At 55.6% G+C, this 57,061-nt stretch carries 59 protein-coding genes and 1 pseudogene (2 of these 60 cut by a window edge); 28 read left to right on the top strand and 32 right to left on the bottom strand.

Annotated features, from left to right (window positions below):
* Positions 1–431: the final stretch of a sodium-potassium/proton antiporter ChaA gene (chaA, locus tag ACUTSU_RS08040; protein WP_445650551.1), read on the top strand. 670 nt of this gene lie to the left of the window's left edge; 431 of the gene's 1,101 nt are visible here — the last part of the coding sequence; the start codon falls outside the window, past its left edge; its stop codon occupies positions 429–431.
* A gap of 57 nt (positions 432–488) precedes the next feature.
* Here chaA and lpxO read toward each other — a convergent pair whose 3' ends face one another.
* Complete coding sequence (lpxO, locus tag ACUTSU_RS08035) at positions 489–1,391, bottom strand: lipid A hydroxylase LpxO (protein ID WP_445650550.1); 903 nt, start codon at positions 1,389–1,391, stop codon at positions 489–491.
* Between the two features lie 66 nt (positions 1,392–1,457).
* Here lpxO and ACUTSU_RS08030 point away from each other — a divergent pair, with 66 nt between their 5' ends.
* On the top strand, positions 1,458–1,823 hold the full coding sequence (locus ACUTSU_RS08030; protein WP_445653992.1) for a hypothetical protein: 366 nt from the start codon (positions 1,458–1,460) through the stop codon (positions 1,821–1,823).
* A 23-nt stretch (positions 1,824–1,846) separates the two neighbouring features.
* Here the strand turns inward: ACUTSU_RS08030 and ACUTSU_RS08025 are convergent, their stop codons facing one another.
* The 8 genes from ACUTSU_RS08025 to efeU form a co-directional block, all read right to left on the bottom strand.
* Positions 1,847–2,065 carry a hypothetical protein gene (locus ACUTSU_RS08025; protein ID WP_445650548.1) on the bottom strand — a complete coding sequence of 73 codons (219 nt, stop codon included), beginning with the start codon at positions 2,063–2,065 and terminating at the stop codon, positions 1,847–1,849.
* On the bottom strand, positions 2,043–2,393 hold the full coding sequence (locus ACUTSU_RS08020) for a hypothetical protein (RefSeq protein ID WP_445653991.1): 351 nt from the start codon (positions 2,391–2,393) through the stop codon (positions 2,043–2,045). The genes ACUTSU_RS08025 and ACUTSU_RS08020 overlap by 23 nt, the downstream gene beginning before the upstream one ends.
* 33 nt (positions 2,394–2,426) lie before the next feature.
* Entirely contained in the window at positions 2,427–2,687 is a 261-nt protein-coding gene (locus ACUTSU_RS08015) for a hypothetical protein (protein WP_445650546.1), read from the bottom strand.
* Between the two features lie 856 nt (positions 2,688–3,543).
* Positions 3,544–4,329 (bottom strand): phosphate starvation-inducible protein PhoH, encoded by a 786-nt coding sequence (gene phoH / locus ACUTSU_RS08010; RefSeq protein WP_004945903.1) that lies wholly within the window; start codon positions 4,327–4,329, stop codon positions 3,544–3,546.
* A gap of 684 nt (positions 4,330–5,013) precedes the next feature.
* The gene (pqqU, locus tag ACUTSU_RS08005) at positions 5,014–7,161 is read right to left on the bottom strand and encodes a TonB-dependent receptor PqqU (protein WP_445653990.1); all 2,148 of its coding nucleotides are present in this window, start codon (positions 7,159–7,161) and stop codon (positions 5,014–5,016) included.
* 370 nt (positions 7,162–7,531) lie between these two features.
* Positions 7,532–8,824: an iron uptake transporter deferrochelatase/peroxidase subunit gene (gene efeB, locus ACUTSU_RS08000; RefSeq protein WP_445654018.1), complete on the bottom strand. Its 1,293-nt coding sequence runs from the start codon at positions 8,822–8,824 to the stop codon at positions 7,532–7,534.
* An 11-nt stretch (positions 8,825–8,835) separates the two neighbouring features.
* The gene (efeO, locus tag ACUTSU_RS07995) at positions 8,836–9,972 is read right to left on the bottom strand and encodes an iron uptake system protein EfeO (protein ID WP_445653989.1); all 1,137 of its coding nucleotides are present in this window, start codon (positions 9,970–9,972) and stop codon (positions 8,836–8,838) included.
* A gap of 18 nt (positions 9,973–9,990) precedes the next feature.
* A complete protein-coding gene (efeU, locus tag ACUTSU_RS07990) occupies positions 9,991–10,836 on the bottom strand; it encodes an iron uptake transporter permease EfeU (RefSeq protein WP_445653988.1) in 846 nt (281 codons plus the stop codon).
* 202 nt (positions 10,837–11,038) lie between these two features.
* On the opposite strand from efeU, the gene ACUTSU_RS07985 reads away from it, so the two are divergent.
* A complete protein-coding gene (locus ACUTSU_RS07985; protein ID WP_445653987.1) occupies positions 11,039–11,185 on the top strand; it encodes a hypothetical protein in 147 nt (48 codons plus the stop codon).
* Between the two features lie 30 nt (positions 11,186–11,215).
* On the opposite strand, the gene putP is transcribed toward ACUTSU_RS07985, so the two are convergent.
* Positions 11,216–12,700 carry a sodium/proline symporter PutP gene (putP, locus tag ACUTSU_RS07980; protein ID WP_445650541.1) on the bottom strand — a complete coding sequence of 495 codons (1,485 nt, stop codon included), beginning with the start codon at positions 12,698–12,700 and terminating at the stop codon, positions 11,216–11,218.
* 546 nt (positions 12,701–13,246) lie between these two features.
* Here putP and putA point away from each other — a divergent pair.
* Both putA and ACUTSU_RS07970 read left to right on the top strand, forming a co-directional pair.
* The gene (gene putA / locus ACUTSU_RS07975; RefSeq protein ID WP_445650540.1) at positions 13,247–17,218 is read left to right on the top strand and encodes a trifunctional transcriptional regulator/proline dehydrogenase/L-glutamate gamma-semialdehyde dehydrogenase; all 3,972 of its coding nucleotides are present in this window, start codon (positions 13,247–13,249) and stop codon (positions 17,216–17,218) included.
* 275 nt (positions 17,219–17,493) lie between these two features.
* A pseudogene (locus tag ACUTSU_RS07970) lies at positions 17,494–17,770 on the top strand (type II toxin-antitoxin system HicB family antitoxin).
* Between the two features lie 32 nt (positions 17,771–17,802).
* Here the strand turns inward: ACUTSU_RS07970 and tcyN are convergent.
* From tcyN to ACUTSU_RS07935, 7 genes are all read right to left on the bottom strand, one after another.
* On the bottom strand, positions 17,803–18,558 hold the full coding sequence (gene tcyN / locus ACUTSU_RS07965) for an L-cystine ABC transporter ATP-binding protein TcyN (protein ID WP_445653986.1): 756 nt from the start codon (positions 18,556–18,558) through the stop codon (positions 17,803–17,805).
* A gap of 3 nt (positions 18,559–18,561) precedes the next feature.
* Complete coding sequence (tcyL, locus tag ACUTSU_RS07960) at positions 18,562–19,224, bottom strand: cystine ABC transporter permease (protein WP_445650538.1); 663 nt, start codon at positions 19,222–19,224, stop codon at positions 18,562–18,564.
* Positions 19,224–20,024 (bottom strand): cystine ABC transporter substrate-binding protein, encoded by an 801-nt coding sequence (tcyJ, locus tag ACUTSU_RS07955; protein ID WP_153859971.1) that lies wholly within the window; start codon positions 20,022–20,024, stop codon positions 19,224–19,226. Before tcyJ ends, tcyL begins: the two co-directional genes overlap by 1 nt.
* 114 nt (positions 20,025–20,138) lie before the next feature.
* Entirely contained in the window at positions 20,139–21,131 is a 993-nt protein-coding gene (locus ACUTSU_RS07950; protein ID WP_445650537.1) for a D-cysteine desulfhydrase, read from the bottom strand.
* A gap of 127 nt (positions 21,132–21,258) precedes the next feature.
* Positions 21,259–21,768, bottom strand: a complete 510-nt coding sequence (fliZ, locus tag ACUTSU_RS07945) for a flagella biosynthesis regulatory protein FliZ (protein WP_445650536.1) — start codon at positions 21,766–21,768, stop codon at positions 21,259–21,261.
* Between the two features lie 57 nt (positions 21,769–21,825).
* Positions 21,826–22,548, bottom strand: coding sequence for an RNA polymerase sigma factor FliA (locus ACUTSU_RS07940; protein WP_445650535.1), 723 nt, complete (start codon positions 22,546–22,548; stop codon positions 21,826–21,828).
* A 183-nt stretch (positions 22,549–22,731) separates the two neighbouring features.
* On the bottom strand, positions 22,732–23,814 hold the full coding sequence (locus ACUTSU_RS07935) for a FliC/FljB family flagellin (RefSeq protein ID WP_445650534.1): 1,083 nt from the start codon (positions 23,812–23,814) through the stop codon (positions 22,732–22,734).
* Between the two features lie 281 nt (positions 23,815–24,095).
* On the opposite strand from ACUTSU_RS07935, the gene fliD reads away from it, so the two are divergent.
* The 4 genes from fliD (at position 24,096) to ACUTSU_RS07915 (ending at position 27,513) form a co-directional block, all read left to right on the top strand.
* A complete protein-coding gene (gene fliD, locus ACUTSU_RS07930; protein ID WP_445650533.1) occupies positions 24,096–25,493 on the top strand; it encodes a flagellar filament capping protein FliD in 1,398 nt (465 codons plus the stop codon).
* Positions 25,494–25,520: 27 nt separating this feature from the next.
* Positions 25,521–25,931: a flagellar export chaperone FliS gene (gene fliS, locus ACUTSU_RS07925; RefSeq protein ID WP_445650532.1), complete on the top strand. Its 411-nt coding sequence runs from the start codon at positions 25,521–25,523 to the stop codon at positions 25,929–25,931.
* Positions 25,931–26,299, top strand: coding sequence for a flagella biosynthesis regulatory protein FliT (gene fliT / locus ACUTSU_RS07920; RefSeq protein WP_445650531.1), 369 nt, complete (start codon positions 25,931–25,933; stop codon positions 26,297–26,299). The genes fliS and fliT overlap by 1 nt, the downstream gene beginning before the upstream one ends.
* A gap of 347 nt (positions 26,300–26,646) precedes the next feature.
* Positions 26,647–27,513 carry a helix-turn-helix transcriptional regulator gene (locus ACUTSU_RS07915; protein ID WP_445650530.1) on the top strand — a complete coding sequence of 289 codons (867 nt, stop codon included), beginning with the start codon at positions 26,647–26,649 and terminating at the stop codon, positions 27,511–27,513.
* A gap of 381 nt (positions 27,514–27,894) precedes the next feature.
* Here ACUTSU_RS07915 and ACUTSU_RS07910 read toward each other — a convergent pair whose 3' ends face one another.
* Positions 27,895–28,809, bottom strand: a complete 915-nt coding sequence (locus ACUTSU_RS07910) for a LysR family transcriptional regulator (protein WP_445650529.1) — start codon at positions 28,807–28,809, stop codon at positions 27,895–27,897.
* Between the two features lie 145 nt (positions 28,810–28,954).
* On the opposite strand from ACUTSU_RS07910, the gene ACUTSU_RS07905 reads away from it, so the two are divergent.
* The gene (locus tag ACUTSU_RS07905; RefSeq protein WP_445650528.1) at positions 28,955–29,554 is read left to right on the top strand and encodes an NAD(P)H-dependent oxidoreductase; all 600 of its coding nucleotides are present in this window, start codon (positions 28,955–28,957) and stop codon (positions 29,552–29,554) included.
* A 45-nt stretch (positions 29,555–29,599) separates the two neighbouring features.
* Here the strand turns inward: ACUTSU_RS07905 and fliE are convergent, their stop codons facing one another.
* Entirely contained in the window at positions 29,600–29,914 is a 315-nt protein-coding gene (gene fliE / locus ACUTSU_RS07900; protein WP_445650527.1) for a flagellar hook-basal body complex protein FliE, read from the bottom strand.
* Positions 29,915–30,423: 509 nt separating this feature from the next.
* Here fliE and fliF point away from each other — a divergent pair.
* The 14 genes from fliF (at position 30,424) to sra (ending at position 41,863) form a co-directional block, all read left to right on the top strand.
* On the top strand, positions 30,424–32,112 hold the full coding sequence (gene fliF, locus ACUTSU_RS07895; RefSeq protein ID WP_445653985.1) for a flagellar basal-body MS-ring/collar protein FliF: 1,689 nt from the start codon (positions 30,424–30,426) through the stop codon (positions 32,110–32,112).
* The gene (gene fliG / locus ACUTSU_RS07890; RefSeq protein WP_445650525.1) at positions 32,109–33,101 is read left to right on the top strand and encodes a flagellar motor switch protein FliG; all 993 of its coding nucleotides are present in this window, start codon (positions 32,109–32,111) and stop codon (positions 33,099–33,101) included. The genes fliF and fliG overlap by 4 nt, the downstream gene beginning before the upstream one ends.
* Positions 33,094–33,798, top strand: a complete 705-nt coding sequence (gene fliH, locus ACUTSU_RS07885; protein WP_445650524.1) for a flagellar assembly protein FliH — start codon at positions 33,094–33,096, stop codon at positions 33,796–33,798. Before fliG ends, fliH begins: the two co-directional genes overlap by 8 nt.
* Positions 33,798–35,159, top strand: coding sequence for a flagellar protein export ATPase FliI (gene fliI / locus ACUTSU_RS07880; protein ID WP_445650523.1), 1,362 nt, complete (start codon positions 33,798–33,800; stop codon positions 35,157–35,159). Before fliH ends, fliI begins: the two co-directional genes overlap by 1 nt.
* A 22-nt stretch (positions 35,160–35,181) precedes the next feature.
* Positions 35,182–35,628, top strand: coding sequence for a flagellar export protein FliJ (gene fliJ, locus ACUTSU_RS07875; RefSeq protein ID WP_445650522.1), 447 nt, complete (start codon positions 35,182–35,184; stop codon positions 35,626–35,628).
* Positions 35,625–36,848: a flagellar hook-length control protein FliK gene (locus ACUTSU_RS07870; RefSeq protein ID WP_445650521.1), complete on the top strand. Its 1,224-nt coding sequence runs from the start codon at positions 35,625–35,627 to the stop codon at positions 36,846–36,848. The genes fliJ and ACUTSU_RS07870 overlap by 4 nt, the downstream gene beginning before the upstream one ends.
* 306 nt (positions 36,849–37,154) lie before the next feature.
* The gene (fliL, locus tag ACUTSU_RS07865; RefSeq protein ID WP_445650520.1) at positions 37,155–37,643 is read left to right on the top strand and encodes a flagellar basal body-associated protein FliL; all 489 of its coding nucleotides are present in this window, start codon (positions 37,155–37,157) and stop codon (positions 37,641–37,643) included.
* A gap of 5 nt (positions 37,644–37,648) precedes the next feature.
* Positions 37,649–38,650, top strand: coding sequence for a flagellar motor switch protein FliM (gene fliM / locus ACUTSU_RS07860; RefSeq protein WP_445650519.1), 1,002 nt, complete (start codon positions 37,649–37,651; stop codon positions 38,648–38,650).
* Entirely contained in the window at positions 38,647–39,060 is a 414-nt protein-coding gene (gene fliN / locus ACUTSU_RS07855) for a flagellar motor switch protein FliN (RefSeq protein ID WP_135317022.1), read from the top strand. The genes fliM and fliN overlap by 4 nt, the downstream gene beginning before the upstream one ends.
* The gene (gene fliO / locus ACUTSU_RS07850; protein WP_261123102.1) at positions 39,060–39,464 is read left to right on the top strand and encodes a flagellar biosynthetic protein FliO; all 405 of its coding nucleotides are present in this window, start codon (positions 39,060–39,062) and stop codon (positions 39,462–39,464) included. The genes fliN and fliO overlap by 1 nt, the downstream gene beginning before the upstream one ends.
* Before the next feature lie 98 nt (positions 39,465–39,562).
* Positions 39,563–40,297, top strand: coding sequence for a flagellar type III secretion system pore protein FliP (gene fliP, locus ACUTSU_RS07845; protein WP_445650518.1), 735 nt, complete (start codon positions 39,563–39,565; stop codon positions 40,295–40,297).
* 12 nt (positions 40,298–40,309) lie between these two features.
* Entirely contained in the window at positions 40,310–40,579 is a 270-nt protein-coding gene (fliQ, locus tag ACUTSU_RS07840; protein ID WP_445650517.1) for a flagellar biosynthesis protein FliQ, read from the top strand.
* Between the two features lie 2 nt (positions 40,580–40,581).
* Positions 40,582–41,364, top strand: coding sequence for a flagellar biosynthetic protein FliR (gene fliR / locus ACUTSU_RS07835; protein WP_445650516.1), 783 nt, complete (start codon positions 40,582–40,584; stop codon positions 41,362–41,364).
* Positions 41,365–41,731: 367 nt separating this feature from the next.
* Entirely contained in the window at positions 41,732–41,863 is a 132-nt protein-coding gene (gene sra / locus ACUTSU_RS07830) for a stationary-phase-induced ribosome-associated protein (RefSeq protein WP_445650515.1), read from the top strand.
* 281 nt (positions 41,864–42,144) lie between these two features.
* Here the strand turns inward: sra and flgL are convergent, their stop codons facing one another.
* The 11 genes from flgL to flgB form a co-directional block, all read right to left on the bottom strand.
* Entirely contained in the window at positions 42,145–43,104 is a 960-nt protein-coding gene (gene flgL, locus ACUTSU_RS07825; protein WP_445650514.1) for a flagellar hook-associated protein FlgL, read from the bottom strand.
* A 58-nt stretch (positions 43,105–43,162) separates the two neighbouring features.
* Positions 43,163–44,809 carry a flagellar hook-associated protein FlgK gene (flgK, locus tag ACUTSU_RS07820; RefSeq protein ID WP_261094497.1) on the bottom strand — a complete coding sequence of 549 codons (1,647 nt, stop codon included), beginning with the start codon at positions 44,807–44,809 and terminating at the stop codon, positions 43,163–43,165.
* A 349-nt stretch (positions 44,810–45,158) separates the two neighbouring features.
* On the bottom strand, positions 45,159–46,100 hold the full coding sequence (flgJ, locus tag ACUTSU_RS07815) for a flagellar assembly peptidoglycan hydrolase FlgJ (RefSeq protein ID WP_445653984.1): 942 nt from the start codon (positions 46,098–46,100) through the stop codon (positions 45,159–45,161).
* Entirely contained in the window at positions 46,100–47,200 is a 1,101-nt protein-coding gene (locus ACUTSU_RS07810) for a flagellar basal body P-ring protein FlgI (protein WP_445650512.1), read from the bottom strand. Before ACUTSU_RS07810 ends, flgJ begins: the two co-directional genes overlap by 1 nt.
* 145 nt (positions 47,201–47,345) lie before the next feature.
* Positions 47,346–48,047, bottom strand: coding sequence for a flagellar basal body L-ring protein FlgH (gene flgH / locus ACUTSU_RS07805; RefSeq protein ID WP_445650742.1), 702 nt, complete (start codon positions 48,045–48,047; stop codon positions 47,346–47,348).
* Between the two features lie 88 nt (positions 48,048–48,135).
* Positions 48,136–48,918 (bottom strand): flagellar basal-body rod protein FlgG, encoded by a 783-nt coding sequence (gene flgG / locus ACUTSU_RS07800; protein WP_012145687.1) that lies wholly within the window; start codon positions 48,916–48,918, stop codon positions 48,136–48,138.
* 18 nt (positions 48,919–48,936) lie between these two features.
* On the bottom strand, positions 48,937–49,692 hold the full coding sequence (locus tag ACUTSU_RS07795; RefSeq protein WP_445650511.1) for a flagellar basal body rod protein FlgF: 756 nt from the start codon (positions 49,690–49,692) through the stop codon (positions 48,937–48,939).
* Positions 49,693–49,704: 12 nt separating this feature from the next.
* A complete protein-coding gene (gene flgE, locus ACUTSU_RS07790) occupies positions 49,705–50,928 on the bottom strand; it encodes a flagellar hook protein FlgE (RefSeq protein WP_445650510.1) in 1,224 nt (407 codons plus the stop codon).
* Between the two features lie 70 nt (positions 50,929–50,998).
* Complete coding sequence (flgD, locus tag ACUTSU_RS07785; protein ID WP_012145690.1) at positions 50,999–51,676, bottom strand: flagellar hook assembly protein FlgD; 678 nt, start codon at positions 51,674–51,676, stop codon at positions 50,999–51,001.
* 12 nt (positions 51,677–51,688) lie between these two features.
* Positions 51,689–52,093, bottom strand: a complete 405-nt coding sequence (gene flgC, locus ACUTSU_RS07780) for a flagellar basal body rod protein FlgC (RefSeq protein ID WP_261108965.1) — start codon at positions 52,091–52,093, stop codon at positions 51,689–51,691.
* 5 nt (positions 52,094–52,098) lie between these two features.
* Positions 52,099–52,512, bottom strand: coding sequence for a flagellar basal body rod protein FlgB (gene flgB, locus ACUTSU_RS07775; RefSeq protein ID WP_445650509.1), 414 nt, complete (start codon positions 52,510–52,512; stop codon positions 52,099–52,101).
* Between the two features lie 160 nt (positions 52,513–52,672).
* Here flgB and flgA point away from each other — a divergent pair, with 160 nt between their 5' ends.
* The 4 genes from flgA (at position 52,673) to ACUTSU_RS07755 (ending at position 54,763) form a co-directional block, all read left to right on the top strand.
* The gene (gene flgA, locus ACUTSU_RS07770) at positions 52,673–53,326 is read left to right on the top strand and encodes a flagellar basal body P-ring formation chaperone FlgA (protein ID WP_445650508.1); all 654 of its coding nucleotides are present in this window, start codon (positions 52,673–52,675) and stop codon (positions 53,324–53,326) included.
* A 130-nt stretch (positions 53,327–53,456) separates the two neighbouring features.
* Entirely contained in the window at positions 53,457–53,783 is a 327-nt protein-coding gene (gene flgM, locus ACUTSU_RS07765; RefSeq protein ID WP_445650507.1) for a flagellar biosynthesis anti-sigma factor FlgM, read from the top strand.
* 46 nt (positions 53,784–53,829) lie between these two features.
* Entirely contained in the window at positions 53,830–54,264 is a 435-nt protein-coding gene (locus tag ACUTSU_RS07760; protein ID WP_445650506.1) for a flagella synthesis protein FlgN, read from the top strand.
* Positions 54,265–54,460: 196 nt separating this feature from the next.
* Positions 54,461–54,763 carry a helix-turn-helix domain-containing protein gene (locus tag ACUTSU_RS07755; RefSeq protein WP_445650505.1) on the top strand — a complete coding sequence of 101 codons (303 nt, stop codon included), beginning with the start codon at positions 54,461–54,463 and terminating at the stop codon, positions 54,761–54,763.
* A gap of 4 nt (positions 54,764–54,767) precedes the next feature.
* On the opposite strand, the gene ACUTSU_RS07750 is transcribed toward ACUTSU_RS07755, so the two are convergent.
* Positions 54,768–55,172, bottom strand: coding sequence for a flagellar protein FlhE (locus ACUTSU_RS07750; RefSeq protein WP_445650504.1), 405 nt, complete (start codon positions 55,170–55,172; stop codon positions 54,768–54,770).
* Positions 55,172–57,061 carry the 3' portion of a flagellar biosynthesis protein FlhA gene (flhA, locus tag ACUTSU_RS07745; protein ID WP_445650503.1) on the bottom strand. Its footprint extends 189 nt past the window's final position, so only the last 1,890 of its 2,079 coding nucleotides appear in the window; the start codon falls outside the window, past its right edge; it ends in the stop codon at positions 55,172–55,174. The genes ACUTSU_RS07750 and flhA overlap by 1 nt, the downstream gene beginning before the upstream one ends.

Raw genomic sequence — 57,061 nt, 5'->3', positions numbered from 1 at the left:
CGGCCTGGCTGATCGTGCATCTGGTTGCCGTTATCGCGGTGACCAAGTTTAACGCCAACCCACTGGAAGGTTTGCTGACCAAAGTGAATGCCCCGGCGCAATTCACTGGCTTCCTGGTTGCCCTGTTGATCCTGTCGCCTGAAGGTCTGGGGGCACTGCGAGCAGTATTGAATAATCAGGTACAGCGCGCCATGAACCTGTTCTTCGGCTCGGTATTGGCGACCATTTCCCTGACGGTGCCGGCGGTAACCATCATCGCTACCCTCACCGGCCAGACACTGATCTTCGGCCTGCAAACCCCGCATATCGTGGTGATGCTGACGGTGTTGCTGTTGTGCCAGCTGTCGTTCTCCACCGGCCGCACCAACGTGTTAAACGGTACCGCGCACCTGGCGCTGTTTGCCGCTTACATGATGACCATCTTTTCCTGAATGACCGAGGGGCGCACGCTGCGCCCCTCTTCTTATACCGCCTTGCACCGCCAGGATTTATACCGCGAAGAAAATGCCCGCAGCAATACCACCAAACAAAATCCATTTAATGATGTAATACCCGGTACGGTTCCACGCCTTCAGCCGTTTCCCCACTTTGCGTACCGCATAAATGTACTTGAACAGCTTGTTGACGCCACCGGTGCGATCGCCCTCTTCATTGGGTGCGGTAGCCGCGCTCATCAGGTTACGCCCCAACCAGTGGTTGATGCCCTGCGCCCAGCGGAAACGCATTGGCCTTTCGATATCACAAAACAGAATCAGCCGATTTTTCCCACTTTGGTTTTCGGCAAAATGCAGATAGGTTTCGTCAAACATCACCCCCTCACCATCGCGCCAGCTGTAACGCTCACCGTCCACTTCGATAAAGCAGCGGTCGTCATTCGGGGTAATCAGCCCCAGGTGATAACGCAGCGAACCAGCGTAAGGATCCCGGTGACGCGGCAGACGGCTGCCATCCGGCAGTTCGGCAAACATCGCCGCCTTGACCGAAGGCAAGCTGCGTAACAAAGCCGTGGTCTGCGGACACAGGCTCATCGCCGACGGGTGGCTGTCTTCATACCATTTTAAATAAAAGCGCTTCCAGCCGGTTTTGAAAAACGAATTGAATCCGGCGTCGTTAAATTGATCCGAGGCTTTGATCTGCTGAATTGCCATCAGCTGCTGCCCTTCATCACGAATGGTTTGCCAATTCTCCCGCAGCACCTGCAGCTCAGCGAATTGCTCCGGCTGCAAATAAGCGGTGGTCGGCACGCGTGAGAATAAATACATAAAAACGTTCAACGGCGCGGTGAAGGTCGAATGATCGGAAAGCTGCCGCCAGAAGGTGTAACGCACCCTGCCACGGTAATGGACATACACAACGCACAAAATAAATAGCAATAAAATAATATATTTCATGATTGAACCGTCTTGAAGATCCCAATGCCCAGTACGCCAACCCGACATACTCCCAGGTATTCCCTTTTGGCGGATGAACCCCTGCGCCCGTCTGGAACCTCACTAATCATTAACGCTAACTCAACGAAAATCCATACAAAAAACCACAATATTTTACACAAAAGCGAGTTGGCTGATTTTTGCCGGGCTGATTATCGCGACCGGACTGACAACCTATCTTTATCGCCAACCGGTGTTGTCTGCAGGAACCGCCAGCATGCTGATGCTGGCCCTGCTCTGCGCCTCGGTGAGTGGCCGGATGCTGTTTTACTCTGGCGTGATGAGCCAGTATCCGTGGTTTTGATCGCGGAAAGAATTATTGATCTGATGGCTGAATTGACATACGGTTATCAGGTTAAAAAACTGAGTCTCTGCCTCGGAGACGAAAGATAAATCGGCCGCTTGGCTAGCGGCTTTTATCTGTCATTTTTCTTTTGAGATTTACTATCAGGAGTGAAAAATGCTACCAGCGTACCTAGGATAAGAATGCTAATAGGTGCCACGTACTTCCAAAAACTGTCATCAATAAACATCACCCAAGCCAGCACGGCCAGACCGCCAGTCAGCACAGGGACGAGCGTATGAATGAGGCTAAAGAAAAGGGATTTCACCTTAGTCCATACGTTCAATTTCATTTATCACCTGTTCGAATCGCTTATCACCCGCACGATGCAGGCGACTTAACTGAATATACTTCGCTAAAGGCCCTTCGAAAACAAAGTACAACATATCAAAATCTTGTTTTCTCAGCTTCCAGTAAAGTTCCGGATTTCCATTGAGCAATTTGCGTGAGGCTTCTGCCGCCCTTGCAATCATCCCTTGAACAACAAGGCCGCCGGCAATGGTACCAATAGAAATCCGGGTCATGCGAGAGATAACCACAGATATCACGGCGTCAGTAACCACTTTTATTGTAATGTAACCGACAACAAAAAATTGAGTGGCCTGTCGAGAAGCAAGCATGCTGCCGCCAGTCGCGATGTTCTCATAGATTTTTTAAACGATTGGATTGGGAAGTTTACCGAAGCAATCATTAATAATGATCGTTGCGATATCCCAGGTTGTACGCGGATTACTAACCAGTTTGCGCAGCGCGCGACCAAAGCGGGCATCATCTGCAAAATTGCGACTTTGGTAGTAACGGCCATCGGCACTCAGATTCAGATCTTGAAGGGTTCTTTCCAGCCCCGACCATGCATCTCCGGGTATTGAGATAACACCGTCAAATATTGCCCTACCTACACCATAAACATCCATAACTATCCTGATGTTCCTCCATCCTAGAAGGGGTCAATAATAAAGCTTTTGGCAGAAAATCCAACCCTTGGCCTTACCATTTGATGGGCGATAAGCCGGAAAATGTTGGGTCGGTGGATAATAAGACTAAGGCTTGCAATCAGCTAACGCCACCACTACAGCGCATCACTGAGATGAATGACTGGTTAGATTTAACATAGTCAGATAAATTCTCAACTAATATACTTCATCATTGAGTCCCTTCCAGTCATCAAGAGGAGGAGATGAAAATACTTTTCCGTCAAAACTTACCATTGCCTCACGTGTCAACGCTTTCAATCAAATTCATCACCGCCGTGACATACGCAGGCGTTGCTATCTGCATATCTAGATCAGGTTCTCGCTGAACCTCCCCACAGTTATTAACAAGACTCCGAGGTGCTTTATAAAGTCAAAGGATTAACGTCAATGTCCTTGCGAAGGACGCGTCATTCTGTTGACCGGGTTTCGTGGACATGACCTGCGCCAGGGTGTGGGGCATACATACCACAACTTTTTGCACCTCTTCGACATAAGCGTGACGCTCATCAGCAACCTTGCGCGCAACTCGAACAGTCTGCACCGTTTGCGCCACCCTACCCAGCCATGTAAGCGGTATTTCTTTGCCGATAGCGGCTTTTGGGGCATTCCATGAATGGACACCGACGAACGGTTCGCCGGAAGTTGTAGCGAATAGGGTCGGCGGTGAGGGGCTAGATGGTTTTCTGGTGATTGTAGTTGTCTGTAGTGTAACTTAACCTTCTGTTTTATATAGACAGCACTGATATTCAAGACAAGAAAAAGGCCGCCGAGGCGGCCTTGAATTAGCGGGCAGGTTTTAACTGTAGGCGTTGAGCGTACGCTGGCATAGGGCGGAGCGGACACAGTCTTGTTTATCAAAGCGGATGATGCCGATCATTTCATCCTCCTCGAAGCGTTCCATCGCATCGCTGAGGCCAGACTTCACGCCGCGTGGCAAGTCGCATTGGGTGACGTCACCATTAACGATTACCGTTACGTTCTCTCCCAAACGGGTCAGGAACATCTTCATCTGGCTGGCGGTCACGTTCTGGGCTTCATCCAGGATAACGACCGCATTTTCGAAGGTACGCCCGCGCATGTAGGCGAAAGGCGCGATCTCTACCTTGCCGATTTCCGGACGCAGGCAGTATTGCATAAAGGACGATCCTAAACGGCGCACCAGAATGTCATACACCGGGCGGAAATAAGGGGCGAACTTCTCAGAAATATCCCCGGGTAAGAAACCGAGGTCTTCATCCGCCTGCAGAACCGGACGAGTAACGATAATCCGATCCACTTCTTTATGTATAAGGGCTTCTGCCGCTTTCGCAGCGCTGATGAAAGTTTTGCCGCAGCCGGCTTCACCGGTGGCAAAAATCAACTGCTTCTTATCTATGGCGATTAAGTAATGACCCTGAGCTTCGGTTCGTGCCTCTATGGGAGAGCTATCGCGCTTGTCACGTGCCATGCCGATAGACTCAACACCACCCATTTGTACCAGCGAGGTTACGGACTCTTCTTCAAGCTGGCGATGACTACGAGCGTCACGACGAATAACGCGTTTCGCTTCACGACGTGCTTTGATCACTGCTTTTTGTCTCATAGTGGCACCTTACAGTTTGTTTCACCTACCGCAACGGCCAGGCCGCGCGATTATGTTTCACACACAGATTAGGTTTCGGCTTCCTTTCGAGCCAACAACAGCCAATTGAAAAAGTGAATATACGGCGGGCGTGACGGCACGCCGATGTTTCACGGGATAACGCGATTGCGTAATTAAAACCTGAGTAAAAAGTGACAAGAATTTGGAGTGACAAGAGTGCGGAGTAGTCAGGAAAAGAGAGTCGGAGGCAATGCCCTCGTTACAACGAGAAATCAGGGAAGGTCTGTCATTTGTTCTTTCTAGCCCAACCAAGGACTTTACCATTAGCGATCCCCGCAGTGTTATTTACAGCTTCGAGCTGTGCACCTTGTGAAAACTACCGCCAGATGATTACAGTATAATGACATTCAACCCTGCCGCGTTACTAAAATGTAAAAAAATTTGATACTTTTTGTTTTCATGTAGCGCAATAACTCTATATTACGCCGATTACGTCATTCAATAAAATATTTAATATCCATAATATCAAATACTTACCATTAAATAGTATCGATGACATTTTGGTTTCCCGATTAAATTTCAACCCCCCCAGAATCTGTCAATCCCCCGAAATTTATAAATAAAAAAGGCGGGAATGCTCCCGCCCTGATGCTGAGTGATTATGTCGCCGGGCGATCCCTGCCGTTACTCAAAGGTATAAGAAACGCTCAATCCGCCGCCCCAGTTTCTACCCGGAGCCGGTTCGTAGTAACGGCCATTGCCTTCATTAACGATCACCGACCCCACATATTGTCGGTCAAACAGATTATCTACCCGACCGAAAACGTTAAGCATCCAATTGCCCAGCGGATAGCGATAGCCCGTATTCAAGCCGACGGTGGTATAAGCCGGAGCCTGCTCCGTGTTGGCATCGTTAACCGCGATATCGCTCATATAGCGCACCTCTGCACCGGCATACCAACCTTCCGGCGGTGACCAGGCTAGCGAAGCATAGCCCATATTACGTGCAATGCCCGGCATGCGGTTGCCGTTGGGTACCATATTGGCCGCCGAACACTGGCTGTCGCCGCACACATCATCGCGATAGCGTGCATCCAGCAGCGTCCAGGCCAGCTGTACCCGCCAGTCATAAGCGAATTGCTGATCCAGCGCCAACTCCAGGCCACGCCTGCGGGTTTGCCCAGCGTTTTTGTAGCTGGTGCGGCCGTTGCTGCTTTCATCCACCACGATTTCGTTGCGGGTGTCGGTCTGGAAAACGGCAGCGGTCAGCAGGCCATTGCCAATGCGGGTTTTACTGCCCAACTCCACCGTGTCGCTGGTTGAGGGATTTAGCCCGAAGTTCAGCCCGGCCTGATCGCCTGAACGGTAAGACAGTTCGTTAATGGTCGGCGTCTCAAACCCGCGACCGGCGGAAAGATACAGATTCCAGCCGCTCATCACCGCATAGTTGAGGGAACCGGCAGGCAGCCACTGATGGTAACTGGCGCTACCGCTGTCATCGCCATTGGCACCGGTGACGTAGTGATCGTTAGAGTCGAAATTGACGGTGCTGTAACGCATGCCGACATCCAGCGTCAGTTGTTGTGTCAACTGCCATGAGGTTTGCAGGTAAGGATCCACATTCCACATCAGGTTGCGTTCGTTGCGGCGCAACGCTCCCTCGGTACCCAGCTCGGTGACACCGTTGACTTGGGTAAAGTTTTCATACCCTTTGCGCTGCTCGGTCATGGTTTCATAATCCAGCCCGCCGGTCAGGGTGTATGGCACACCCAGCTCGCCACGGTGCGTCCAGCGGGTATCGATCCCCTGATAATGGCGCGTCAGGTCAATCACCCCGCCCGGATGCTGCGCGCTGCGCTGTTGCACCGCGACCGGGATCGACTGGTACTGGGTGGTTTCACGCTCACCGGCATACATCATGATGCTGAGATCGTCATCAACACCCATCTCGCGCTGGTAGTGCAACCCGGCCTGAGTTTGTGACGTGGTTTTGCGCGTATTGTACTGTTCGGCTCGCGGTGCCTGGCGCGGATTATCGTGCCATTCGGCGGAGGTCAGGCCGCCCGGATCATTGGCGTTGATATCAACACTGTTAAACAGCAGCGTGAGCGTACTGACATCGTCGATGCGAACACCCAGCTTGGCATTACCAAGATTTTTCCGCGCGCCACTGTGGTCACGGAACCCCTGAGTGGTGAAACGGGTACCGGAAATGGTGTAGTTAACATCACCGGCGTGGGTACCGTCACCAGTCGCCCCGGTGGCCTTGACGCCATAGCGCCAGGTACCGTAGCTACCGAAGTACGAACTGGCCTCAATGCGGGGCGGCTGTTGGCCGGTTTCGGTTTCCACATTCACCATGCCGCCGGAGGCATTCCCGTAGAGCGCGGAAAATGGGCCGCGCAACACTTCCACCTTCTCGACCGAGTTAAGGTCAATGTTCGAGGTCTGCCCCTGCCCATCGGGCATGGTGGCCGGAATGCCATCGACATAAATACGCACGCCGCGCACACCATACATTGAGCGCGCACCGAAACCCCGCACCGAGAGCTGCAAATCCTGCGCATAGTTTTGGCGGTTCTGAATTTGTAAACCGGGCACGCTGCCCAGATTTTCCGACAGGTTAATCTGCGGCCGTGCCTCACGGATTTGATCGCCCGTGACCACGCTGACGGCTGCCGGGGTTGAGAGTTCAGAAAGACCGCTGCGCTTGGCGGTGACCACCATGGTCTGTTCGCTATCCTTGTCCTGCGCAAAGCTGGCAGAAACAGGCAGTAGGGCTGGAATAAACAGCGCTGAAACTGCCAACCGGTTTTTATGAGTACTTTTCATCAGGAAAATGCCGTTAAAGGGATCGAAGGGTGTGAACCATTTGGAACATTATGGCCAGCATGTTAATGCTTTTAACAAAAAATGAAAATAGTTAGCCTAATTAAAGCCCGGCCCCGCAATTGCGCAAGGTCACTATTGATTTTAATTAGCTGTGGTTTGTCGTGGATGGCTGAAAATTCAGGCGGGGATCCCCCGCCTCAGACTGATGACAAACCTCATTCCTGCCCAGAGCGAATAGAGGCCGATAAATAAAAATCAGGAAAATCAATTTATTGATTTTCGGCTGCTCACCACCAAGCAGGAAAAACCACGCTTTTTCCTGCTTGGTCAGCAACCTAAGGCGGAGATCCCCCGCCTTTTTAGAAGTGGCTTAGGCTTTCAACAGACCGCTGCCCAGGTAATCATTGGCGTCTTTTACCCCCGGTAGCACAAAGAAATAGCCGCCGCCGATCGGTTTGACGTACTCTTCCAGCGCTTCACCGTTAAGGCGTTTTTGCACCGTCAGGAAGCCTTTCTCCAGATCGGCCTGATAACAAACAAACAGCAGCCCCATCTCCAGTTGGCCGGAATTGGACACACCAAGTGAATAGCTGTAACCACGGCGCAGCAACAAATTACTCTGGGTTTGCGGGGTGCGCGGGTTTGCCAGGCGGATATGCGCATCCATCGGGATCATCTTCCCCTCGGGATCTTGCGCGTAGTCCGGCTCGTCGTGCTCATGCTTCATGCCAAGTGGCGCACCGCTGTGCTTGTCGCGGCCAAAGATGGTTTGCTGTTCCTGCAACGGCGTACGGTCCCAGAACTCGACGTGGAAACGGATAATCCGCAGCGCCTGATAGCTGCCGCCTACCGCCCATGCCGGTTCACCGGCATTGTCTGCTGTCCACACCACCTGATCCATCAAGGGTTTATCGCTGGTTTTCGGGTTGGCGGTGCCGTCTTTAAAGCCCAGCAAGTTGATCGGCGTTTCTTTGCCTTTGCTACGCGCGGCGTGGGCAGAAATAAACCCTTCCCGCTTCCAGCGCACGCTGAGCAGATCCGGCGAATGCTTGATAATGTCGCGCAGCGCGTGGATTACCGTTTCATTGGTATTGGCGCAAATCTGCAACACCAAATCACCGTGGCACAGGCTGGCATCCAGCGAGTCGTTAGGGAAGCGCGTCATTTTCTGCAGCCGCAGAGGTTTTTGAGCCTGCAGCCCGAAACGTTCGTCAAACAGCGAGCTGCCGACCGAGACAGTAACCGTCAGGTTGTCCGGATAAATCTCCGGCCCCATGATACCCGAATCGAGCGGTGGCAGCTTGGGATCCACCTCCGGTGCCCTGCCACCCGTAGTCAGGAAAGCAATACGGGTGGTCAGCAGCCGGAACAAACGCTCCAAATCCTGCTTGTTACTCGCCAGCACGTCGAACGCCACCAGCATCATCGCGGCCTGCTGCGACGTGAGGATCCCGGCCTGATGCACGCCATAGAAGGGTTGCTTCTGCCAACGTTCATCCTGCGGTACTGCCAGCGGATCGGCGGTTTTATCAGCCGCCTGGGTCAGACGGCTGCCCCCCAGCGCCAGCACGCCTAGCCCCAACCCCTGCAACAAGCGACGGCGCGACGGTGACGCAGCACCCTGTGGATACGGCCCGTTTTCCGGGCCGATCTTGTTACTCATCATGCTTTGCCTCAATCCAGACCCAGAACGCCACGCAATTGTGACAAGTCTTCCGCCAGGGTAGTGATCGGCCCTTTCATGGCATTGCGATCGGCATCGGTCAGCTTCTCGTAAGACTCATAACCATCTTTGGTTTTGTACTTCGCCAAAATGGTATCAACGGTTTTAAAGTTGGCGTCGATCTTGTCCAGCAACGGTTTGTTGGCCTTGACCAACAATGGGCGCAGCAGGTTAACGATTTTCTGCGCACCGTCGACGTTAGCCTGGAAGTCCCACAGGTCGGTACGGCTGTAACGGTCTTCTTCACCGCTGATTTTGCTCGCCGCCACTTCTTCAATCAAACCGGCCGCCCCGCCCACCACTTTGCTTGGAGGGAAGGTCAAATCGGTGACGCGTTTTTGCAGCTCGAGGGTGTCGTTGTACAGTTGATCGGCGTATTTGCTCATGTCTTTGGTGGTGTTATCAGCAAACAGCGCTTTTTCCAGGCGGTGGAAACCGGTGAACTTCGGATCTTCCGCTTTCTTCTCGTAATCGTCTTCACGGGCGTCGATACTGCCGTCCAGGTCGGAGAACAGTTCGGCGATCGGTTCAATGCGCTCGTAGTGCTGGCGTGTCGGCGCATAGAGTTTACGCGCCTGTTCCACGTTGCCGGCTTTGATAGCGTCGGTGAACAGCTTGGTCTGCTTGACCAAACCTTCCACTTCTTTGGTCACGTAAACCTTGTATTCAGCTATCGGCCCGACCAAATCCATCGCATTCGGTTTGCCGTCGGTGGCGGCGCCTGCGGCAGCGGTCACGATCAGCTTGCCCTTCGGATTGCTGAGCAGTCCGCAGGTCATGTCGTATTCGCCCGCTTCCAGGTTGGCGGTCATCTTCTGGGTGAAGCCCGGCGCGATATTCTCACGCTCTTCCACCACCATCACCCCTTTGAGGATTTCCCATTCGACGTTTTTCTGGCTGGTGTTGTGCACCACAAACTGGGTTTTACCGGCCGCTACCGTCAACTGCATCGGCTCACACTGTTTGTCGTTAACGGTAATTTTCACCTGCGGCACGTCCGCCGCCTGAGCGTTGATGCTTAGCGCGAACGCCGGCAGAGCCAGTAATGCTGCATGCAACGCCTTGCGGCGGAATAATGGAGTAGACATACAAATTCCCTATTAAAATTAATGATTGATTTTACGTTGCGCCGAAACTGCTGCCAGTTCCGCTCGCTGCGGCAGGAAAAAGAAAATCAGTGTAGGGATTAGATACAGGAAATAGACCGCCACTTCGCTTACCGTTGGCGCTTCCTGATAACCGAAGATACCTTCGAGCAGGGTGCCAAACAGCGAATGGGTCGACAGATGGTTGCTGAAGTCGAACGCGATATCCTGGAAGTGATTCCACAACCCGGCTTCATGGAAAGCGCGGATCGCCCCTGCAGCCAGACCGGCGGCCACGAACAGGATAAACAGGCTGGTCCACTTGAAGAACTTGGCCAGGTGCAACTTTACACCGCCCCAGTAAATAGCCATGCCCAGCACGATGGCCGCCACCAGGCCGAGTACCGCACCGATAGGCGCCGCAATGCCAACGTCTTGCTGGAAGGCTGCCAGCAGGAAAAACACCGACTCCAGCCCTTCTCGGGCCACGGCAAAAAACACCATCGCCACCAGCGCCCAGCCCTGACCTTTACCGGAGTTAAGCGCGTTATCGATAGCGCCTTCCAGATGCACCTTGACCGATTTGGACACTTTGCGCATCCAGAACACCATATAGGTGAGGATCAGCACCGCCACCACAGCAACAATGCCTTCAAACAGCTCTTGCTGCTTTTGCGGGAATTCGCCGGTGGTTTCATTGATGAAAATACCGAGCGCCAGGCACAGGGCAGCGGCAACTATCACCCCTATCCATACCACGCCTAGCCATTGACCGCGCTGCGTGCGTTTGAGGTAACTGGCAATCAGGCTGACGATCAACGCCGCCTCCAGCCCCTCACGGAACATGATAAGGAAGGGAACAAACATAGTTAATAACCCCTAAAAAGGCATCTGCTGCGAAGCGTCCGCACGCCAGAAATGGCGGCAACGCTAATGTAAAGAAAAGTAAAACACAACGATAGTGATTATCATTCTGGCTGGGAGAAATACAAGAGCCGCAAGGGTGATTTTTTCTAATCAAATGTCGCCAGGTGTTTCAGGCAGATGACAGAAAACCACGGAATAGAAAATGACAAAGCAGGAAAAAGCGTGGTTTTTCCTGCTTTGTGGTGAGCAGCCGAAAATCAATAAATTGATTTTCCTGATTTTTATTTATCGGCCTCTACTCGCTCTGGGCAGGAATGAAGTTTGTCATCAGTCTGAAAGGGCGTATTAAGCGCCCTTTCAGACTCGCGGTGCGAGAGGATTAAACGGTTTTGAACTCGGCTTCTGCCTGATCAAAACGTTCAGTGATGGTTGCCGAAGGCTGACGGCCCATCAGGCTCACCACCACGATGGCGATACAAGCGAACAGGAAGCCTGGGATAATTTCATACAGATCCAACCAGGCAAACTGTTTCCAGACGATCACCGTTACCGCCCCCACCAACATACCGGCCAATGCACCGTTACGCGTCATGCGTGACCACATTACCGAGATCAACACCACCGGACCAAAGGCTGCCCCGAAGCCGGCCCAGGCGTAGCTCACCAGACCCAGTACGCGGTTTTCAGGGTTTGCCGCCAGCGCGATGGCAATCAGCGCCACCAGCAACACCATGAAGCGCCCGACCCACACCAGCTCACGCTGGCTGGCGCCCTTACGCAGGAAAGCTTTGTACAGGTCTTCGGTAATCGCGCTTGAACACACCAACAGTTGGCAACTCAGGGTACTCATTACCGCAGCCAAGATGGCCGACAGCAGAATGCCCGCAACCCAAGGGTTGAACAGGATCATCGCCAATTCGATAAACACGCGCTCACCGTTCTGCGATACATTACCCGCCAATTCCGGGTTGTTGGCGAAGTAGGCAATGCCGAAGAAACCAACGGCAATAGTGCCGGCCAGACACAGGATCATCCAGGCCATGCTGATGCGGCGTGCGCTGCGAATGGTGCGGTGAGAGTCCGCCGCCATAAAACGCGCCAGAATATGTGGCTGACCGAAATAACCCAGCCCCCAACCCAGCAGCGAGAGGATCGCTACAAAGTTCAGGCCTTTGAACATATCGATATTAGCCGGGTTCTTGGTCTCAATCACCATCATCGAGGTATCAATGCCGCCAACCGCGAAAATAACAATCACCGGCGTCAGGATCAGCGCGAAAATCATCAGGCTGGCCTGCACGGTATCGGTCCAACTCACTGCCAGGAACCCACCGATAAAGGTATAAAGGATAGTAGCAGCAGCACCGGCCCACAGCGCCGTTTCATAGCTCATGCCAAAGGTGCTTTCGAACAGACGCGCACCGGCGACGATGCCGGAAGCACAATAGATAGTGAAGAACACCAGAATGACAATGGCGGAGATCACCCGCAGCAGCTTGCTGTTGTCTTCAAAACGGCTGGTGAAATAATCCGGTAACGTCAGGGCGTTATTGTTGGCTTCGGTATGAACACGCAGCCGCCCCGCCACCAGTTTCCAGTTAAGGTAAGCGCCGATAGTCAGGCCTATCGCAATCCAGCTTTCGGAAATGCCGGACAGGAAGATAGCGCCCGGCAGGCCCATCAACAGCCAGCCGCTCATGTCTGATGCGCCGGCAGAAAGCGCGGTCACTACGCTACCCAGGCTACGACCGCCCAGAATGTAGTCGTCAAAGTTATTGGTTGCCCGATAGGCAAGTAAGCCGATTAACACCATCCCGAAGATATACACCAGGAAGGTCACCAGCATCGGTGTGCTCATTGTCATGAAATTCTCCACTCTCATTATTATTTCGCGCTGTATTGCGATAGCTACTGCTTGCCAATCCGCCGGAACGTGGCGAAATTGCGGGCTCCCGCAGGTGAAAATAGTTTCCCCCCGCAATTTTCTGACTGCTGGCTATCCTAGTTGACCTGTTGATTATCCAACAAGACATTTAACAACAAAGTTACACAAAGTTTACCCTGCGTCACATTTAACCACCTGCAAGGTTACACCCCGCATTCAAAAACAGAGTTGCACCTCATACTAACTCAACGTTACCCCTGATATTGCTGGGGTTAACGCGTGCGGACGGCCGATCCTCAACGCCCCCCCCCCACAGACAGAGCAAGAACCATGCCGATTATTGATGTTAAAAAATCGATGGAACTCACACTTCGTTCATCCGCCTGATTTAACACGGTTGCACAAAGTTGCAACATGCTGGATATTGTCAGCATTCATCACAGCACACAACGCACGAACCTATCCCAGCAGCCTATCTGGCCCGCCGATTGTATATAGGTTCTTAAACACAGGAGTTGGATTGGCATGGGCACTACCACCATGGGCGTAAAGCTCGACGAGGCAACTCGCGATCGCATCAAAAGCGCAGCACAGCGTATCGATCGCACGCCGCACTGGCTGATCAAGCAGGCCATTTTTAATTATCTCGAACGTCTCGAGAACGGTTCCGACATTCCTGAAATCCCGGCCATTGCCGCTGCTGGCCAGGCCGAAGCGGACGACATTATGCCGCAACTGCAGGAAGAGTCCCACCAGCCATTCCTTGAATTTGCTGAACAAATTCTGCCGCAGTCGGTCAACCGCGCGGCGATCACCGCAGCCTATCGCCGTCCTGAGACCGAAGCGGTGCCGATGTTGCTCGAACAGGCGCGATTACCAGCCGATCTTGCCAAAGCCACCCATAAGATGGCTTACGATATTGCCGAGAAGCTGCGTAACCAAAAGAGTGCAAACGGCCGCGCCGGTATGGTGCAAGGCCTGCTGCAGGAGTTCTCCCTTTCCTCACAGGAAGGCGTGGCACTGATGTGCCTGGCGGAAGCCCTGCTGCGTATTCCAGACAAACCAACCCGTGATGCGCTGATCCGCGATAAAATCAGCAACGGCAACTGGCATTCTCACCTTGGCCGTAGCCCGTCGCTGTTCGTTAACGCCGCCACCTGGGGCCTGCTATTTACCGGCAAACTGGTCGCGACCCATAACGAAGCCAACCTGTCACGCTCACTGAACCGTATTATCGGCAAGAGCGGTGAACCGCTGATCCGTAAAGGCGTGGACATGGCGATGCGCCTGATGGGCGAACAGTTCGTGACCGGCGAAACCATCGCCGAAGCGCTGGCCAACGCACGCAAGCTGGAAGACAAAGGCTTCCGCTACTCCTACGACATGCTGGGTGAAGCCGCACTGACCGAAGCCGACGCACAGGCCTACCTGGTGTCCTACCAGCAGGCGATTCACGCCATCGGCAAGGCTTCTAACGGCCGCGGTATCTATGAAGGACCGGGCATTTCGATCAAGCTTTCCGCCCTGCACCCGCGCTACAGCCGTGCGCAGTACGAACGCGTCATGGAAGAGCTTTACCCTCGCCTGCTGTCATTAACCTTGCAAGCGCGCCAATATGATATCGGCATCAATATCGACGCCGAAGAAGCCGACCGTCTGGAAATCTCACTCGACCTGCTGGAGAAGCTGTGCTTTGAACCACAGTTGGCCGGCTGGAACGGTATCGGCTTCGTGATCCAGGCCTATCAAAAGCGCTGCCCGTTCGCCATCGACGCCGTGATCGACATGGCGCAGCGCAGCCGTCGTCGCCTGATGATCCGTCTGGTGAAAGGTGCCTACTGGGACAGCGAGATCAAACGCGCCCAAATGGACGGGCTGGAAGGCTATCCGGTTTACACCCGCAAGGTTTACACCGACGTTTCCTACCTGGCCTGCGCCCGCAAACTGCTGGCGGTACCAAACCTGATTTATCCGCAGTTTGCTACCCATAACGCCCACACCCTGAGCGCGATTTACCACATGGCGGGCAACAACTACTACCCAGGCCAGTATGAGTTCCAGTGTCTGCACGGCATGGGTGAACCGCTGTATGAGCAGGTGGTGGGGAAAGTGGCCGAGGGTAAGCTGAACCGCCCTTGCCGCATCTATGCTCCAGTCGGTACCCATGAAACGCTGCTGGCATACCTGGTGCGTCGCCTGCTGGAAAACGGCGCCAACACTTCATTCGTTAACCGCATCGCCGACGCGACTCTGCCGCTCGAGGAACTGGTTGCCGATCCGGTCAGCGCAGTTGAAGCCATGGCTGCCACCGAAGGGCAAATTGGCCTGCCGCACCCACGCATCCCGCTGCCGCGTGAGCTGTATGGCGAGAAACGAACCAACTCCAGCGGCCTGGACCTGTCCAACGAACAGCGTTTGGCATCACTGTCCAGCGCATTGCTGACCAGCGCCACACAGCCATGGCGCGCCGAACCGATTATCGATGCCGAACTGGATCAGGGCGTGGAACAGCCGGTAATTAACCCTGCCGAACCGGGCGATATCGTCGGTTACGTGCGTGAAGCCACCGAAGGTGAAGTCAGCCGGGCGCTCGACGCCGCTGCCGCTGCCGGTCCAATCTGGTTTGCCACTCCGCCGTCCGAGCGCGCCGCCATTCTTGAGCGCGCCGCCGAATTGATGGAAGGCCAACTGCAAAGCCTGCTGGGGATCCTGGTACGCGAAGCGGGTAAAACCTTTAACAACGCCATTGCCGAAGTGCGTGAAGCGGTCGATTTTCTGCATTACTACGCCGGTCAGGTACGCGATGACTTCGCCAATGACAGCCACCGCCCACTGGGCCCGGTGGTTTGTATCAGCCCGTGGAACTTCCCGCTGGCGATCTTTACCGGCCAGATTGCCGCTGCGCTGGCAGCAGGCAACAGCGTGCTGGCCAAACCGGCCGAGCAAACCCCGCTGATCGCCACACAGGCGGTGCGTATTCTGCTGGAAGCCGGCATCCCGCAAGGCGTGCTGCAACTGCTGCCGGGCCAGGGTGAAAGCGTCGGCTCAGTGCTGGTCAATGATGCCCGCGTGCGTGGCGTGATGTTTACCGGCTCTACCGACGTTGCCGGTATTCTGCAACGCAATATCGCCGGTCGTCTGGATCCGCAGGGTCGCCCAACGCCGCTGATCGCCGAAACCGGCGGACTGAACGCGATGATCGTCGACTCTTCCGCCCTGACCGAACAGGTGGTGACTGACGTGGTCGCCTCCGCCTTCGACAGTGCTGGCCAGCGTTGTTCTGCCCTGCGTATCCTGTGCATTCAGGAAGACGTGGCGGACCATACGCTGCAAATGCTGCGCGGCGCGATGGCCGAGTGCCGCATGGGTAACCCGGAGCGCCTGTCTACCGATATTGGCCCGGTGATCGACGCCGATGCCAAAACCGGTATCGAACGCCATATTCAGGCAATGCGCGCCAAGGGCCGCAAGGTCTATCAGGCGGCGAAAGGTAATGCGCAGGATGAAAAAGAGTGGTCACGCGGCACCTTTATCAAGCCAACGCTGATCGAGCTGGACAGCTTCGACGAGCTGCAAAAAGAGATCTTCGGCCCGGTACTGCATGTGGTGCGCTTCCAGCGCTCCAATATGGAAGCGCTGGTCGATCAGATCAACGCCGCCGGTTATGGCCTGACGCTGGGTATCCACACTCGTATCGACGAGACCATCGCCCGCGTCACCGAACGCGCCAAGGTCGGTAACCTGTACGTTAACCGCAACATGGTCGGTGCCGTGGTCGGCGTGCAGCCGTTTGGTGGCGAAGGCCTGTCCGGCACCGGCCCGAAAGCCGGTGGCCCACTGTACCTGTACCGCTTACTGGCCAACCGTCCGGATGACGCAGTGTTGCGTACTCTGAACCGTCAGGACGGCGAGCGCCCGCTGGAAGCTACTGCACGCCCACAACTGCTCAAAGCCCATCAGGCTCTGGAGCAATGGGCCGTTGCCGAAAAACAATCTGAGTTAGTGACGCTGGCACAACGCTACGCCGAACTGGGCCAGGGCGGCACCCTGCGCCCTCTGCCAGGCCCAACCGGTGAGCGCAATACCTATGCCCTGCTGCCGCGTGAGCGAGTACTGTGCCTGGCCGATAACGAAGCCGATGCTCTGGCGCAACTGGCTGCAGTACTGGCGGTTGGCAGCAGCGTGCTGTGGCCGGAAGTCGAGCTGCAACGCGCCTTATATCGCCGCCTGCCGGCTGTGGTTCAGGCCAGCATCAGTTTCAGCAAGGACTGGCAGCAGGACAAGGTGGAGTTTGACGCTGCCATTTACCACGGCGACGCCGATCAGTTGCGTAGCCTGTGCGAGCAAATTGCCCAGCGCAGTGGCGCGATCGTTTCGGTGCAGGGCTTTGCCCACGGCGAGACCAATATCCTGTTGGAACGTCTGCTGATCGAACGCTCGCTGAGCGTCAACACCGCCGCCGCCGGCGGTAACGCCAGCCTGATGACCATTGGTTAACCTCTGACAGCGGGTTACCGAAAAAGGTAACCCGCCATGTGAGGCTTCACACAAACCCTGCACAAGTGCAGGGTTTCCGACTGATGACAAACCTCATTCCTGCCTAGTGCGAGTAGAGGCCGATAAACAAAAATCAGGAAAATCAATTTATTGATTTTCGGCTGCTCACCACAAAGCAGGAAAAACCACGCTTTTTCCTGCTTTGTCAGCACCCTAAAACCCTGCACAAGTGCAGGTTTTTTTTTGACTCGTGCCAAGCGTTAGCAGAAGAAACTATGTTCTACCCCTCTTAATACACTCAGATCCAGATGGCAGCGCCAGCGACTTCTTTCCCGACGTACCGGGCTGCTATTTACCCTGGTCGGCGGACAATGGCTGCTGGTTGATATCAATATGGATAAATTTGATGGACGGGCTGAACGCATTAATATCACGCTGCCGCACCGCCTGTTGAATCGCATTGATTCTCTGGTTCAACAGCATCCGGCTTACAGTAGCCGCAGTGCCTTTCTCGCCACGGCTGCACGCAATGAGTTATTAAAAGCCATTTAGTGACCGGATCAGGGGGCCAGGCCCCCTGGCGGTTACGACTGATTCAGGAATTTATCGAGGAATTGTTGGGTGCGCTGGTGTTGCGGATTAGCGAACAGCGCTTTCGCCGGGCCCTGCTCGACGATACGGCCGTGGTCCATAAAAATGGCGCGGTCGGCCACATCACGGGCAAAGCTCATTTCGTGCGTCACGATCACCATGGTGCGCTTTTCTTCCGCCAGCGAACGGATGGTATTGAGCACCTCGCCTACCAGTTCCGGATCCAGCGCAGAAGTGGGCTCATCAAACAGGATCACTTCCGGTTGCATCGCCAGCGCGCGGGCAATCGCTACCCGTTGCTGTTGGCCGCCGGAAAGGCGACGTGGATAGGCGGACTCTTTACCGTTCAAACCCACTTTAGCCAACAATGCCTGCGCCCGCTGTTCAGCACTGACTTTTGACTCACCTTTTACGATAACCGGGCCTTCAATAATGTTCTCCAGTACCGAACGGTGTGGGAACAGATTGAAGCTCTGGAACACGAACCCGACTTGCTGGCGTAACGCCCGCACCAAATTTTTCTGTTTGCTCAGCGATTTGGCGCTGTCGATCTGAATATCACCGACGCGAATGGTACCTGAATCCGGCACTTCCAGCAGGTTGATGCAGCGCAGCAAGGTGGTTTTACCCGAACCGCTGGGCCCGATAATCGCCACCACTTCGCCCGCCCTAACCTCCAGATCAATCCCATGCAGCACCGTTTGACCTTTGAACTGCTTGATCAGCTGTTTTACTTCGATGGCACTCATGCGTTACTCCTGATCCTGGCGGTTGACGTGGGCTTCCAGACGATTTTGCAGCGCAGAAAGCAGAGTCGCCATCACCCAGTAAATCAGCGAGGCCGCCAGATACATGGTGAACACTTCCAGGGTGCGCGAGGTAATCAACTGTGCCTGACGGAATAGTTCCGGTACCTGAATGGTCGCCGCCAGCGAGGTGTCTTTCACCAGGCCGATAAAGCTGTTACCCAACGGAGGCAATGCGGTACGCGCCGCCTGCGGCAAGATAACCCGGCGCAGCGTTTGCCAACGGGTCATACCGATGCTGGCTGCGGCTTCCCACTGCCCTTTTTCGATCGACGAAATCGCCGCACGCAGGGTTTCGGAGGTATAAGCCGCGGTATTGAGCGACAGGCCAATCAGCGCCGCCGGGAAGGGATCAAACTCGATACCGAACTGCGGCAGGCCGTAGTAAATCATGAACAGCTGGGCAATCAACGGCGTGCCACGGAACAGCGACACGTAGAAACGCGACAGCCATGACAGCGGCCATAACGACGAAAGGCGCATCAGCGCCAGCAGAAAACCGAGCAATAAACCGAGCGCCATGCCCCCCAGACTGAGCTGGAGAGTGAGTAGCGCGCCCCTCAATAAAAATGGCGCTGAATCCAGCGCCAGTTGAATACTTTCGTGCATTATTTAGTTACGTCCGCGCCAAACCATTTGTCAGAGATCTTCGCCAGCGTGCCGTCTTTTTGCATGTCGGCAATCGCCTGATTAATCGCGGCCAGCAGTTCCGGGTTGTTTTTACGTACCGCAACGCCAGACTCCTGGCGAGAGAACGCCGGGCCTGCTACCGCCAGCGTATCGCCGGTTTTTTTCACCAGATCCAGTGCGGCCAAACGGTCAACCAGAATGGCATTGATACGACCTACGCGCAGATCCTGGTATTTGGTCGGGTCATCATCATAGGTGCGCACGTCCACGCCCTGCACATTGTCACGCAACCACTGTTCATAGTTGGTGCCCAGGCCGACACCAACCTTCTTGCCTTTCAGATCGTCCGGCTTGGTGATGGTGCCTTCATTGCCCTTCTTCACCAGCGCCTGAATACCGGAGACGGTATAAGGCGTGGAGAAATCATATTTCTTCTGGCGCTCTGGCGAAATGGTCACCTGGTTGATCACCACATCGATACGCTTTGAATCCAGCGAGGCCAGCATGCCATCCCACTTGGTCGGGTTCAGCTTGGCTTTTACGCCAAGATGCTGCGCCAACGCATTGGCGAAATCCACTTCAAAGCCGGTCAGTTTGCCGTCTTCCCCCTGGAAGCTGAACGGCGGGTAAGTGCCCTCCAGCCCTACGACCAGGGTCCCGTGATGTTTCACCTGCTCCAGCAGGTTATCGGCGGCATAGGTTTGCGTGCTCAAACCGGCGGTCAGCGCCACGCCCATCACACCCAGCAGCAATTGACGACGAACTTTAGAAAACATCATAAACACCCCATCTGTTGTTTATCTTTTGTGATATCAGCACTTTAACAGCCACAACATCTGAACATAGGAATATAACATTATAAATATAGTTCAAAATGGAATAACCAAGCGCACTCACACCTGTGGATGGTAGGCAAATAACGCCGGAGCACCACCGGTGTGGATGAACAGAATCGGGCCGTCATCACGGAAACGCTGCTGGACTACGCCGTCTATCAGTCCAGCCATTGCCTTGCCGCTATACACCGGATCCAGTAACACCCCTTCCTGCTGTGCCAGCAACTGTATCGCCGCCAGCCCTTCTTCATTTGGCATGCCGTACTGCGGTGCGAAGTAATCATCCCACAGTGTGATGGGGGCCAGTTCGTCGATATCCAAACTGCTGGCCAGCGCTTTTTGGATCAGTTCCACCTTGGGCAATTGGTCGATGACTTTGCGTGAAACGGTCACACCGACAAGTTCAGTCTCCGGCAGCAATTGCTGCAGACCAACCGCCAACCCGGCATGGGTACCGGCACTGCCCGACGCCACCACTACCGAGCTGAAAGCGACCTTACTGCGCCGACTCTGCTCGGCAATTTCCAGCGCACACTGTACGTAACCCAATGCACCCAGCGCATTAGAGCCACCTACCGGCACCACATAAGGTCGAAAGCCTTGTGCTTCGAGGCGCGTAGCCAGATCGGCCAACTGCTGCTGCGGATCGTGCAGCGCTTCGCACATTTCCACCTGCGCGTTGAACAGCCCGAGCAATAAGCGGTTGCCGTTGGTCAGATAATTTTCTTCCTGGGTGTCAATCGGATTTTCCAGCAACGCCACGCAGTGCAGGCCCAACTTGGCCGCCACCGCCGCCGTTTGGCGCACATGGTTGGATTGAATAGCACCGGCGGTAACCAGCGTATCGGCTCCCTGACGCAGCGCATCGGCGGCAAAAAACTCAAGCTTTCTCAGTTTGTTACCACCCATCGCCATCGGCGTGACATCATCACGTTTGATGTAAATTTCACGGCCAAGGTAGTCTGAGAGGCGAGACAGCTTTTCGAGCGGTGTGGCAGAGCCGACTAAATCGAGACGCGGGAACTGCGCCAATTTTTGTTGCAGATTCACAACTTCCCCCGGGGAATAAGGTATCAATAGCCAAAGGATAGATTTAGCAGATGTGAACTTAATAATCACTCTTTATTAGTGATGGGAGAGCGGTGGAAACCCCGGCCGCCGTGCCGGGGAGGCAAGATCAGTAGCTTTTCTGCCAGGCAAGATATTGGTCGTATTTACGCAGGGCAATGCGGTAATTGTTGTGTGCCGCAGAAGGCAAGTCTTCAATGATACGTTGATGGTTAGCGTTGCTGGCAAACTTGTCGGCCGGGTAGTTGCGTTCCACCAGCATTTCGTCCAGTCGACGCAGGCGCACCACGTACTCGCGAATGGTACTGTGGCTCATTTCAGTCTGTTCAAACAGATACTGCTTGAAGGCCATGATGTCGAAATAGCTCGGATGGCTGTTGCAGGAAATTTCACTGCAGAAACGGCACAGTGCGGTCAGCTCATTTTGCACGTTCAACCAGACGTGATCGTCAATCGGCTGATCCATCCGCGCAATGGCGTCTTTATTGATGATCTTGCCACGAAACACCAACGCCATGCGATCCAACAATTTGCCGCACTGGGAGCAATGAGTCTGGCTGTGTTTGTAATCTTTTAAATAACGGCTCAGTGGCCGTTTTTTCAACAATATTGCTGGCATTAGGCAGTCCGGTTTTCGCAAGGGTGGCAAGGTTGAAGGTTCAGAGTTGAATGCATGTCAGTTCTCGCTCGCCAAACGGGCGCGCAGGCGCTTGATCGCCTGACTGTGCAGTTGACTGACACGCGACTCCCCCACGTCCAGCACGGCACCGATCTCCTTCAGGTTCAACTCTTCCTGGTAATACAGCGTCAGCACCATTTTCTCGCGTTCCGGCAACGCCTCGATGGCGTCGATCACCCGTTGGCGCAGATTACCCTCCAGCAGATGATGTAACGGATTGGCCTCTTCGTGCCCTTCCAGCAGCGGTTCCGCGCTTTCACCATGCTCTTCCCGCCATTCGTCGTAGGAGAAAAGTTGGCTGTTATTGGTGTCCAACAGAATTTGACGGTACTCATCCAGTGACAGGTTCAGCGCCTGTGCAACTTCCACTTCGCTGGCCGGGCGGCCGAGTTGCTGTTCCAATTGCCGCATGACCTGCGCCACTTCACGCGCGTGGCGACGCACACTGCGCGGCACCCAGTCGCGGCTGCGCAGCTCATCAAGCATGGCACCACGGATACGTTGTACCGCGTAGGTAGTAAAGGCTGTGCCCTGCATGGCGTCATAACGCTCAACGGCGTTCAACAGGCCGATTCCTCCGGCCTGTAGCAGATCGTCGAGCTCCACACTGGCGGGCAGCCTGACCTGCAGGCGCAACGCCTCGTGGCGCACTAATGGAACGTAGCGTAGCCAGAGAGAATTTTTGTCCATCACGCCTTCGGCGGTATACAAATCGCTCACTATGTCTAAAACCTGCGGATAAGAGAGTCAGAGCTATTATCCGTAGGGGGCAAAATGCCAATCGACTGAACAGTCGTACAAAACAGGCCTTATTTGCGCCATGCACTCTCCCGGCGGAAAGCGGCCATAAAAAAACCCCGCCGAGGCGGGGTTTTTTGCGACAGGTTAATCGAGGAGAGTCGATTAACGCAGCAGGGACAACACGTTCTGAGTAGACTGGTTAGCCTGTGCCAGAACAGAGGTGCCAGCCTGTTGCAGGATGTTGGCACGGCTCATGTTGGACACTTCGGTCGCGTAGTCAGCATCCTGAATACGAGACTGGGAAGCAGACAGGTTGTTCACAGTGCTGTTCAGGTTGTTGATAACAGAATCGAAACGGTTCTGTACCGCACCCAGAGAAGAACGCAGACCGTCAACCTGAGACAGTGCTTTGTCCAGGGTAGCCAATGGATCTTCGATATCTTTTTTCTCAATTGCAGCACCTGCTGTCACTGCACCATCATCAGCAATAGTAGCTTCGCTGACGGTTTTTTCACCAGTGGTTGCATCAACTTTCTGGATATAGTAACCGGCTTTACCATCTTTATCAGTACCCGTTACCAGCGTCTCACCGGCGCCCATTTTACTTTTATCGAAAACGATGTCTTTACCATCATTAGCACCAGCGGCTGATTCGGCAGTTTTACCAATTACTGCACCGTTAGCGACTGCACCACCAAGACGAACACCCGTTCTTTTGCTTACGTCGAAATCATCTAAGTTCAGGGTACTAGAGTTAATTTGGCTCAGATTAATATCAATCGTTTCACCATCGTTAGCACCTACCTGGATGGTCAGGTTCTGATCTTTACTCAACACCTTCACGCCGTTGAAGTCAGTTTGGTCAGAAATACGGTTAATTTCAGACAGGCGCTGGGTGATTTCGTCCTGGATAGATTTCAGATCACTTTCTGAGTTAGAACCGTTCTGAGACTGTACGGTCAGACGACGGACGTTCTGCAGGTTGTCGTTCACTTCGTTCAGTGCGCCTTCAGTGGTCTGCGCCAGAGAGATACCGTCGTTGGCGTTACGGGAAGCCTGAGTCAGGCCTTTGATGTTAGCGGTGAAACGGTTAGAGATTGCCTGACCCGCGGCGTCATCCTTGGCGCTGTTGATACGCAGGCCAGAAGACAGACGCTCAATCGCAGTACCCAGAGAAGACTGTGATTTGTTCAGGTTGTTCTGCGCCATCAGAGACAGGCTGTTGGTGTTAATTACTTGTGCCATTGTATGCTTTCCTTACGAATCAGTTGCGAGCTTCGCAATGTGGTTAAAAGGTTCGGGCTACTTTGCCCACGGCGTCAACCACCGTCCCATCAGGTATCGGCCCTCCCCCTGCAACCTTTAGAAATTTTTTGTTTTTTTTTCGCCTGGCGGCAATGGCAGAAATAACGGGCTTTTTCCTTCTTCTATTGCGTCATCAGTTTTTTATTTTTTCGGTAAACTTTTTCTCCACTGCGCCGATAAACGCATAAAGCGAATAAAGTCATAATCAAGGAGAATTACCAATGGCATCGATCAGCTCATTAGGCATCGGCTCAGGACTCGACCTCAACGGCTTGCTGGACAAACTGACCAAAGCGGAACAGCAGCGGCTGACCCCTTATACCACCCAGCAGACCAGCTATAACGCCCAACTGACGGCTTACGGTACCCTGAAGGGGTCGTTGGAAAAATTCGATAACTTGAGTAAAGAGCTGGCAAAACCGGCGTTTTTCAACAACACCACCACCAGCAAGCACGACCAGTTCACCATCACCACTACCGACAAGGCCGTGGCGGGTAACTACATTGTTAAAGTGAATGCGCTGGCTCAGCCGCAAACGCTGACCACCCAAACTCCGATTGCCAATCAGACCGCACAGTTGGGCACTCCCGGCAGCAGTGACCGCTCAATCACTATCACCGCCGGTAATCCGCAAAAAGACGTGAAGATCCCACTGAGCGATGAACAAACTTCGCTGGTGGAAATGCGTGATGCGATTAACAACGCCAAGGCCGGCGTCAACGCCACCATCATGCGCGTAGGGGATGACGACTACCAGTTAGCACTCAGCTCCAGCACCACCGGGGAGAAAAGTACCATCTCGGTGCAGGTCAATAATGACGATAAGTTGGGGGCTATCCTCAACTACGACAACACAACCAAAAGCGGTTCGATGAAGCAAACCGTGGCCGGCCAGGATGCCCAGATCGAGGTCAACGGCACGCCGATCAAACGCAGCACCAACTCTATTGTTGATGCGTTGCAGGGCGTGACTATTGACCTGAAAGCCGTCACCAAAGCCGACACACCACAAAACCTGGTGATCAGCACCGATAAAGCCGGTACTGCCGATAAGATCAAAGAGTGGGTAGATAACTATAACTCGCTGCTGGACACCTTTAACTCGCTAAGCAAATTTACCCCGGTCAAAAGCGGTGAAGCGCAGAATGCCAAAAACGGCGCACTGTTGGGGGATAACACCCTGCGTGGCATTCAGTCGTCGATTAAAAGCGCGCTCAGCGCCGCACAGGACAACCCGGAATTGAAGGGACTGGGCAACCTGGGCATCTCGACTAACACCAAAACCGGAAAACTGGAAATCGACAGCACCAAGTTGAACAAAGCCATCGATGAAAAACCGGCACAGGTTGCTAACTTCTTCGCCGGCAACGGTAAGGATACCGGTATGGCGACCGAGATCCATAACGAGATCCAGAACTATATCAAGGCCGGCGGCATCATCGAGAACTCGACCAAAAGCATCAATACCAACCTCGACCGCCTGAATAGCCAGATCACCACCGTGACCGCCAGTATTCAAAACACCATAGATCGCTATAAACAACAATTCGTTCAACTGGATACCATGATGTCCAAGTTGAGCAGTACAGGTAATTATTTAACCCAACAGTTCAAATAAGAACTTTTTAACCAGGTAATAAATCACATGTATAACCGAAGCGGAACTCAAGCCTACGCCCAGGTCAGTCTGGAAAGCGGCGTAATGAGCGCCAGCCCGCATCAGTTAATCGTGATGCTTTTCGACGGGGCGCTTAGCGCCCTGTTACGCGCACGCATTCTGATGAAACAGGGCGATATCGCTGGCAAGGGACTGGCGCTGTCAAAGGCCATCAACATTATCGATAACGGCCTGAAAAGTGGTCTCGACCACCAACAGGGCGGCGAAATGGCCGATAATCTGGCGGCGCTATATGACTATATGAAGAGGCGTCTGATGCAGGCCAATCTGCATAATGACGAGGCGGCGATCACCGAAGTGGTCAAGCTGCTGGAAAATATTGCCGACGCCTGGCGCCAGATTGGCCCCAATTACCACCCTTCTCAGGACGCCGTATAATGGAACGTCAACAGCAATTGCTCGCCGCGTATCAAAAAATATACAACCTGAGCAGCCAGATGATCGCCCTGGCGCAAACTGAAAAATGGGAAGAGTTGATCGAACTGGAACTGGCCTATGTAACTGCAGTGGAAAGCACTGCCGCCTTTACCGGTCAGGTCGGGCCGTCAATGGCATTACAGGAGTTGCTGCGCAATAAATTGCAGCAGATCCTGGACAACGAAACCGAGCTTAAACGCCTGCTGCAACAACGCATGGACCAATTAAAAGAATTGATTGGCCAGTCAACGCGTCAGAACGTGGTCAACAGCACCTATGGTCAGTTTCACGACCGCGCACTGCTGTTAGGAGAGCCGCAAATCAGATGAACTCATAACAATAAAGGAAAATGCAGAATAAATAGCACTATGCACTATTATTCTCCGGTTAAGTCAGGATATTAATCCATGGCATTTGAATTATATACACCTGTAATATTTTTCACCCCGGCCTGGTAGGGCACGAATGTATTCGCCCGGTTAGCACGAGCGCGGCATGTAATGCCCCTACGAGACGGATAAACATTAGGCCGACACGGACGTTTTCTGTTCATCAGGAAATTGATTTTTGATAGATAAAACACGTCGTTGTGCTTCACAACGCATGGAAAAATGTTGCTCCAACGCCGATCAAAGCGTAAAGATATTCTCAGATACTGGCTGCGAAATGAATATCGATGGAACGTACAATTAATCTTTGCCCTGGAATTGGTGCTTCGGCGCATATCATTCAACATACTGAATTATTATTCCCTTCAGTCTATTTTGAACAACCCCATCTGTATTTGGTACAGCAAGGCCACAAACGCGTACGTTGGCAACAGCGTGAATTGGTGGCTCATAGCGGGGAATTGTTGATTATCGACGGAGGGCAAACCGTAGATATTGTTAATGAGCCCTCAGAGAAAGGGGTGTTCAGCTGTCAGTTGTTGATCTGCGATCCATTGCTGCTCGCCGCACCACCGGCCCAGGTTGAAACCCAGCCCACTGCTGTATTTGACGCGGTGTTGGCATTACGTAATCTACCCTGCGCGCTAATACACAGTTTTGAAGCCACCAGCCTGGCGCTGGCACTGAGACATCGTTTCCCTGCGGTCATCATCCGCCACAAAATGCTGGAAATTCTGCTGTGGCTGAAGCAATTCAATATCAGCTTCATTCATAACGAGGCCAGAAATTTAACCCAGCAGGTGCGCCGCTGTCTGGCAACCGATCCACATAATATCTGGACGGCGGCCGAGGTAGCGAACACCCTGTCGATGAGTGAAGTGATGCTTCGCCGAAAGCTGTCGGCAGAAAATAATTCGTTACGGAGTCTGATGATCGACGTACGCATGAGCAGCGCACTGGCATTGCTGCAATCCACCGATTGGCCCATCTCCGCCATCGCCCAACACGTCGGTTATGAAAGTTCCTCACGCTTTGCAGAACGTTTTCGCAAACGGTTTGGCTTTGCCCCCACCGCCATTCGCGGCCACCAGCGGGCAATGGAGGCCGGCGCAATTCGCCCCGATCATTTCAGCATGATGGAAGCACGGGAATGACAGCCACGGGCATAAGTTAAATCATTGAACAACGGGAGCGTCGTTTATGCAGTGCGGGTTAGCGGAAAACAGCCAGGTGGGATAGCATTGGCAAGGCCACAAAAGTGGCCCGGGTTTTTTTAGCTTTGCTTAATTAAAACGATTATTAATACGACCAAAACGGCCAGAATTAAAATACTCAACAGCCGCCATCTTTGTTCACTTTTGCTGCTCATTATCTTTCCCGGTAATCAAAACTGCCTTAATCCGGAAATTATAACGCCGTGACAAGCACCGCAATGTGAGTTAAACCGGGGTTTCTGCCCTGTTACTCCAGCGATTGGTAATCGCTATGCCGAGAGTAATACGCCAATCCAGTGTTCAACCCCCCGTCATCGCAACCTAAGGCCCTACCTGCGCCAATCTTGCTGGCAGTTGCGCCAACAATTGATCTACTGCCAACCGGACTTTTAAGGGTTGATAAGCGGCGTAGGGCCAGACTGCATTTATCGGGAAATCTACGCCGTGGCAGTCACGCATTAGCGCAACCAACCGACCGTCGGCAAGCGGCTCGCGAACCAGCCAATAAGGCAACCAAACTACGCCGGCACCGCTGACGGCGGCATTGGCAATAGCCTGCATATCGTCCATCATTATTCTTGCCTGGGGCCTGATTTCCTGCAGGTGACCACTGGCGTCTCTGAGTTGCCATTTCTGCAAGATACCGGCCCGCAAATACCCCACTGCCTGATGCTGACCAAGTTCAACTGGCGATTGCGGCTCGCCATAGTGTTGTAAATAGGCCGGAGACGCGCAAAAAGCCATGCCGTGCTGGCCAAGCTGCCGGACAACCAGACTGCTGCTGTCCGGCAAGGCACCTATGCGAATAGCCATGTCGAAACCCTCATCAATCAGGTCTACCCTTCGATCGCTAAATGACAGTTCAAGTGTCAATTGCGGATGCTGTTGCGCCAAATCTGTCAGCAAGGGGGCAATGCACAAATGACCGAACAGCACCGGCATAGACACCCGTAGCCGCCCACTGGCCTGCACTTTACCGCTGTCCAACAAATCTTCCACACTGTTGATGGTTGCCAATGCTTGCCGGCAGTGCTCGTAGAACAAAACCCCCTCATCCGTCAGGCTTTGGCTGCGGGTAGTACGCAGAAACAGCATCACCCCAAGCCGTTGCTCCAGGCGGGAAATGATTTTACTGATGGCGGAACGCGTCAGATGCAGCTTTTCTGCGGCGCTGGCAAAGCTGCCGGCTTCCGCCACGGCAACAAATACCGGTATCCCATTGAGTTCGGTTCTCACCTTATCGCGTCCATTTTGGCACCAATGATGTGAAACACTATCACCACTGGTGAATATTAAGCAATGCTAGCATAGGGTCTCTCGAATGCACCGGCGGAAAAGTTGACGCCTGGGCATTTACCCAAACCACTCTCAGGAAAAAATCATGAACAATATTCTGGTACTCAAATCCAGCATCATGGGCGACCAATCTCACACCAATGGGCTTATCGACAGCCTGTTGAGCGAACGTAGTGCCAGGGGGATGAAAGACAACGTCGTGGTACGCGATTTGGTGGCGCTTAACCTGCCAGTGCTGGACGCTGAGTTATTCAGCGCTCTACGCGGCGGTGAAATATCGAGCCAGCGGATCAAGGACGGAGTCGCGCTTTCCGACCAATTAATTGCCGAACTCAAAGCCAGCGATCTGGTGATAATTGGCGCACCTATGTACAACCATAACGTGCCGACACATCTAAAGAACTGGTTTGATTTGGTAGCACGTGCGCGCGTGACATTTAATTACACCGCGACTTATCCGGTCGGTCTGGTGGAGGGTGTGCAAGCTCTGGTGATCAGTTCTCGCGGTGGTGTACATGTCGGGCAAGATACCGATGTGGTCACGCCCTACCTGCGCTCCATTTTAAGTTTGATGGGTATCAGTGAAGTGCAGTTCGTTTATGCCGAAGGTCTCGATATGAAACCGCATGGACGCGACAGCGGCCTGGTAGCAGCTCGTAAGCAAATCGTTGAACTGCTCTCCTGAAACAAACACTCGATAGATCCTGGCCTCAATCTCGGGGCCAATCCATCACACCGCCATATTCATTACCTCTTGATAAGCGGAAACCAGCTTATTACGCACCTGTACGCCCATCTGCAGCGAGATCGATGACTTTTGCAGATCGACCATCACATCATTCAGGCTGATACCCGGCACACCTATCTCAAAATTCTGCGCCTGCTTGCGTGCGGTCTGCTGGGTATCGCTGATCTTGCCGATCGCCGCTTTCAGCTCACTGGCAAAACTGACACCTGGCGCAGCAGCCTCTTGCCCCATCGATCCGGCCTGAATCGCAGTGGCTTGTAGCTGCTGCAATACCCCTTCAATACCCTGAATTGCCATTGTGACCTCAATAAAAACGCGGCTGCCGGCCATGATGGCGGCAGGCACTACTTTGATGCTGCACACCCTAACACAGTGTTTTTATCCTAAAGCGGCTAATTAACTGCAAAAAACCCGGCTTATCGGGCCATCGAAATAGTGAGTAAGGGGAAATAATGGCTTGCCCAGAAATGGGAGCGCCGCTATACCCGTCGTCTTTCAAGTTGCAGCGTTGTTATCTGCTTTACAAGACCCATCCGTGGGTCTTGCCCCGTCGGGGCCGCTGCGAGCAGCGTTCAAATCTGTTCCTGACAGATTTGTCGCTCACCCCAGTGACTTACTCGAGTAAGCGCCTGGAGATGAGCGAGCTGGCCGCCTAGCTGCAACTTGAAAGGCATAGGGTGTATTTATATGTGTATCAGGGAGTCTGTTTTGTCACACAACGCTAACCACATCGTTCATCAGCCTGGCAGGGAGCTACGCCGTGGCCCGAACCGGATCCTGAGCGTCATTGAAGGACACTGGCTAAAATGAGTGCTTCAATCTCCGCCACCGAAAGCCGCGATAATGGCCTGCAAGCCATGTGGGACCGTCTGCGCGCCAACCCGAAAATCCCACTGCTGATCGCCGGTTCCGCCGCTATCGCCATTGTGGTTGCGCTGCTGTTATGGGCAAAAAGTCCTGATTACCGGGTGCTATACAGCAACATTAACGATCGCGACGGCGGTGCCATCGTCACCCAGCTGACGCAAATGAATATCCCCTACCGCTTCGCCGAGAACGGCGCGGCGCTGCTGATCCCGGCAGACAAAGTGCACGAAACCCGCCTGCGTCTGGCGCAGTTGGGCCTGCCGAAAGGCGGTGCCGTTGGCTTCGAACTGCTGGATCAGGAAAAATTCGGCATCAGCCAGTTCAGTGAGCAAATCAACTACCAGCGTGCTCTGGAAGGCGAATTGTCGCGCACCATCGAATCACTGGGGCCGGTACAAAACGCCCGGGTGCATCTGGCTCTGCCAAAACCCTCGCTGTTCGTGCGCGAGCAAAAATCCCCTTCCGCCTCGGTGACCCTGACGCTGCAACCCGGCCGCGCGTTGGATGACGGCCAGATCAACGCCATCGTTTATATGGTCTCGAGCAGCGTCGCCGGCCTGCCGCCGGGCAACGTGACCGTGGTCGATCAATCCGGTCGCCTGCTGACCCAGTCTGACGGTGCCGGGCGCGATCTGAACGCCGCACAGCTCAAGTACGCCAACGAAGTGGAAAGCCGCTACCAGCGCCGTATCGAAGCGATTTTGGCACCAATGGTCGGTAACGGTAATGCGCGCGCTCAGGTCACCGCGCAGATTGATTTTACCACCCGCGAACAAACCGACGAAGAATACCAACCGAACCAACTGCCGAATAAGGCCGCCGTCCGCTCCAAACAGATGAGTCAAAGCGATCAAATTGGCGGGCCACTGGTCGGCGGCGTACCGGGTGCCTTGTCCAATCAGCCTACCGCACCGGCTACCGCGCCAATTGAAACCGCCAAACCGGCGGCCACCGGCAATAACGCCGCCACCCAGCCCAATGCCGCGACCACCCGCAGCGCAGCCTCGGGGCCGCAGAATTCTCGCCGGGATGAAACCACCAACTACGAAGTCGATCGCACCATTCGCCATACTCAGCAAAAAGCCGGGACGGTACAGCGGTTGTCGGTGGCGGTGGTGGTTAACTATCGCGGTACTGATAAAGACGGCAAACCGCTGCCGATGAGTAAAGAGCAGTTGGCGCAGATCGAATCGCTGGTGCGCGAGTCCATGGGCTTCTCCAGCACCCGCGGCGACACGCTCAACGTGGTCAACACGCCGTTTACCGATAACGAAGTCACCGGTGGTGAGTTGCCGTTCTGGCAAAGCCAGGCGTTTATCGACCGTCTGTTCGACGCCGGTCGCTATCTGCTGGTCCTGCTGGTCGGCTGGTTGCTATGGCGCAAACTGGTACGTCCGCAGTTGCAAAACCGTCAGGCCGTACAAAAATCCGCTATCGCCGCCGCCAATGCGCCTATGGCCAAACCGGCAGAGAGCAATAAACAGAGTAATGAGGAGCTGGCGCAGCACCGTAAATCACAACAGCGCGTCAGTGCAGAAGTCCAGAGCCAGCGGATCCGCGATCTGGCTGATAAAGACCCACGCGTGGTCGCTCTGGTAATCCGCCAATGGATGAGCAACGAATTATGAGTCTGACCGGAACCGAAAAAAGCGCCATCCTGCTAATGACCTTGGGTGAAGATCGCGCCGCCGAGGTGTTCAAACACCTCTCCTCGCGTGAAGTCCAGCAGTTGAGCGGCACCATGGCCAGCATGAGCCAGGTATCGCACAAACAACTCAATGAAATACTGCGCGAATTTGAAGATGACGCCGAACAATATGCGGCACTGAGCGTCAACGCCAGTGACTACCTGCGTTCGGTGCTGGTTAAAGCGCTGGGCGAAGAGCGTGCCTCCAGCCTGTTGGAGGATATTCTCGAATCCCGCGAGACCACCACCGGCATGGAAACGCTCAACTTTATGGAACCGATGAGCGCCGCCGATCTGATCCGCGACGAACATCCGCAAATCATCGCCACCATTCTGGTTCACTTGAAGCGTGGCCAGGCGGCGGATATTTTGGCACTGTTCGACGAACGCTTGCGCAACGACGTGATGCTGCGTATCGCCACCTTCGGCGGCGTGCAACCGGCAGCGCTGGCGGAACTGACCGAAGTGCTGAACAACTTGCTTGACGGCCAGAATCTCAAACGCAGCAAAATGGGCGGGGTTCGCACCGCAGCCGAGATTATCAACCTGATGAAAAATCAGCAGGAAGAAGCGGTTATCGACGCCATGCGCGAATACGACGGCGAGCTGGCACAGAAGATCATCGACGAAATGTTCCTGTTCGAAAACCTGGTGGAAGTCGACGACCGCAGCATCCAGCGCCTGTTGCAGGAAGTGGAAGGCGAATCCTTGCTGGTGGCGCTCAAAGGGGCGGAACAGCCGCTGCGCGAGAAGTTCCTCAAGAATATGTCGCAACGCGCCGCCGATATTCTGCGCGACGACCTGGCCAACCGTGGCCCGGTACGCATGTCGCAGGTCGAGAACGAACAGAAAGCCATCCTGCTGGTCGTCCGTCGTTTGGCGGAGAGCGGCGAAATGATTATCGGCGGTGGCGAGGACACCTATGTCTGATCGCATTAACACCCTGCCCTGGCAACCCTGGTCGCTTAACGATCTGACCGAGCCGAAAGCGGTGGTGGAGCCACTGCCGCTGCCGCCAGTGGAGTCTTTCGGCTCCCCCCTGGACGACACTGTAGTTCAGGAACAGCAATTGGCCCAATTGCGCCTGCAGGCAGAGCAGCAAGGCCAGCAGTTGGGCTATGCCGACGGCCAGCAAAAGGGCTACGAAGCCGGGTTCCAGGCCGGCATGGAAGAAGGCCGCCAACAGGGCTTGCTGGAGGCGCAACAGCAACAGCAACCGCTGACCGCCCACTGGCAACAACTGGTGACTGAATTCCAGCATACTCTGGACGCACTGGACAGCGTGATCGCCTCGCGCCTGATGCAGTTGGCGTTGACCGCCGCCAAACAGGTGCTCGGTCAACCGCCAGTGTGTGACGGCACCGCCCTGCTGGCGCAGATACAGCAGTTGATTCAGCAAGAGCCGATGTTCAGCGGCAAGCCCCAGTTACGTGTGCATCCTGATGATTATCAGCGTATAGAACAACAACTGGGCGCGACGCTCAGCCTGCATGGCTGGCGGCTGCTGGCAGATGGCCAACTGCACCCTGGCGGTTGCAAAGTCAGCGCCGATGAAGGCGACCTCGACGCCAGCCTGGCGACCCGCTGGCACGAACTCTGCCGCCTGGCGGCTCCGGGAGAAGTGTAATGACGCTTCGACTCGGCCGCTGGCTAACTTCGCTGGACACGTTGGAAAAACGCATCGCACACACCCCGACGGTTCGTCGTTACGGCCGCCTGACGCGCGCAACCGGGCTGGTACTGGAAGCCACCGGGCTGCAACTGCCGATCGGCGCTACCTGCCTGATCGAACGTCACGACGGGGGTGAAGTTCAGGAAGTCGAGAGCGAAGTGGTCGGTTTTAACGGCCAGCGACTGTTCCTGATGCCGCTGGAAGAAGTGGAAGGCATTGTGCCCGGCGCACGGGTTTATGCCCGCGTCTCGCCGGAAGGGCAAAGTGCCGGTAAACAGCTGCCGCTCGGCCCGGCCTTGCTTGGTCGGGTGCTGGACGGCAGTGCCAAGCCGCTGGACGGCCTGCCCGCACCGGAAACCGGCTATCGTGCGCCGCTGATCACCGCCCCGTTCAATCCGTTACAGCGTACGCCTATCGAACAGGTACTGGATGTCGGTGTCCGCACCATTAATGGTCTGTTAACCGTCGGTCGCGGCCAGCGCATGGGGCTGTTCGCCGGTTCCGGCGTCGGTAAAAGCGTGCTGCTGGGTATGATGGCGCGTTATACCCAGGCCGACGTTATTGTCGTCGGGCTGATCGGCGAACGCGGCCGCGAGGTCAAGGACTTTATCGAAAACATCCTCGGCCCCGAGGGGCGGGCACGTTCAGTGGTGATTGCCGCGCCGGCTGACGTCTCGCCGCTGCTGCGCATGCAGGGGGCAGCCTATGCCACGCGTATCGCCGAGGACTTCCGCGATCGCGGTCAGCACGTACTGCTGATTATGGATTCGCTGACCCGCTATGCCATGGCGCAGCGTGAAATTGCCCTGGCCATCGGCGAGCCACCGGCCACCAAAGGCTATCCGCCGTCAGTGTTCGCCAAATTGCCTGCGCTGGTGGAACGTGCGGGCAACGGCATCAGCGGTGGCGGTTCAATTACCGCCTTCTATACCGTACTGACCGAAGGCGATGACCAGCAGGATCCGATTGCCGACTCGGCGCGCGCCATCCTCGATGGTCACGTGGTGCTGTCGCGACGACTGGCGGAGGCCGGTCACTACCCGGCAATCGACATTGAAGCCTCAATCAGCCGTGCCATGACCTCGCTGATCAATGAGGAACACTACCGCCGGGTGCGTAACTTCAAACAGATGCTGGCCAGCTATCAACGCAACCGCGATTTGATCAGCGTCGGTGCCTACGTCTCAGGCAGCGATCCTTTGCTGGACAAGGCGATGGCGCTGTACCCGCAGATGGAAGCTTATCTGCAACAGGGCATTTTTGAACGCAGCGGTTATGACGACGCCTGCCAACAGTTACAGCAGTTGATCGTTTAACGTCACCAAAGGCGAAAACCCGATGAAACCACAGTCCCCCCTGATTACCCTGCGCGATTTGGCGCAGGACGCAGTAGAACAGGCGACGCAGCAATTGGGCCAGGTGCGCAAGGCACAGCAGGCAGCAGAGCAGCAGCTTTCCATGCTGCTCAATTATCAGGATGAGTACCGCCAAAAGCTGAATAACCAACTGATCGGCGGCATGGAATCGTCCAACTGGCAGAACTACCAGCAGTTTATCGGCACGCTGGAGCAGGCCATCACCCAGCATCGCCAGCAACTGACGCAGTGGGTGCAAAAGGTCGAGAGCGCGGTGAAACACTGGCAGGACAAACAGCAACGGCTGAATGCCTTCGAAACCCTGCATACCCGCGCCCAAAGTGCGGAACTGCAGTTGGAGAATAAACGGGATCAAAAACTGATGGATGAGTTTGCTCAACGCAGTGCACAAAGGAATATCCACCCATGAACCTCAACCTATTGCCAGGTCTGTCGACCCCAGGCGACAGCGGATTACTACCAGACGCACAGTTACCGCTGGATGAGTCCTCCCTTTCGTCCGCCTTTGCTCAACTGCTCGGTGCACGTGTACTGCCGGCCGATAAGGCTGCAGGCAAGCTGTCGCCGATGGCGCTGAGCGCAGACGAGGACACCACGCCGCTGAGCCGCAACCAGCTAACCCAGCTACTGGCCACCTTCGGCGAACGTGATGGGCTTTTGGCGCCCTCGCTATTAACCAGCGGTCAGCAGGCGGCCGTAGCGCCAGGTGAAGAGTCGCTGAAAGATCAAACTGCGGAAAATACCGCCCTGCGCCCCGCCGGCGAAATCGACGCGGCCACCTTACAGGCGCTGTTCGCCATGCTACCGATCGCCGTAACGCCGGTGATACCGGCCACCGCTGCGGGCGTCGGGGAACTGAGCGTTGAAGGTGAACCCGGTACGACACAACCTACGGCTGTGCTGAGCGCCACGCTGGGCCGCCCCTCGGACGCCTCCGGCAGCCCGATAACGGACACACAGAAAACCCCGACGACCCTGAGCAAAGATCCTCTCAGTATGGATAGCCGCGCCGATGCACCACAACAGACTGCGGCCACCCAGGATAAGCCGGATGCAGCTGCATTGAAATTCAGCGCCGATACGCCGGCACCGGTCAATCACCTGATGGCACCGCCAGTCTCCAGCCCAACGGTGGCAGCAGCTCCAGCCTCTTCGCTGGTCACCGCCCCGCCCACGCCGCAGCTAAATGCTCAGCTTGGCAGCCCCGAGTGGCAACAGGCGTTGAACCAACAGGTGCTGATGTTCCATCGCAACGGCCAGCAAAGCGCAGAACTGCGCCTGCATCCGCAGGAACTGGGGGCATTGCAGATCACCCTCAAGCTCGATGACAGCCAGGCACAGTTGCACATTGCCTCCGCCCACGGTCAGGTACGTGCCGCCGTGGAAGCCGCCATGCCACAGTTGCGTCATGCGCTGGCAGAGAGCGGCATCAACCTGGGACAGAGCAGCGTCGGCAGTGAGTCCATGCCGCAGGGGCAACAGGCGCAACAACAAAACGCCGGGCAACAGGGCCAACCAAGTTATCGCGATAACCACGCCGGCAGCGAACCGGCCGTAGAAGCCCTCAGTGCTCCACAGGCATTGCAGGCGATGGCTCGGGCCGTCAGCGGCGTTGATATTTTCGCCTGACTGACCACAAACGCCCAAGCTGGCACGCTTTTCCCCGCCTATTCTGGCTATTGCACGCCGGAATAGACGGGATAATACCGCTACCCGTCATACTTGAAGCTGCATCATTGTTGGTTGCGTTTGCGCGCCCCAGTCACATAGTTACCTATGCTCCTGGGGACTTACAAACTGGCCGCCGCGATGCAACTCCAATTATTTAGGGCAAATTATGTCATGCATGCGGTTTTTACACGCGACACATCGTCGCGAGACCTTAGGTTGCAACTTGAAAGACGACGGGTATAACAACAGGAATTTGGCTTAGCAATGTCTCAGAACTCCCTTCCAACAGCCTCAAAAAATAAACGTCCGTTACTGGCTTACCTGCTGGTGTTGATTACCCTGCTCGCCTGCGGCGCAGCCGGCTACAGCTGGTGGCAGCTCAAACAGCACCAGAGCGACGCACAGCCCGCAGTCAAACCACAACCTCCGGCCGCACCGGTGTTTATGCCGCTGGACACCTTTACCGTCAATCTGATGACGCCGGATAACAACCCCGATCGCGTGTTGTATATCGGCCTGACATTACGCTTGCCGGACGAGAACACCCGCCGCCAACTTAACGATTTCCTGCCGGAGGTGCGTAGTCGTCTGCTGATGCTGCTGTCCCGTCAGGAAGCGGGTAAGTTGAGCAGTGAACAAGGGAAACAGCAATTGGTGGCGCAGATTAAGGACGTACTTAGCCCGCCGCTGGTTAAAGGACAACCGAAGCAGGTGGTCAGCGATGTGCTGTTCACCGCCTTCATACTGCGGTAATCACTATGGGCGACAGCATTCTTTCACAAGCAGAGATCGACGCCTTGCTTAACGGCGACAACGCGGGAGATGAACCCGTCGCGGTCACCAGCAATGAGAGCGAGGTCAAGCCGTACGATCCGACCACCCAGCGTCGCGTGGTGCGTGAGCGCCTGCACGCACTGGAAATCATCAACGAACGTTTTGCCCGGCAGTTCCGCATGGGGTTATTCAACCTGCTGCGTCGCAGCCCGGACATTACCGTCGGCCCGATCAAAATTCAGCCGTACCACGAATTTGCCCGCAACCTGCCGGTGCCCACCAACCTCAACCTGGTGCACCTGAACCCGCTGCGCGGTACCGCGCTGTTCGTGTTCGCGCCGAGCCTGGTGTTTATCGCGGTCGATAACCTGTTCGGTGGCGACGGCCGCTTTCCGACCAAAGTGGAAGGCCGCGAATTCACCCCCACCGAACAGCGGGTGATCAAGCGCATGCTGCGTCTGGCGCTGGATGCTTACGGCGACGCCTGGAGCGCGATTTACAAGATCAACGTGGAATACGTGCGCGCCGAAATGCAGGTGAAATTCACCAATATCACTACCTCGCCAAACGACATTGTGGTTACCACTCCGTTCCAGGTGGAGATCGGTGCGCTGAGCGGTGAATTCAACATCTGTATTCCGTTCGCGATGATCGAGCCGCTGCGCGAACTGCTGACCAACCCACCGCTGGAAAACTCACGGCAGGAAGACAGCCACTGGCGCGAAACGCTGGTGAAACAGGTGCAGCATTCCGAACTGGAGCTGATTGCCAACTTCGTCGATATCCCGATGCGGCTGTCAAAAATCCTGAAACTGCAGCCGGGTGACGTATTACCGATTGATAAACCGGATCGCCTGATCGCCCACGTGGACGGCGTACCGGTACTGACCAGCCAATACGGCACGTTAAACGGGCAGTACGCCCTGCGTGTTGAACATTTGATTAACCCTATTTTGAATGCTCTGAGTGAGGAACAGCCCAAATGAGTGATCCTAAGCAACCGTCTGGCGAAGGAAAGGAATCCGTGGACGATCTGTGGGCTGATGCGTTTAACGAACAGCTTGCAACCGACAAAACCTCTGCCAGCGACGCGGTATTCAAATCGCTGGAACCACAGGAGGCCGGCGGTAGCCTGCAGGACATCGATCTGATCCTGGATATCCCGGTCAAGCTGACCGTCGAACTGGGCCGCACCAAAATGACCATCAAGGAGCTACTGCGCCTGTCGCAGGGTTCGGTCGTGGCGTTGGACGGGTTGGCGGGTGAACCCCTGGATATCATGATCAACGGTTATCTGATTGCCCAGGGCGAAGTGGTGGTGGTGGCCGACAAGTTCGGCGTACGCATCACCGATATTATTACCCCATCCGAACGTATGCGCCGCCTGAGCCGCTAATGAACCCAAACGCCACCGCGCCCGCTCAGGGCACTTTACAACCCGCCACCCCGGCACTGCCGGCCGGTTCGGTGCTGACACAGGTCAGTACCGCACTCGGCGGGATCCTGCTGCTGATCCTGCTGGCTGGCTGGCTGTTTCGCCGATTGGGGTTCGCCCCACAGGCACGTAACAGCAAACTGTTAAACCTGCGGGCCAGCTGCCAGGTCGGTCAGCGTGAGCGCGTGGTGGTGGTCGAGGTGGACAACACCTTGCTGGTGCTGGGCGTCACCGCCCAGCAAATCACCCCGCTGCATACCATGCCTGCCCCTGCGCAAGATGACAGCGCGACCGACAGCGCAGCGCCGGCTGATTTTCGCCAACTGATGCAAAAAGTTTTGAAACGTCCGGAAAAATCGGCATGACTCACACTCAACAATCAGCATCCCCGACGATGACTCCTCTCCGCGCGGATTGGCAGAAAACCGCCGCCTTCCCCCTCTCCTGTTGGGAGAGGGCCGGGGTGAGGGGAAAACACCTCCTGGCCGCTGCCCTGCTGCTAATCAGCCCGGCGGCTTTCGCACAATTGCCTGGGCTTATCAGCCAGCCGTTGGCAGGCGGCGGCCAAAGCTGGTCGCTGCCGGTGCAAACTCTGGTGCTGCTGACCTCGCTCAGTTTCCTGCCCGCGATGCTGCTGATGATGACCAGCTTCACCCGTATCATCATCGTGCTCGGGCTACTGCGCAACGCGCTGGGTACCCCTTCCGCACCACCGAATCAGGTGATGCTGGGTCTGGCGCTGTTCCTGACCTTTTTCATCATGTCGCCGGTATTCGACAAGGTCTATCAGGACGCCTACCTACCGTTCAGTCAGGACAAAATCAGCCTGGACGTGGCCATGGATAAGGGCTCGCAGCCGCTGCGCGAATTTATGCTGCGCCAGACGCGTGAAACCGATTTGGCCCTGTACGCCAAGCTCGCCAACCTGCCACCACTGGCCGGGCCGGAAGCGGTGCCGATGCGGATTCTGCTGCCGGCTTACGTCACCAGTGAGCTGAAAACCGCGTTCCAAATCGGCTTCACGGTGTTTATTCCGTTCCTGATTATCGATCTGGTGGTGGCCAGCGTGCTGATGGCGTTGGGGATGATGATGGTGCCCCCGGCAACTATCTCGCTGCCGTTCAAACTGATGTTGTTTGTGTTGGTGGATGGCTGGCAGTTGCTGCTGGGTTCGCTGGCACAAAGTTTTTATTCATAACCGGAGCCGCCAATGACCCCTGAATCCGTAATGGCGCTGGGCACCGAAGCGATGAAAGTGGCCCTGGCGCTGGCGGCCCCTATGCTGCTCGCCGCGTTGGTCAGCGGTCTGGTGGTCAGCCTGCTGCAGGCCGCCACCCAGATCAACGAAATGACATTGTCGTTTATCCCCAAAATTCTGGCGGTGGTCACCACCATCGTGATTGCCGGCCCCTGGATGCTCAACCTGCTGCTGGACTATATGCGTACGCTGTTCACCAACCTGCCGAATCTGATTGGTTAACCATGCTCACATTTGACAGCGCGCAGTTCGGCGTCTGGCTTAGCCAATATTTCTGGCCGCTTTTGCGCATTCTGGCGTTGATCAGCACTGCGCCGGTGTTCAGCGAAAAGCAAATCAGCAAGAAGGTAAAGATTGGCCTGGGCGGACTTGTCGTGATCCTGATCGCCCCTGGGTTGCCCATTAGCACCGTCCCTATCTTCTCCGCCGCCGGGCTATGGTTGGCCGCACAGCAGATCCTGATCGGGGTGGCGCTCGGCCTGACCATGCAGTTCGCCTTCGCGGCAATCCGCCTGGCCGGCGAAGTGATCGGCATGCAGATGGGCCTGTCGTTCGCCACCTTCTTTGACCCCAGCGGCGGGCCGAACACCCCGCTGCTGGCGCGGCTGCTCAACCTGCTGGCAATGTTGTTGTTCCTCAGTTTTAACGGCCACCTGTGGCTGATTTCGCTGCTGGTCGACAGCTTCCATACTCTGCCCATCCAGGCCGAACCGCTCAACGGCAACGGTTTTCTGGCACTGACTCAGGCCGGTTCGCTGATTTTCATCAATGGTCTGATGCTGGCACTGCCACTGATTTGCCTGTTGCTGACGCTGAACATGGCGCTCGGCCTGCTTAACCGCATGACGCCGCAACTGTCGGTATTTGTCATCGGCTTCCCGGTCACTATGACCATCGGCATTATGACCATTGGCATGATGATGCCGATGCTGGCACCGTTTTGTGAGCACCTGTTCGGTGAGTTCTTCGACAGGCTGGCCGATGTCATCGGCAGCATGACCCCCTAGCGTTACCCTCATACAAGCGGCTTAACGGCCGCACCTCGCCGGACAAACTGGCAGTAAAACCCCTTTCTCGCTATAAAAATTTGAAAAAACCAAATTAACACGATTTGGCTTCGATTATTTTTATAGCCTTGAATAATAAAATACCCCCCTTAGAATGGCCTTGTTAAATAAAAATCCATCAGTAAAAACAGCCGTCGAAGAATAAAAAAAAGGGGTGAATTTAAATATTAAATAACGCACAGGGAAGTTAAATAAAAACTCTGACATCCATCATCCGCAGGGATAAAAATACTTTTCCACCGGGGTCAGCCGGCGGGACAGGCATGTTTATTCTCCGCGGTTTACCTCTACCCTCAGGAGCACAGAAATGAAAGCAAAAACCAACCGAAGAGCACGCAGAGCCTTAGGCATGGCGCACTGGGCAACCAACCGTATTAAAATTTCATTATCCACTTCGCCGAACGGTGAAAAATGGATCCTGGTGAAAAAGAAAAAATAACATTACGCTATAAATATAGCCTCTGGTGTTATTCCTCTCCCCGCCTGAATATTTAAACGTTTCCCGACGTTAAATAAGGCGAAAAAAAAGCACGTCACTCAAACCTTCGTGGGGGAAAGAGTGACGTGCAAAAAGTGCGCCCGGTTTCAAGAATGCTCTATAGAGATAGCGCCTTCTAAGCACACCCAAAGAGGCTTGCTTATCCCCAGGGGCTTACTTAAGTAAGTGACTGGGGTAAGCAAGTGCAGGTAACAACGCTGCAGCTGGAAAGACGAAGGGGATCAGCGGTTCATCTGGAACAGCGACATCCCCTGCATATCACCGAAGGTTTTGTACGACGCCTGCAAGGCCGCCTGCTGCATAAAGTAGCTCGATATCGACTCGACCAGATCGGCATCCACTAGCTCACTCATCTGCGTTTGGTTGATCATGTTGCGTTCTTTGCCAATGCTGTCCAGCGTATCCATTTCCTTCAGTTGGTTACCCAGTTCGGCACGTACGCTGAGCACATTGTTGTAGGAGTTGTCCAGGCCACGGTTGGCCTTGGCCAGCGCATCGTTCACCTGCTGTTTGGTGGCGTCGTCCGCGTCCTTCAAGGGGGTTTTCAACGCCTTCAGCGCGATATCAATGCTTTCAAACACGTTAGAAACCGGTGCACTACCGTCCGGCTCCGGCTTCGGGTTACTGGTCAATGACATGAACACCGTATCGCCGGTATGGCCAATGGTCATGGTGCGGTTGGCATCCACTTTCTGCTCGACGGCCTTGTTACCGCCGGCGTAGCTGACTGAACCGCCGTTATCGACAAACGGTGGCTTGTCATTGACGAAGCCGCCAAACATGTAGCGACCGTTGCCGTCAGTGCTGTTGGCCTGGTTGAGCAATTGATCTTTCAGCCCCTGCAGTTGGGTAGCCAGCGAATCACGGTCGTTATCGCTTTCGGTACCACCGGCACTGACGACCAGCGCCTTCATATCGCCGATGGTAACGGTTGCCCCGCGCAGTACTGTCTCTTCCATCGACACACTTTGGCGGGCAAAGGTTCGCGCCAGCGCATACTGGGTGTTTTCCGACTGGGACTGAGCCAGCATCACCGCCTGTGATGCCGCCAGCGGATCGTCGGACGGATTGCTGACCTTTTTACCGGTGGAAAGCTGCTCTGCCGCCTTCATAAACAGTGATTGGTTGCCGGTAATACCGGACATGTTCTGTTGGTACATCATGCTGGTGCTCATGCGCATGGTGCAGGCTCCTCAAAATCGGTGACCGGAGCCAATGCGGCCCCGGTTAAAAAGGAAATCAACGGATATTCAGCAGCGCATCAAACATCGAGCTGGCGGTCTGGATCACCTGCGCATTAGCCATGTAATACTGCTGGAAACGCAGCAGTTCACCGTACTCTTCATCCAGGTTAACGCCTGAAACCGACTGCTGTTGGATAGTCAACTGCTTGACGATATTGTTCTGTGAGGTCACCGAAACCTTGGCCGATGCCGTCTGGTTACCCACGCTGCTAACCATGCTGGCGTAGGCACCGCTGAAGGTGGCCTTGCCGTCGACCAGTTTCTTGGTTTGCAGATCGAGAAGCTTTTTGGCGTTTTCGTTATCACCACGACCGCTGTCATCCTTACCGGCAGCGGCAATGTTTGATGAGTTGGTAATGGCGACCTTCAGGCTGCCCGCTACGTCGCTGACCGGTTTCACGGTGAAGCTGTCATTCTTTTGCGCGTTACCTTCGATGCCAACCTTCAGGCCGTCAAAACTTAACGTCGCTTTGCCATCGGCATCGGTACCCGCGGTGGCGTTAACCTTCACGTTGTCCGGCAGGCGGCTCACCTGCCAGTTGCTACCGTCAAACTCTACCCGGTAATCATTGGCTTTCACCTTACCAGTATCGGTGTAGGACACCGACAGCGCCGCATCGCCGGTATTGCGGCTGTTATCCACCACGCGTCCGCCGCCAAAGTTGAAGAAGTCGGTCCCGGCGTCGCCGTTGAGATCGAACCCGGCGCGGTGTTGTTGGTTAAAGCTGTCCGCCATCACCAATGCCAGTTGCCCCAGCTGATTGCGTGTGGCATCCAGTGATTCACTGCGGAATTTCAGTACGCCGCTAACGCTGCCACTGGTGATTTGCCCTTCTGGCACTTCGCTGACGCCGTTGCCGCGGTTATAACCCAGGGTCAGGCGGGCAGGATCGCCGCTGGAGGGGATGGCTTCAACCTGGTAGGCGTTGTTGCCCTGCACCAGAGTCAGACCGTTGGCGAAAGAGACCGTATAAGCATCGCCGTCCTGCTGGGTTACCTGCACCCCCACCACCTGGTTTAGCTCGGTGACCAACTGGTCGCGCTGATCCAGTAAGGCATTCGGCTCACCTCCACTGCCGCGCAGGCGGGTGATTTCATCATTGAGTTTGGCAATCTGCTGACTGTAGCTGTTGATCTGCGTCGCGCTATCGCTGAGCTGCTGATTAACGCCGCTGTCCATATCGCGCAGATATTTATCGGTGTTATTGAACTGATTGACCAGACCATTGGCTTTGCCCAGCACCGTCTGACGCGCTGCGTCATCACCGGCGTTGCTGACCAGATTCTCCAGGTTACTGAAGAAGTCCTGCATGTTGGTCGACAAGGTGTTGGTCTTACTGGCCAGCAGGTTGTCGATCTGCGAAATTTTCTCGAAATAGGCGTTCTGCGCCCCGGCCTGGCTCTGCGCGCCGCGCAGCTGATTGGTAATAAACTGATTGTATTCGCGGTTGACACTGGTGACGGTAACGCCATTGCCAATAAAGCCGTTCATGGTGCTCATGCCGCCATTCTGCGCCAAAATCGCCGTCTGGCGGTTATAGCCCGCCACGTTGTAATTGGAGATGTTGTTACTGACGGTGCTGAGCGCCACCTGAGCCGCATTCAGCCCGCTCATCGCGGTATTGATTAAGCTATTGGACATAGAAGTTCCTTTTGCTGCGGCGCCGCTGGCCCACAGAAGTCAATTAATCTGCTGAACCCATTCGCCCAGCCTGTGTTGGTTATCGGCAAAAAGGGGGGAAACTTGATAGCAAATTGCTAGCCCTATTCATGATTTATGACATTCGCAAATCCCCAAAATAATTGGCGTTGCAGCACGGCGGCCAGCAAGGGAGTCCCCGGAAGCTTGGTCTGCCAAGTGACCGGGGTGACAAATCTGCCGGGAGCTGATTTGAACGCTGCCTGCAGCGGCCCCGTAAGGGGTAAGGCCCACGGATGGGCCGAATAACGACGTGCAGCCAACACAGCTGCAGCGTCAAGAATGAGGGGATTTAGAACAGATCCTTCAGGTCATGGGTATAGGCTTTGACCACCTGCTCGCCGCTGTTTTTCATCTGCTGGATCACGCTGACCAACTTGTTGGCGTATTGCGGATCGGTTGCGTAACCGGCCTTCTGCAACGCATGTGCCGCCTGTTCGGGGCTGCGCGCATTGGCCACTTCGGCGTAGCGAGGGTTATTGGTCAACAGCTTGACGTAGTCGGCAATCGCTTCAACGTAAGAGCCGTAGACCCGGAACTTCGCCTTGATCTTCTTCGCGGCCCCCTGCTCAAACTCGGTGGTGGTGACCTCGGTAACCGGCCCGCTCCAACTGCTGCCTGCCTTGATGCCAAACAGGTTGTAGCTCGGCGAACCGTTGGCGGTCGGGATCTCGCGCTGGCCCCAGCCCGACTCCAGCGCGGCCTGCGCCACGATCAACTGATGCGGAATGCCGCTCTGCTGGCTGACAACGCGCGCCGGAACGGACAGCCGGGCGACAAAGTTGCCGTTATTGAGCGACAGTGCCGACGCCGCAGGCGCTTTTGGCACTGCACGACGAATCATTTGCTCCAGCGCCTGATTCGGCAGCGTTTGCAGTACCTCGTTGTCCAGCGCCATTGGCGATATGCCCGCCGTCTCACTCGGCACCGCATTGGCGTTGCTCATTTGCCTGACCATCATGTCGGCCATCCCCAACCCCTTCTGCGACATCTGCTGGGCAATCTGCTGGTCATACATTGAGGTATAGAGCCGCGACTGATCGCTGCTCAGCACCCCGTCCTTGGGTAGCGCGGCACGCATACTTTTCAGCATCATCTGCACGAACATGCCTTCAACCTGTTGCGCCACCTGTTTGAGATTGCCCTGCGGATCGCTCGCCGCGTCACGCTTAAGCCCGTTTAGCGCCTGCGCATCATAAGCGGCACCCGACATCGCCATCAGATCGCCAGCCATCAGATGATTTCCAGTTTGGCGCGCAGACAGCCGGCGCTTTGCATTGCCTGCAGGATCGACATCAGATCGATCGGCGTAGCCCCCAAGGCATTCAGCGCGCGGATCACGTTGTTCAGATTGGCGCTGGCATTAACCTTCTGCAGCGAACCGCCCTGCTGCTGCACCGAAATTTGGGTATTTGGCGTCACCGCGGTCTGCCCGCCACCAAACGGCGTCGTCGGTTGGCTGACGGTATTTTGCCGATCGACCACCACCGACAGATTGCCCTGCGCCACCGCGCAAGAATCCAGGATCACGTCGCGGTTCATCACCACCGACCCGGTACGCGAGTTGATGATGACTTTGGCATCCATCGCCCCGACGCTGACGTTAATGTTCTGGATCTCCGCCAGGAAACGCACCTGTGAACTGTTGCCCTGCGGCACCAGTACCTGAATAGTGCGGGCGTCCAACGGTGAGGCGGTGCCGCCACCGCGCTGGCGGTTGATGGCATCGCTGATCTGCTGAGCCAAGGTGAAATCTTCATCGTTCAGTTGCAGATTAATCACGCCACCGGCACCGAAGGTGGTTGGCAGTTCGCGTTCAATGGTAGCCCCGTTACTGATGCGGCCTCCGGCCAGTTGGTTGACCTGTACGCTACTGCCTCCAGCCGAGGCACCGGCCCCCCCCACCAGCACGTTGCCCTGTGCCAGTGCGTAAACCTGGTTATCAACGCCTTTCAGCGGCGTCATCAGCAAGGTGCCGCCACGCAGGCTTTTGGCGTTGCCCATTGAGGACACCACCACGTCAATATTTTGCCCGGTGCGTGAAAACGGCGGCAGCTTGGCGGTGACCATGACCGCAGCTACGTTTTTCAGCTGCATATTGGTACCTGGCGGCACCGTGATACCCAGTTGCGACAGCATATTGCTCAGGCTCTGGGTGGTGAACGGCGTCTGCATGGTTTGGTCACCGGAACCATCCAGCCCCACCACCAGCCCGTAACCGATCAGTGCGTTATCACGCACGCCTTGCACCGTGACCAGATCGCGAATGCGCTCCGCCGCGGCCGGCAGGCTCAGCGCACTAATCACCAGCGCCATTAGAAATTTCTTTAACATTGGAACCTCATTCGCCTTACCCACAAGGCGTTATTGTCGCAGGCAGTTTGGGGGCGGGCGGCGCACAGGGAATGGAGCGTACACGCAGTACGTGACTGCCCCGAGCACTGCCCAACCTCAAAATGGCAAGTAAAATAGCCTGTACTCAAAACGGTGAGACATTTAAGAAGAAGCGCTGTAACCAACCCATGGTCTGCGCCTCGTTGATATAACCGTTGCCGACGTATTCAATGCGCGCATCTGCCACCTGAGTGGAAGTGACCGAGTTACTGCCGCTGATGGTGCGGGGATTCACCACCCCGGAGAAACGAATGAACTCGGTACCCTGATTGATGGCGATCTGTTTTTCGCCCACCACGTGCAGGTTACCGTTAACCAGCACCTGATTGACCGTGACGGTAATGGTGCCGTTAAAGGTATTGTTGGCATTGGCTCCGCCCTTGCCGCCGAAGGTGCTGTCGCCGGACATCTCCATATCGGCACGCGCATTGCCCAACAGGCCATCGAGATAGCGCGGCGCAGTGGCAACGCCAAACTTACTGGCGCCGTTGCGGCTGGCATTGGCGGAAGAACTTTTGCTGGCGCTGACGTTTTCCTGCAGCGCGATGGTCAGGGTGTCACCCACGTTACGCGGGCGGCGGTCTTCAAACAGAGGCTGATAGCCGTAGTTCATCGGTTGTACCGTCTGAAAAATCGAGCCGTTGGGCACCGGTGCGCCCGCCGGAGCCGGTTGCGCCGTGGTCGTGCCGTCCACCAGAGGTTTATGCGGAATATATGCGCAGCCGCCCAGCATCAGCATCACCATCGCCGTCAACCAGCGTTTGCCTTGCGGCGGCACGTTTGCCATCAGAGTTGTGGTTACCACGGGTATCGCCTTTGTTTCACAAAATCTTGAGGTTTGTTAGCTGTCTGACGGGCGCAACCGCGCCCGTCAATTACAGTTGCGTCAGTTTTTGCAGCATCTGATCGGAAGTCGATACCGCTTTGCTGTTGATCTCATAAGCACGTTGGGTCTGGATCATATTGACCAGCTCTTCCGCCACGTTGACGTTGGAGGTTTCCACATAGCCCTGATACAGCAGACCGGCCCCGTTTAACCCTGGCGTACTCTCGTTCGGCGCGCCTGAGCTCTCGGTCTCCTGATACAGATTCTCGCCCATGCTTTCCAGGCCGCTGTCGTTGATAAAGGTGGTCAGCGTCAGCTGGCCCACCTGCTGGGCCGCAGTCTGGCCCTGCTGGGTAACGCTGACAATGCCGTCGCGACCTACCGTGATGCTCAGAGCATTGGCCGGAATGATGATCGCCGGCTGCACCTGGAAGCCGCTGGCCGTTACCAGTTGGCCGTTCTGATCTCTCTGGAACGAGCCGTCGCGGGTGTAAGCCAGGGTGCCGTCCGGCATCATCACCTGGAAAAAGCCTTGCCCCTTGATGGCGATGTCTTTGCTGTTATTGGTCTGCGACAGATTGCCCTGGCTGTGCAAGCGCTCAGTGGCCACCGGACGCACACCGGTACCAATCTGCAAACCGGATGGCAGCGTAGTCTGCTCGGAGGACTGCGCCCCCGGTTGGCGCATGGTCTGATACAGCAGATCTTCAAATACTGCACGTTGGCGTTTGAATCCGTTGGTGCTGACGTTGGCCAGGTTGTTGGCAATCACGTCCATGTTGGTCTGCTGCGCATCCAGACCGGTTTTGGCAATCCATAAAGATGGGATCATGGGTTATTTCCTTGCGGCTTAACTCATTGATAATAACGAGTTGGCGCGTTGTTCATTTTCATCCACGCTGTGGATGACCTTCATCTGCATTTCGAAACGGCGGGCGTTGGCGATCATGTCGACCATGGTTTCCATCGGCTTGACATTGCTGCCTTCCAGCACGCCCGGCATGACTCGCACCAAAGGATCGTTCGGTAACTGATTACCACGCTGTTGCTGGGTTTCCGGCGTCAGACGGAACAGACCGTCATCACCGCGCATCACTTCGCGCGCGTCGGCCTTGACCAGTTTCAGCCGACCAATCTGTGCGAGGGTATTTGGCGGATCGCCCGCATTCAGTGCCGAGATGGTACCGTCGGCGGCAATGGTGATCTCTGCCGACGGCGGCACCTCAATCGGCCCGCCATCACCCATTACCGGCATGCCCTGCACCGTCAGTTGCCCGGTGGAAGAAATCTGAAGATTACCGTTGCGGGTGTAGGCTTCACCGCCATCCGGCAGGCTAACCGCCAGAAAACCGTCCTGCTGCAACGCCACGTCCAGCGGACGCGCGGTATAGTTCAGCGCCCCCTGGCTCATGTCGGCACCCGGCGTTGACGCGGTAACCAGCGTGCGCGTCGGCAGACTTGGCCCGTCTACCGGCACCGCACGCAGTGCCGAAAGCTGAGCACGGAAACCCGGCGTCGAGGCATTAGCCAGGTTGTTGGCAGTCACCGATTGCTGCTCCAGCGTCTGCCGCGCCGCGCCCATCGCGGTATAAATCGCGTGATCCATAAATCTATCCTATTAGCGCAGGCTGACCAGCGTTTGCAGGATAGAGTCCTGCGTTTTGATGGTCTGGGCGTTCGACTGGTAGTTACGCTGGGCGACGATCATATTCACCAACTCCTGGCTCAGATCGACGTTGGAGGCTTCCAGCGCGCCGCTGGTCAGTTTGCCGAAGCCACCGCCGCCCGCAATACCCACACGCGGCTGACCCGATGCACCGGTTTCCTGCCAGACGTTATCGCCCTGTGAGGACAGGCCTTCCGGGTTGGAGAAGTTGGCCATCACAATCTGTCCCAGCACCTGAGTCTGCTGATTGGAATAGATGCCCACCACCGTACCGTCGTTGTTAATCTGGAAATTGGTGTACTCACCGGCACCATAGCCGTCTTGCGACACCTTGCTGACCGAATCGGCGCTGACGCTCTGCTGCATGCTCTTGGCAAAACTCAGACTAAGGTTCTGCGCCGGAGCACCGTCTTTGGCGGACATCGGGATCAACATGCTGAACTCGGCGGCGGTGCCTTGTTTACTGGTAGTACCGGTCAGGTTGCCGCTGGTATCGAAGGTCATGGTGCCGGCATCGACAGGTGCTGCGGAGCCATCCTGGGTATACACCTGCCACTTGTTCTCGTCAGTCTTCACGAAGTAGGCATTGATGTTATGGGCATTACCCAACGAGTCGTAGGCCGTGATGGTGTTGACGTAGTTATAAGAATCCTGCTTGGTCGGATCGAAGGTCTTGTTGTCCGGTACCTTATGGGTCGATTTCAGGTTGGTTACCATGGTGCCGGAGGTAGACGCCTTGGCGTTCATCATGCCTTCAGGAATGCTCAATGGCACCGGGTTGGCGCCCTGCTGAATGGTCGGCGGCGTGCCGGCAGCCGGATAACCGGTTAACTGCAGGCCCTGCATGTTGGTCAGGTTGCGGTTTTCATCCAGTTTGAACTGGCCGTTACGGCTGTAGAAAACGCCGCCGTCCTGGTCCTGCATGCGGAAAAAACCGTTGCCGGAAATTGCCACGTCCAGCGCACGGCTGGTCCCGGTGGTGGTGCCACCCTTAAAGTTCTGGGTGATGCCCGCAACCTTGACGCCCAACCCTACCTGCGAATCGGCAAACATGTCGGCAAAGGAAACGGTGCCTGATTTAAAACCGGAAGTGGCGGAGTTAGCGATGTTGTTACCGATCACATCCAGATTGGTTGCTGCTGCGTTCAAGCCGCTTACTGCCTGAGAAAAGGCCATGTCATTCTCCGAATAATATTTAGGCTATCGTCCGATAACGCCCTGTGAATGAGTGAAATAAAAAACCGAATTAAAGAATTTGGCGGACTTCTTCCAGCGTGGTGCTCCCCGCCAGGCCCAGATCCAGCTTCGCGCCGTTCGCGTCACGGATGACGCCGTTGACCATGCCAAAATGCAGGCTGCGCGCCACCAACTGCTCACCGTTACCCTTGGCGTTGATGGTGAAGCTATAGGCTCCGTCGGGTGCAGCGGTGCCGTCCGTCATCGAACCGTCCCAGCTAAACGAATGCACACCGGCGGTCAAACCACCGAGTTCGATAGTGCGTACCGCTTTGCCGGTGGCGTCGGTAATGGTGGCGGTCACCGAGTCGGCCGCACGCTCCAGTTCCAGACCAAACGGCGTGGTGCTGACCTTGCCGTCTTTGCTGCCGGCCAGGATATTGCTGCCGGGGACCATCACGCCGTGACCGATCAATGCGCTGGCCTGCAGTGACTGATTGCTGTTGATCTGGCCGGAAATCGAGCCCAGCGTGGTGTTGAGTTTCTCGATGCCCTGAACGGTGTTGATCTGCGCCAATTGACTGGTCAGCTCATTGTTCTGCATCGGGTTGGTCGGATCCTGATTCTTCAACTGCGCCACCAGCAGCGTCAGGAAGCTGTTGTTCAGATCCTGGCTGGTGTTATTTTTGGCGTTAGCGCCGATGACGCTGTTATCCAGCGATTCAGTGGTGGTTGCGGCAATGGCCATGGCAAGCTCCGGTTATTGACCCAGCGTCAGGGTTTTCATCATCATCGACTTGGTGGTGTTGAGCACCTCGACGTTGGCCTGATAGCTGCGGGAGGCGGAAATGGTATTGACCATTTCCCCCACCACATCCACGTTCGGCATACGCACGTAGCCTTTGCCGTCTGCCAGCGGGTTGCCCGGTTGGTAAACCAGGCGCTCCGGTGCGGGATCGTCTACCACCTGCGCTACACGTACACCGCCGGTTGGCTGCCCGGCCGCGGCGGCAACTTCAAACACCACCTGTTTGGCACGATAGGGCTGGCCATCTGGGCCGGTGACGCTGTCGGCGTTGGCCATGTTGCTGGCGCTGACGTTCAGGCGTTGCGACTGGGCTGACAGCGCCGAGCCGGAGATATCAAAAATATTCAGTAGCGACATGCGCCTTATCCTTGTTGTAACACTGACATCATCCCTTTGATCTGACCGTTGAGCAGCGTCAGATCGGTCTGATATTTCAGGCTGTTATCGGCGAAGTTGGTACGTTCGCGATCCATATCCACCGTATTACCGTCCATGGACGGTTGATCCGGCACGCGGAACAGCAAGTCGAGCTGTGGCGGCTGCATGTTCTGCGCTGGAATGTGGCGTGCGGACGTCATGTTCAGCGCAATGCCACTGCCGCTGGCGCGCCCCTGTTCCATCACCTTGTTCAATTGGCTGGCGAAATCGATGTCCCGCGCCTGATAGCCCGGGGTGTCTGCGTTGGCGATGTTGGCGGCCAGGATTTCCTGCCGCTGGGCGCGCAGATTCAGCGCCTCTTGACCAAAGCGCAGAGCAGCGTCCAGTTTGTCGATCATGCTCCCTCCGCGAGGTTAGAATTTGGAGCCGACAGCATAAACGCCCCTTGCGCCAGCCTATCGTGGGAATAAGAGCAAAATGCGTCGCTATTTATCTGCTTAGCTTAAACGCAGTCCGGGTACACTTACGCGTATCCTGATGGTTGTGGTGGAAGCGAAGATGAAAGGTAAAATGCTGCTGTTGGCAGCGCTGCTGTGCAGCCTGAACGCGCGGGCCGAGGATCTGGCGGCGCAGATTGAAAACTTCGTCACCAGCCAATTCAGCGGCAGTCCGGTACAGGTTAAAGTGCTGGTGCGTACGCCTGCAGCCCTGTGGCCACCGTGCGAGTTTCCACAGTTGTCTCTCGCCTCCAATGCCCGCCGTTGGGGCAACATCAGTATTTCGGCGCGCTGTGGTCAGGAACGGCGTTTCATCCAGACGCAGGTTCAGGTGATCGGCAAATACCTGGTGTCGGCTCGCTCGATCAATGCCGGCAGTAAGCTGACGACGGCGGATATCAAATTGAAAAGTGGCCGGCTCGACACTCTGCCACCCCGTACGCTGTCTGAAGCCGGCAAGGCTCTGGGTGCCGTCAGCCTGCGCAATATCAGCCCCGGCCAGCCGCTGACCCTGGCCATGCTGCGCCGCGCCTGGGTGGTCAAGGCCGGTCAGGCAGTGCAGGTGACTGCGCAGGGGGACGGATTTAACATCAGCGGATCGGGCAAGGCGATGAACAACGCCGCCACAGAAGATAGCGTCCGCGTGCGCATGGCCTCCGGGCAAATTGTTAACGGTATTGTCGGTGACGACGGTGCGATTCGCATCACCTTATAAAACAGTAAAGGTTTCTGAAAACCTGCCGATAAGAAAAACATAAGCGAGTTTGCCGTATTTTACTGGCCACCAGGGCCACAAAAAGTATCAGCCATTGCCTGTCAAGTGACGGCATTGATGGAGATTGACCATGAGTATCGATCGCACCCAGCGGCTGCAACCCGTTTCCACGGTGCAACCGCGTGAGACACCGGCGGAGAATCAACTTCAGCCACGTAAAGCCGCCCAGACGGAAAGTGCCGTCAGCGGTACCCAGGTAAAATTGAGCGACGCGCAAGCGCGCCTGATGCAACCGGGGACACAGGATATTGATATGAACCGGGTGGACGCCATTAAACAGGCGATCCGCAACGGCGAGCTGAAAATGGATGTCGGTAAAATTGCCGATGCACTGCTGCAGGATGCGCAAGCCGATGCCCAGTGGATGTCGAACGGCAACCCCTCGCCAAAGGTTTGACCGCCAGGTTAAACATTTGGAACTCTTTGAAAGGTGATTTATCGTAATGGAAAATCTGGCGCAACTGATTGATAAGCTGCTGGAAACCCTGCAATCGCTGGATACGGTGCTGACGGAAGAACATCATTTGCTGTGCTCCGGCCAATTGCCGGGCGTGGCATTGCAACGTACTACCGACGCCAAGAGCCAACTGCTGGCTACGGTAAACTATCTGGAACAACAGCGGTTACAGTTGGAAAGTGCGTTGGGGCAACAGGCCCCCTATTCCGCTCACCCACGTCTGGCAGACGCCTGGCAACGGGTGCAGGCGCTCAGCCAATTGCTGCGGGAAAAAAACCAGCATAACGGCCTGCTGCTCAATCAGCAAATCGACCACAACGCCCAGGCTCTGGCGATCCTGAGCAAGCAAAACAAATCGCTGTACGGCCCGGATGGCCAGTCGCGTAACGCCAGCCTGCTAGGACGAAAAATCGGCGTTTAGATCAACAAAACCTCACCCGGTCACGTCACTGTTTCGCCGGGTGCCTCTCCTCCATTGCGAGACAACCCGCACTTCAATTTCCCCTTTATCCAGCCGGCTGATTTTGTTTTCGTAACACTTCACATACCTGGTATTTCCATCTGTCCTCCCCCATCCCGTTCTCCCACCCTGTACAAGAGGTTGAGGAGACTGACCTATGAGCAAGATCCTTGCTGAAATCCACCAGGAAGTGCAGGAGCTGTATCAGGCCGGATTTATCGATGCTGGCACCATGCGCACCTTCGACATGCTGTGCTTACGCCCGGTCAAAAAATATACGCCAGCGGACATCCGCGCCCTGCGCGAGCGTGAAAACGTCAGCCAGCCGGTGTTTGCCTTGCATCTGAACGTCAGTAAAAAGGCGGTGCAAAAATGGGAACGTGGCGAAGCCGTTCCCAACTCCGCCGCAATGAAGCTACTTTCGCTGGTCGACCGCAACGGTCTGGCGATCCTCGCCTAGACCGTTACTGATAATTGACAATCACCTGATTGCTGATCACCCGCAGCGGCGGGTTCAGGCTGCCGCGCGCCTGCACGTAATAGACAAAACGCAGCTCGGCGTTCGCCGGTTCTCCCTGCAACCCGGTGCTGCTGCCGCTGCCACCGCTCAGCGCAATACAACGGGTCAAAGTACAAAGCTGCGCCTGCATACCGGCCGGTTCGGCGGCCAGCAACCGGTAACGCCAACTGACGCTGGTAATACGCGCATTGGCATTCGGTAACTCGTTGGGTGCACGCAGCCCCGGTGATTCTCCCCGCTCTCCGCCCCGTTCCAGCGTGGCACCTACGCTGTCGGCTACCCAGGAACCAGACGCCGCCTGCAAGCTCAACGGAGCCAACAGGCAGATTACCGCCATACTGTATTTCATTATGCGGCCCCAATGGTCGAGGTCATGCGGATTTGGCGGTCGTCGTTGATTTCCAGATTCGACAGCACCACCAGTTGCGGCAGGCTACGGCGCAGGAAGCGTGCCAGCAAGGCCCGCAGCGCATGGTTCACCAGCAACACCGGCGGCGCACTGAGCATTTCCTGACGCTGCAACGCCTGTTTGGCCTGATCCAGCAGACGGTCCGCCAACCCCGGTTCCAGACCGCCACCGCCCTGCAACGCCTGCAATAACAGACGCTCAAGTTGGGTGTCCAGGCCAATGACCTGAATTTCACCGTTGCCTGGGAACCACTGCTGGGTGATGGCGCGTCCCAACGCGACCCGCACCACAGTCGTCAGTTCATAGGGGTCAGTTTGCGTCGGTGCGTGCTCCGCCAGAGTTTCAATAATGGTGCGCATATCGCGGATCGATACTCGTTCAGTCAGCAGGTTCTGCAGCACCTTGTGCAGTGTGGTCAGCGTCACCACGCCCGGCACGAAATCTTCGATCAGTTTCGGCATATCCTGCGCTACGCGATCCAACAGCTGCTGCGTTTCCTGTCGACCAAACAGCTCGCTGGCGAATTGACCAATCAGATGATTCAGGTGGGTTGCTACCACGGTACTGGCTTCTACCACGGTAAAGCCCTGGATTTGCGCCTGCTCACGCAGCGCGCTGTCGATCCATACCGCTTCCAGCCCAAATGCCGGGTCGGTGGTTTTATCCCCCGCCAATTCACCTACCGCGTTGCCGGGGTTAATTGCCAGCCAACGTCCAGGCTGCGCTTCGCCGCTGCCGATCTCTACCCCTTTCATCAGGATACGGTAACTGGCAGGCGGTAATTCCAGGTTGTCGCGAATGTGTACCACCGGCGGTAGGTAACCCATCTCCTGCGCGAACTTTTTACGGATCCCCCGGATACGGCCGAGCAGTTCGCCGTTCTGCTGGAAATCCACCATCGGGATCAATCGGTAACCGACTTCCATCCCCAGCGGATCTTCCAACTGTACGTCGGACCAACTGGCTTCAACGGCCTGCGGGTTGTCCTGGGCTATCGGCGTTTCCTGCTCTTTGGGGGCTTGCTGATCGCGCCCACGCAGCCACCAGGCCAATCCCAACAAAGCGGCGGTGAACAGCAGGAAGACCAGGTTCGGCATCCCTGGCACCATGCCAAGCAGGCCGAGTACTGCAGCACTGAGCAACATGACGCGCGGATTGTTGAACAGTTGGCCGACCATTTGTTCGCCAACGTCCTGATCGGTTGCCACGCGGGTCACGATAACGCCGGCCGCGGTCGAAATAACCAATGCCGGGATCTGCGCCACCAAACCGTCACCGATAGTCAGCAAGGTATAGGTTTCCGCCGCCGCGCTCATTTCCATCCCGTGTTGGATCACCCCGACCAGCAGACCACCGACCACGTTTAGTATCATGATCATCAGGCCGGCGACCGCGTCGCCACGAACGAACTTACTGGCACCGTCCATCGAGCCGTAGAAGTCGGCCTCCTGCGTGACTTCAGAACGGCGTTTTTTCGCTTCTTCTTCACCGATCAAGCCGGCGTTGAGATCGGCATCTATCGCCATCTGCTTGCCCGGCATGCCGTCCAGCACAAAACGCGCACCTACTTCGGCGATACGTCCGGCACCCTTGGTGATCACCATAAAGTTGATCAGCACCAGAATGATAAACACCACAATACCGATGGCGAAGTTCCCGCCCACCAGGAAATGGCCGAAGGCTTCCACCACACGCCCGGCCGCGGCGGAACCGGTATGCCCTTCCATCAGGATGATGCGCGTCGAGGCTACGTTGAGCGACAGGCGCAGTAAGGTCGAGAACAGCAAGATGGTGGGGAATGCGGCAAATTCCAGCGTACGCTGGGTAAA

The sequence above is a fragment of the Serratia sp. NA_13 genome (genome assembly GCF_052691735.1).
Note: the sequence above shows the minus strand (reverse complement) of the source record. Positions and strands in the feature narration are given on the sequence as shown.

Bases quoted from the DNA above. Each gene is read 5' to 3' on its own strand.
- lpxO (WP_445650550.1), bottom strand. From the start codon at position 1,391: ATGAAATATATTATTTTATTGCTATTTATTTTGTGCGTTGTGTATGTC.
- ACUTSU_RS08025 (WP_445650548.1), bottom strand. From the start codon at position 2,065: ATGAAATTGAACGTATGGACTAAGGTGAAATCCCTTTTCTTTAGCCTC.
- ACUTSU_RS08020 (WP_445653991.1), bottom strand. From the start codon at position 2,393: ATGCTTGCTTCTCGACAGGCCACTCAATTTTTTGTTGTCGGTTACATT.
- ACUTSU_RS08015 (WP_445650546.1), bottom strand. From the start codon at position 2,687: ATGGATGTTTATGGTGTAGGTAGGGCAATATTTGACGGTGTTATCTCA.
- phoH (WP_004945903.1), bottom strand. From the start codon at position 4,329: ATGAGACAAAAAGCAGTGATCAAAGCACGTCGTGAAGCGAAACGCGTT.
- pqqU (WP_445653990.1), bottom strand. From the start codon at position 7,161: ATGAAAAGTACTCATAAAAACCGGTTGGCAGTTTCAGCGCTGTTTATT.
- efeB (WP_445654018.1), bottom strand. From the start codon at position 8,824: ATGAGTAACAAGATCGGCCCGGAAAACGGGCCGTATCCACAGGGTGCT.
- efeO (WP_445653989.1), bottom strand. From the start codon at position 9,972: ATGTCTACTCCATTATTCCGCCGCAAGGCGTTGCATGCAGCATTACTG.
- efeU (WP_445653988.1), bottom strand. From the start codon at position 10,836: ATGTTTGTTCCCTTCCTTATCATGTTCCGTGAGGGGCTGGAGGCGGCG.
- ACUTSU_RS07985 (WP_445653987.1), top strand. From the start codon at position 11,039: ATGACAAAGCAGGAAAAAGCGTGGTTTTTCCTGCTTTGTGGTGAGCAG.
- putP (WP_445650541.1), bottom strand. From the start codon at position 12,700: ATGACAATGAGCACACCGATGCTGGTGACCTTCCTGGTGTATATCTTC.
- putA (WP_445650540.1), top strand. From the start codon at position 13,247: ATGGGCACTACCACCATGGGCGTAAAGCTCGACGAGGCAACTCGCGAT.
- tcyN (WP_445653986.1), bottom strand. From the start codon at position 18,558: ATGAGTGCCATCGAAGTAAAACAGCTGATCAAGCAGTTCAAAGGTCAA.
- tcyL (WP_445650538.1), bottom strand. From the start codon at position 19,224: ATGCACGAAAGTATTCAACTGGCGCTGGATTCAGCGCCATTTTTATTG.
- tcyJ (WP_153859971.1), bottom strand. From the start codon at position 20,024: ATGATGTTTTCTAAAGTTCGTCGTCAATTGCTGCTGGGTGTGATGGGC.
- fliZ (WP_445650536.1), bottom strand. From the start codon at position 21,768: ATGCCAGCAATATTGTTGAAAAAACGGCCACTGAGCCGTTATTTAAAA.
- ACUTSU_RS07935 (WP_445650534.1), bottom strand. From the start codon at position 23,814: ATGGCACAAGTAATTAACACCAACAGCCTGTCTCTGATGGCGCAGAAC.
- fliD (WP_445650533.1), top strand. From the start codon at position 24,096: ATGGCATCGATCAGCTCATTAGGCATCGGCTCAGGACTCGACCTCAAC.
- fliS (WP_445650532.1), top strand. From the start codon at position 25,521: ATGTATAACCGAAGCGGAACTCAAGCCTACGCCCAGGTCAGTCTGGAA.
- fliT (WP_445650531.1), top strand. From the start codon at position 25,931: ATGGAACGTCAACAGCAATTGCTCGCCGCGTATCAAAAAATATACAAC.
- ACUTSU_RS07915 (WP_445650530.1), top strand. From the start codon at position 26,647: ATGGAACGTACAATTAATCTTTGCCCTGGAATTGGTGCTTCGGCGCAT.
- ACUTSU_RS07905 (WP_445650528.1), top strand. From the start codon at position 28,955: ATGAACAATATTCTGGTACTCAAATCCAGCATCATGGGCGACCAATCT.
- fliE (WP_445650527.1), bottom strand. From the start codon at position 29,914: ATGGCAATTCAGGGTATTGAAGGGGTATTGCAGCAGCTACAAGCCACT.
- fliF (WP_445653985.1), top strand. From the start codon at position 30,424: ATGAGTGCTTCAATCTCCGCCACCGAAAGCCGCGATAATGGCCTGCAA.
- fliG (WP_445650525.1), top strand. From the start codon at position 32,109: ATGAGTCTGACCGGAACCGAAAAAAGCGCCATCCTGCTAATGACCTTG.
- fliH (WP_445650524.1), top strand. From the start codon at position 33,094: ATGTCTGATCGCATTAACACCCTGCCCTGGCAACCCTGGTCGCTTAAC.
- fliI (WP_445650523.1), top strand. From the start codon at position 33,798: ATGACGCTTCGACTCGGCCGCTGGCTAACTTCGCTGGACACGTTGGAA.
- fliJ (WP_445650522.1), top strand. From the start codon at position 35,182: ATGAAACCACAGTCCCCCCTGATTACCCTGCGCGATTTGGCGCAGGAC.
- ACUTSU_RS07870 (WP_445650521.1), top strand. From the start codon at position 35,625: ATGAACCTCAACCTATTGCCAGGTCTGTCGACCCCAGGCGACAGCGGA.
- fliL (WP_445650520.1), top strand. From the start codon at position 37,155: ATGTCTCAGAACTCCCTTCCAACAGCCTCAAAAAATAAACGTCCGTTA.
- fliM (WP_445650519.1), top strand. From the start codon at position 37,649: ATGGGCGACAGCATTCTTTCACAAGCAGAGATCGACGCCTTGCTTAAC.
- fliN (WP_135317022.1), top strand. From the start codon at position 38,647: ATGAGTGATCCTAAGCAACCGTCTGGCGAAGGAAAGGAATCCGTGGAC.
- fliO (WP_261123102.1), top strand. From the start codon at position 39,060: ATGAACCCAAACGCCACCGCGCCCGCTCAGGGCACTTTACAACCCGCC.
- fliQ (WP_445650517.1), top strand. From the start codon at position 40,310: ATGACCCCTGAATCCGTAATGGCGCTGGGCACCGAAGCGATGAAAGTG.
- fliR (WP_445650516.1), top strand. From the start codon at position 40,582: ATGCTCACATTTGACAGCGCGCAGTTCGGCGTCTGGCTTAGCCAATAT.
- sra (WP_445650515.1), top strand. From the start codon at position 41,732: ATGAAAGCAAAAACCAACCGAAGAGCACGCAGAGCCTTAGGCATGGCG.
- flgL (WP_445650514.1), bottom strand. From the start codon at position 43,104: ATGCGCATGAGCACCAGCATGATGTACCAACAGAACATGTCCGGTATT.
- flgK (WP_261094497.1), bottom strand. From the start codon at position 44,809: ATGTCCAATAGCTTAATCAATACCGCGATGAGCGGGCTGAATGCGGCT.
- flgJ (WP_445653984.1), bottom strand. From the start codon at position 46,100: ATGGCTGGCGATCTGATGGCGATGTCGGGTGCCGCTTATGATGCGCAG.
- ACUTSU_RS07810 (WP_445650512.1), bottom strand. From the start codon at position 47,200: ATGTTAAAGAAATTTCTAATGGCGCTGGTGATTAGTGCGCTGAGCCTG.
- flgH (WP_445650742.1), bottom strand. From the start codon at position 48,047: ATGGCAAACGTGCCGCCGCAAGGCAAACGCTGGTTGACGGCGATGGTG.
- flgG (WP_012145687.1), bottom strand. From the start codon at position 48,918: ATGATCCCATCTTTATGGATTGCCAAAACCGGTCTGGATGCGCAGCAG.
- ACUTSU_RS07795 (WP_445650511.1), bottom strand. From the start codon at position 49,692: ATGGATCACGCGATTTATACCGCGATGGGCGCGGCGCGGCAGACGCTG.
- flgE (WP_445650510.1), bottom strand. From the start codon at position 50,928: ATGGCCTTTTCTCAGGCAGTAAGCGGCTTGAACGCAGCAGCAACCAAT.
- flgD (WP_012145690.1), bottom strand. From the start codon at position 51,676: ATGGCCATTGCCGCAACCACCACTGAATCGCTGGATAACAGCGTCATC.
- flgC (WP_261108965.1), bottom strand. From the start codon at position 52,093: ATGTCGCTACTGAATATTTTTGATATCTCCGGCTCGGCGCTGTCAGCC.
- flgB (WP_445650509.1), bottom strand. From the start codon at position 52,512: ATGATCGACAAACTGGACGCTGCTCTGCGCTTTGGTCAAGAGGCGCTG.
- flgA (WP_445650508.1), top strand. From the start codon at position 52,673: ATGAAAGGTAAAATGCTGCTGTTGGCAGCGCTGCTGTGCAGCCTGAAC.
- flgM (WP_445650507.1), top strand. From the start codon at position 53,457: ATGAGTATCGATCGCACCCAGCGGCTGCAACCCGTTTCCACGGTGCAA.
- ACUTSU_RS07760 (WP_445650506.1), top strand. From the start codon at position 53,830: ATGGAAAATCTGGCGCAACTGATTGATAAGCTGCTGGAAACCCTGCAA.
- ACUTSU_RS07755 (WP_445650505.1), top strand. From the start codon at position 54,461: ATGAGCAAGATCCTTGCTGAAATCCACCAGGAAGTGCAGGAGCTGTAT.
- ACUTSU_RS07750 (WP_445650504.1), bottom strand. From the start codon at position 55,172: ATGAAATACAGTATGGCGGTAATCTGCCTGTTGGCTCCGTTGAGCTTG.